We start from the raw sequence: 57,671 nt of genomic DNA on the forward strand, positions 1-57,671 counted from the left end.
CGGCCCCCGCCCTGGCCGCCCAGACACCGCCGCCCGCCGGCCCCGCCGCCCCGGCGGCGTCCGGGTTCGCCGGGGACTCGACGCGCGTACGGCAGATGTGGCCGGACATTCTGGAGGCGGTGAAGAACCGCCGCAGGCTGACGTGGATGCTCCTGCTGAACAACGCGCAGGTGGCGGGCTTCGACGGGCAGACGCTGCAGCTCGGATTCGACAACCCCGGAGCGCGCAACAGCTTCGCCAACAGCGGCAGCGAAGAGGTTCTCAAGCAGGCGATCAGCGACGCCCTCGGGGTGGAGTGGCGGATCGAGGCCATCGTGGACCCGTCGGGCGGCGGGGGAACGGCCGGCGGCGGCTCCGGAGGTCCCGGCGGCTCCGGTGGCTCCGGCGGCCCGGGTGGCGGTTTCGGCGGCGGAGGCAGCGGTGGAAGCGGCGGCGGGTCCCGTCCGGCCGCCCCACCCGCACCGTCCGCCTCATACGCCCCACCGGCATCCTCCGCCCCGTCCGCACAGTCCGCACACTCCGCCTCGTCCGGGCCCTCCGCGCCGCAGGGCGGGCCCGCTCAGGCGGCCCATGCCGCGCCTCAGACGGCCGCCGGACGGCCCGGGGGCGCGCCGCCGCCATTGATGTCGGACGAGACGCCGCCGCCCCTGGAGGACGACATTCCGGAGGACGACGACGTGGATCTGGTCGAGTCCCCGCTGTCCGGATACGAGCTTTTCGTGCGCGAAATGGGTGCCACGGTGATCGAGGAGATCCCGAACGACTGATGACGCCCGATGTTCCGCGTCACGTCGTCCGATCCTCCGTACGGCGTAGGGCGCAGGGCCGTCCGAGCACGTAGGCTCGCCCTACCGCGCAACGTTGTCGTGAGGCAGGAGTGAACCCGTGATCCCCGGTGGTCAGCCCAATATGCAGCAGCTGCTCCAGCAGGCCCAGAAGATGCAGCAGGACCTTGCCGCTGCCCAGCAGGAGCTGGCCGAGGCCGAGGTCGAGGGTTCTGCGGGCGGCGGTCTCGTGACAGCCACGGTGACTGGTGCCGGTGAGCTCCGGGGGCTGGTCATCGACCCCAAGGCGGTCGATCCTGAGGACACGGAGACGCTGGCCGATCTGGTCGTCGCCGCCGTGCACAACGCGAACGCGACCGCGCAGGAGCTTCAGCAGCAGAAGCTCGGTCCGCTCGCCCAGGGGCTGGGCGGCATGCCCGGCCTGCCGTTCTAGCGTAAAGAAGGCGCCCCGTGTACGAAGGCGTGGTTCAGGACCTCATCGACGAACTGGGCAGGCTGCCCGGCGTGGGTCCCAAGAGCGCGCAGCGGATCGCCTTCCACATCCTGCAGGCGGATCCGGCCGATGTGCGGCGCCTCGCGCACGTACTGGCCGAGGTCAAGGCCAAAGTGCGGTTCTGCAACATCTGCGGGAACGTCGCGCAGGACGACCAGTGCAGGGTCTGCCGTGACCCGCGCCGCGATCTCGCGGTGATCTGCGTGGTCGAGGAGCCCAAGGATGTCGTCGCGGTCGAGCGCACCCGTGAGTTCCGCGGCAGGTACCACGTACTGGGCGGCGCGATCAGCCCCATCGAGGGCGTCGGTCCGGACGATCTACGGATCCGGGAGCTGCTGACGCGGCTCGCGGACGGCACCGTCACCGAGCTGATTCTGGCGACGGATCCCAACCTTGAAGGTGAAGCGACCGCTACGTACCTGGCCCGCATGGTGAAACCCATGGGGCTGAAGGTGACGCGACTGGCCAGTGGTCTGCCCGTGGGGGGAGACCTGGAGTATGCCGACGAGGTCACGCTGGGTCGTGCCTTCGAAGGGAGACGACTGCTCGATGTCTGACACCGCGGTAACCACACAGGACTCGAAGGGCGCACCGGGCACTCCGGAACGCGACCTCGGCGATCCGAACGTCCAGGAGCCCGACGACTTCGCCGTCCAGATCTGCGATCAGATCGAGAGTTTCATCCTCTCGGTCCGCGAGGTCGCCAAGGGCGACGATCCGGACAGCGCTGTCCCGTACCTGCTGCTGGAGGTCTCCCAGCTGCTGCTGGCCGGCGGCCGGCTCGGCGCGCACGAGGACATCGTTCCGGACGAGCGCTACGAGCCGGACATCGGCCCCGAGCCGGACGCGGACGAGCTGCGCCAGCACCTCGCGGCGCTGCTGGAGCCGATCGACGTCTACTCGGAGGTATTCGACCCGTACGTACCGCGCAGTACGCCCGTCGCCTGCCGGATTTCGGACGATATGGCCGACGTGGTGACCGATCTCACGCACGGCCTCGCGCACTTCCGCGCCGGCCGCGTGAGCGAGGCGCTGTGGTGGTGGCAGTTCTCGTACCTGTCGAACTGGGGACCGACGGCCAGCGCCTCGCTGCGCGCGCTGCAGTCCCTGGTCGCCCACGTCCGGCTGGACAGCCCGCTGGACGAGCTGGACGGCCTGGACACGGACGATTCGGCGGACGACGAGGAGCGGCTGGCCGAGGAGGCCGGCAAGGTCATGGCGGCCGAGCTCGGCACCCCGCTGGGCGTCCGCGCCCAGCCCGCCGCCGGCTGATCCCGGGTCCGCCGCCGGCTGATCCCGGGTCCGCCGCCGGCTGATCCCGGGCCCGTCACCGGCTGATCCCGGGCCCGTCACCCGTCGAACCCTGGCCCACCACCGGCTGAACCGGTCAACCCGTCACTCGCTGACACGCCGTAGCCGCGCACCCGCTACCCCCGCCGTCGGATATCCGGACGATCTTCCTCCGGTCACGCATCCAGCGCCTGATCTGGGGTTATTCCGTTCCGTCCTGGGCAGGTGGCCCACCGAGTGGGCCACCTGTCTCAATATCCGGTATCGCGGAGGCCGCCCCGGCCCGCTCGTTAGACTGAGCCGACCGCAGTACCAGACCTTCCCGAGGAGCGCACGTGGGCCTTGTCGTGCAGAAGTACGGAGGCTCCTCCGTCGCCGATGCTGAAGGCATCAAGCGCGTCGCCCGGCGAATCGTGGACACCAAGAAGAACGGCCATCAGGTCGTTGTCGTGGTGTCGGCGATGGGCGATACGACGGACGAGCTGATCGATCTCGCCGAGCAGGTGTCGCCGATTCCCGCCGGCCGGGAGTTCGACATGCTGCTGACCGCCGGAGAGCGGATCTCCATGGCGCTGCTGGCGATGGCGATCAAGAACCTCGGTCATGAGGCGCAGTCGTTCACCGGCAGCCAGGCCGGGGTCATCACCGACTCCGTCCACAACAAGGCACGGATCATCGACGTGACGCCCGGCCGTATCCGGACCGCGCTCGACGAGGGCAACATCGCGATCGTGGCCGGCTTCCAGGGCGTGTCCCAGGACAAGAAGGACATCACCACGCTGGGCCGCGGCGGTTCCGACACGACCGCGGTGGCGCTGGCGGCGGCGCTCGCCGCCGAGGTGTGCGAGATCTACACGGACGTCGACGGGGTCTTCACCGCCGACCCGCGGGTCGTCAAGCGCGCCCAGAAGATGGACTGGATCTCCTTCGAGGACATGCTGGAACTGGCCAGCTCCGGTTCGAAGGTGCTGCTGCACCGCTGTGTCGAGTACGCCCGTCGTTACAACATCCCGATCCACGTCCGCTCGTCCTTCTCCGGCCTGCCGGGGACCTGGGTGAGCAACGAAGCACCGCTAGGAGGCAAGCCGATGGAGCAGGCGATCATCTCCGGGGTTTCGCACGACACGTCCGAGGCCAAGATCACGGTCGTCGGGGTGCCGGACAAGCCGGGCGAGGCGGCGACGATCTTCCGTGCCATCGCGGACGCCGAGGTCAACATCGACATGGTCGTCCAGAACGTGTCGGCGGCGGCCACCGGCCTCACCGACATCTCCTTCACCCTCCCCAAGACCGAGGGCCGCAAGGCGATGGACGCGCTCACCAGGTCGCAGGACCGCATCGGGTACGACTCGCTGCGCTACGACGACCAGATCGGCAAGATCTCGCTGGTCGGCGCGGGGATGAAGACCAACCCGGGCGTCACGGCGACCTTCTTCGAGGCGCTGTCGAACGCCGGCGTCAACATCGAGCTGATCTCGACGTCGGAGATCCGCATCTCGGTGGTCACCCGGGCCGACGACGTGAAGCCGGCCGTCCAGGCGGTGCACTCCGCGTTCGGCCTCGACAGTGAAAGTGATGAAGCTGTCGTCTACGGCGGTACGGGCCGATGAACCGTAAGCCGACCCTGGCCGTCGTCGGTGCGACGGGCGCGGTCGGCACGGTGATGCTGGAGCTGCTCTCCACCCGGCAGGACGTGTGGGGCGAGATCCGGCTGGTCGCGTCCGCGCGGTCGGCCGGCCGCCGCCTCGTGGTGCGCGGTGTGGAGACCGAGGTCGTCGTGCTCAGCGAGGAGGCGTTCGAGGGCGTCGACGTCGCGATGTTCGACGTCCCGGACGAGGTGTCCGCGCAGTGGGCGCCGGTCGCCGCCGCCAAGGGCGCGGTCGTCGTGGACAACTCCGGAGCCTTCCGGATGGACCCCGACGTCCCGCTGGTGGTGCCGGAGGTGAACGCGCACGCGGTGCGGATGCGCCCGCGCGGCATCATCGCCAACCCCAACTGCACGACGCTGTCGATGATCGTGGCGATCGGCGCGCTGCACGCCGAGTTCGGGCTCAGCGAGCTGATCATCTCCTCGTACCAGGCGGCTTCCGGCGCGGGCCAGTCCGGCGTGGACACCCTCCGCGACCAGCTGTCCAAGGTCGCCGGCACCCACCTGGGTACCCAGCCGGGCGATGTACGGCGCACGGTCGGCGACTTCGGTCCCTTCCCGGCGCCGCTCGCGCTCAACGTGGTGCCGTGGGCCGGCTCGCTGCGGGAGGACGGCTGGTCCTCGGAGGAGCTCAAGGTCCGGGACGAGTCACGGAAGATCCTCGGCCTGCCGGAGCTGCGTGTCACCGCGACCTGCGTACGGGTGCCGGTCATCACGACGCACTCGCTGTCGGTGCACGCGCGGTTCGAGAACGAGGTGACCGTGGAGAAGGCGCACGAGATCCTGCGGAGCGCTCCCGGGGTCGTCGTGACCGACAATCCCGCCGAGGGCGAGTTCCCCACCCCCGCCGATGTGGTGGGCACGGACCCGACCTGGGTCGGCCGGGTACGCCGCTCCATGGACGATCCGAACGCGCTGGAACTCTTCGTGTGCGGGGACAACCTGCGCAAGGGCGCCGCCCTGAACACTGCACAAATTGCCGAAGTCGTGGCGGCCGAGTTCGTCGCTTCGCACACATGATGTGATCCACTCCTTGGTCTGGACCACTTGAAGTGGGTCGCGCACCAATGGACAATTCGCTCCCTGACCGCTGCAACCGGCAGTAGACGGGGAGCGTCTTTGTGTCAGCGCACTGCCCTAATGTGCTGCGTGCCGGGGGGTATTGGGCAGGCGCAGTTCGTGCCTGGGCAAATGGGCGCATTGGGGAAGAAGTTGGTACGCATGGGGATATTCGGCGCCACATCAAAGGCGACGCCTTGCGCGTACAACCCTGACGGGGGGACGCGTGTCCAACAGTCGTGGCAGAGGCACTGGGTATCGAGACGGCACTTGGGCGGGGCGGCGCTCCGACACGCGTGCCGCGCCCGCGTACGCCCGGCCGTACGTCCGGCAGGGCACGCACTCCCGGCGGGATGCCCGTGATAGCGCCCTGGCCGATCGTGCGCGTGCCGTCCGAGCTGGGTGCTGACGCCACGATGGCCGTCGGCACCACGGTCGACCACCTGACCGAGACCTACAGTGCCCACTACCGGTCGCTGCTCGGCCTCGCCGCGCTGCTGCTGGACGACACGGCCTCCTGCGAGGACGTCGTCCAGGAGGCCTTCATCCGCGTCCACTCCGCGCGCAGCCGCGTCCGTGACCCCGAGAAGACCCTCGCCTACCTGCGGCAGACGGTGGTCAATCTCTCCCGGTCGGCGCTCCGGCGGCGCATCCTGGGCCTCAAGCTCCTCTCCAAGCCCATGCCCGACATGGCGAGTGCGGAAGAGGGCGCCTACGAGATCCTGGAGCGCGACCAGCTCAAGACCGCCATGCGGTCCCTCCAGCGCCGTCAGCGCGAAGTCCTCGTGCTGCGCTACTTTGCCGACATGACCGAGGCACAGGTCGCCGAAACGCTCGGAATTTCCCTGGGCTCGGTGAAGGCATACGGTTCCCGTGGCCTCGCGGCGCTTCGCATCGCGATGGAGGCGACCGTATGACCACCCCCTACGACTCACGTGGCATGGATCCAGAGAACCGCGAATTTCCCGAAGAACTGAACGACGAGCGCAACGCAGCGCCCACCGGAACCGGCCCTCAGGGGGCGGGATCAAGCCCCTTGGGAGCGAGAACCAGCCCTGCTGAAGGCGGGATGACCTTGCCCGGGGCCGGGACAACTGCGCCTGGGGCCGGGACGATTCCGCCTGAGGCCGGGGCGACTCCGCCCGGGTCCGGGACGACTCCGCCTGGTGCAGGGGCGAGCTTCGACGAGCTGGCGCTGCGCCGGCTGATGCAGGACGCGGTGAAGGGCCTCAAGCCCGCACCCGACGCGCTCGACCACCTGCGGCACGCCGTACCGGCCCGCCGGACGCGCCGCCGCCAGGCCGTGGCCGGCGCCGCCGCCGCGTTCCTGCTGGCGTGTACCGCCGTGCCGGCCCTGCTGCATGTCGCGAACACCGCGGACCAGCAGGACACCACCGCGGCCGGCGCCTCCAGCCCCAACGAGCCGCGGCAGGACACCGGTGGCACGGGGGAGAGCAGCCAGGACGACTCGGGCGGTCCGGCCGACACCGGGACCAGCGCCGGCAGCGAGCCCGCCCCGTCGGTGACACCGTCGCCGACCCCCACACCCACGAACGAGCACGGTGCCACGGTCGCCCCGACGCCCACCGGCTCGGCCGGCCGCACCGCCCCGGCCTGCGACCGCTCCCAGCTCGGCAGCGGCGCGAGCAAGACCGGTGCCCCGGACGCCAAGGGCAACGTGTACGGCTGGTTCCGGGTCGCGAACGTCTCCGCGCAGGGCTGCACGGTCAAGGGCGGCGGCGCCGTCACCGTGATCGCCCAGGGCAGCGCCGACGCGTCGAAGATCCAGGTGCTGGACCACACGCCGGGCGATCCGGCCACCGGACTGCCGGATGTGGCGGCCGCCCCGCTGGTCCTCCAGCCGGGCGACACGTACGAGGTCCGGTTCGCCTGGGTGCCGGACGCGGCAGGTCCCAACGGCTGCCCGGCGCCGCCCACTCCGACGCCCACCCCGACCACCGGCGGCAGCACCAGCAGCGGCAACAACGGCACCAGCGCCTCGAACAACACCCCGGCAGCGGCCGATGTACCGCCGACGCCCGGCCCGGCGAGCGTCGAGGTCAGCCACACCCCGGAGGCGGGGGCGCCGGCCGTGGCCGACACGACGATCCCCGACGCGTGCGCCGGGACGATCTACAAGACGACGGCCCTCACACCTCAGTAGGCGAGGCGGGGCGAGGCGTGGCGCGGGAGGGCCGCGGAGTACCGGGCCGCGGGCCCGGTGGCGTCGGCCGGCCCCGCTCCCCGTACCGTTGAGGCGTGTACCGGTTTCTGCTGACCCCGCGCTGGCTGGGAGTCCACCTCTTCGTCGTGCTCGCCGTGCCGTTCTGCGTCTTCATGGGCAGTTGGCAGCTGAGCCGCTTCGAGGACCGGATGAACAGCCACCACGTGGCCGAGCGGGCCCCGAAGGCCGCCGCGTCCGCCGCCCCGGTCCCACTGGCCACCGTCCTCCCGGACACCAAGGCGCAGGTCACCCAGGACACCACCGGCCGCACGGTCACCGCGACCGGCCGCTACGACACCGGCCACCAGCTCCTGGTCCCCGGCCGTGACCTCGGCGACCGCACCGGCTACTACGTGCTCACCCCGCTGCGTACGGCGGGCGGCGCGGCGCTGCCCGTCGTCCGCGGCTGGCTGCCCGGCGAGGCCTCGTCCGCGACGCCCGCCGCCATCCCGGCGGCGCCCGCGGGCGACGTCACCGTCTCCGGCGCCCTGCAGCCCCCCGAGAACACCGGCACCCAGGGCGTCCAGTCCGCCGGCGGGCTGCCGCAGGGCCAGCTCGGGATGATCAGTGCCGCGTCGCTCGTCAACGTGCTGCCGTACGAGGTCTACAGCGGTTGGATCACGGTCACCGACGCCACCGCCCCGCTCGAGCCGGTGCCCCCGGCGGCCCCCAGCAACACCGGGCTCGACCTCAAGGCCTTCCAGAACCTGGGCTACACCGGCGAGTGGTTCGTCTTCGCCGGCTTCGTGGTCTTCATGTGGTTCCGGCTGGTCCGCCGCGAGGCGGAACTCCGCGAGGACACCGCGCTGGGCCTCATCCCGGACCAGGACCCGGCCGCTGAGAACCCTGAGAATGCTGAGAACGCGGCGGCGCCGGGCAAGCTGGAAGAAGCCCTGCCCGGCGACTGAGGACCCACCCGGTCAGAGCGCGTGCTTCATCGCGAAGGCCAGCTCCAGGCGAACCTGCTTGATCCGCTCCTCGACGACGAGCGAACCGTGCCCCGCGTCGTACCGGTACACCTCGTGCACCTTCCCCAGCGACACCAGCCGCTCGACATAGTTGTCGATCTGCCGGATCGGGCACCGCGGGTCGTTCATGCCCGCCGAGAGGTACACCGGCGCGGTCACCCGCTCGACGTACGTGATCGGCGACGAGGCCTCGTACCGCTCAGGAACCTCGGCGGGCGAGCCGCCGAAGAGCGTGCGGTCCAGGGACTTCAGCGCCTCCATCTCGTCGGTGTACGAGGCGACGTAGTCGGCCACCGGGACCGCCGCGAGCCCCGCCGTCCAGGCGGTGGGCTGGGTGCCGAGCCCCAGCAGCGTCAGATAGCCGCCCCACGAGCCGCCGGAGAGCACCAGCTTCGCCGGATCGGCCAGCCCCGAGCCGACGGCCCACTCGCGGACCGCCGCGACGTCCTCCAGCTCGATCAGCCCGACGCGGTGCTTGAGCGCGTCCGTCCACTCGCGCCCGTAGCCGGTGGAGCCGCGGTAGTTGAGCCGTACGACGGCGAAGCCGTGGTCGACCCAGGCCGCGGGCCCGGCCGCGAAGGCGTCGGAGTCGTGCCAGGCGGGGCCGCCGTGCACCTCGAAGACCGTCGGGAAGGGCCCGTCGCCCTCGGGCTTCTGGACGAGGGCGTGCACCGGCCCGCCGGGGCCGTCCACCCACACGTCCTCGACCGGCACGGAGTCCGGGGCCTTGAGACCCGGCGCCTCCAGCACGATCCCGCCCGTCGTGGACCGCACGACCGGCGGCAGCTGCGCCGACGACCACAGGTACTCCACGGACCCGTCGGGGCGCGCGGTGGCGTTGCTCACCGTTCCCTGCGGGGTCTCCAGCCGGAGCAGCGCACCGGCGGCCAGGTCGTAGCGGAACATCTCGCTGCGCGCCTGGTACGAGTGCACGACGAGCAGCGCCGAACCGTCCGGATACCACTCGGCGGAGACATCGCCCGGCAGGTCGATCGCCAGCGCGGTCTCCTCGCCGGTCGTCACGTCCCACACCATCGGCAGCCAGCGCCCGGCGCGCTGGTGCCCGACGAGCAGCCGGGTGTCCCCGGCCACGGGAGCGAAGCCCAGGCAGTCGAGACCGAGTTCCTCGGTGCCGCCGCGGGAGTCGTCCAGCTCGGCGACGGTCGAGCCGTCGAGCCGCACCACGCGCAGCGCGCCGTGCATCGCGTCGCCGTGCTCGGTGTGCTCGATGACGAGCAGCGTGCCGTCCTCCGACAGGTCGCCGACCCCGGCCGACTCCGCGTGCCGGTAGATCTCGACCGGTGCGGCGCCCGGCCGCACGACGTGGACGGACGTGCCCTCGTCGTCCGTCGACCGGCCGATCACGACGGTGCCGTCCGCGCCGAGCGCCAGCCCGGCCGGGTACGAGGCGTCGAGTCCCGGCGTGGCCGGCTCGTCCTCGCCGCCGCCGAACGGCTGGCGCATCCACACCCCGAACTCGTCCCCGTCGGTGTCCGAGAACCACCACACCCACTCGCCGTCGCGGGACAGCGTGCCCTCCGTCGTCCCGTTCGGCCGGTCCGTGGCCTGGCGGCGTTCGCCGGTGGTCCGGTCCCAGGCGTACAGCTCGTACGTGCCGGTGGCGTTCGACACGAAGAGGCAGCGCTGCGGCGCGTCCTCCGCCCACTCGGGCAGCCCCACCCGAGGCGCCCGGAACCGCTTTTCCCATTCCGGCATGGCAGCCGTGACATCACTCATGCCTCCATCAAACCCGATGGCCGGCCGCCTTCACCCCGACTATCGTCACTCCCCATGTACACGAGGACCCCGGCGGACCGGCGGGAGACCGATCGCGCCAGGTGGGACGTTGGGGTCTCCCCAGCCGGAGGTAGGGGAAGCGTTCCGATCCACACGGCGAGCGAGTCCTACGATCCGGACACCTTCCGGGCCGGCCAGGACGTGATCCGCCCCTTCGAGGCGGCGGAGGTGGGATCGGTCACCGGGAAGTCGCTGCTGCACCTGCAGTGCGGCCTCGGCCTCGACACCCTCTCCTGGGCGCTCCGCGGCGCCTCCCGGGTCGTCGGCCTGGACTTCTCCGAGCCCGCCGTCGACGCCGCCCGCGAGCTGGCCGCCGACCTGGGGCTCCCGCCCGACCGGGCGTCCTTCGTCGCCGCCGACGTGTACGACGCGGCCGAGGCCGTCCCCGACTCCTCGTACGACATCGTCTACACCGGCACCGGCGCCCTGTGCCGGCTCCCCGACATCGTCCGCTGGGCCGAGACCGCCGCGTCCCTCGTCGCGCCGGGCGGCTTCCTGTACCTCGCCGAGTTCCACCCGCTGACGGACGCCCTCGACGACGAATCGGGCTCCCGGATCGCCCACGACTACTTCACTCGCGACGCCTGGGTCGACGAAGCCCCGGGCACCTACGCGGACTTCGACGCCCCGACGGTGAACAACCGCACGGTGGAGTGGGCGCACACCCTCGGTGACGTCGTCACCGCGATCGCCGCCACCGGGTTCCGGCTGGAGTTCCTGCACGAGCATGACGCGACGCTCTTCCAGCGCTTCGGGACGCTCGAACGCGACGGGCAGGGATCCTCCGGGAGGGGCGACGGCTTCTACCGGCATCCGCCGGGCACCCCGCGCGTGCCACTGATGTACTCGCTGCGGGCTTCCCGCGCGCCGGACCTGCCCCAGCCCTAGCCCGGCGGGATCCGGAGGACGGCCGTCCCGCCGTCCGGATCGATCCGCGACCGGGGCGGTGCCCCGTCCCCCTCCTCGTCGCGCAGCGCCGGCGACGTCCTGCGCTGCTTGAGCTCCTCCTGCTTGCCCGCCGACAGTGTCGCGTGCAACAGCTCGAACCCCGTCGACGCCACCTGGCCCTGCCGTCCGGCCCCCCGCCACGGCAGCATCCCGGCCCGCCCGGCCCGCCTGGCCCGCAGCATCGCCTGATCGACGAACGCGGCGACCGTCAGCGGACCACCAGACCCGGCAGCGTCATATCGACGAACGCGGCGACCGTCAGCGGACCACCAGACCCGGCAGCGTCATGAGGAAGATGAAGGCCATGCCCCCGAGCACCCCTCACCGGAGCCCGGGGGGCGAGAGCCCGTCAGGCGCGATCCGCGGTGAGGGCGTACGACGGCAGCGGCTCGTTGCCCTTGCTCTTCGCGAGGGAGCCGAGCACATCGAGCTGGCTGATGAGGAACTCCCGCGCCAGCGGCGACAGATCCGCGAACCGCTCGTCGGAGCCGGCCATCCGCCGCGCGGCGTCCACCTCCCAGTCGGCGTCCTGCAGACCCGTCGTGTCCACGTCCTGCTCCGACGCCACCCGCCACCCGGCCTCCGCGAGAATCCGCAGCAGAGCCTCGTGCGAGAACGGCGTCCGCACGTTCCCCTCGCCCCTCGCCCCGACCGCCTCGACATGGCCCTGCACGAGCACGGCGAGCAGATGCGGCAGCTGCTCCACACCCCGCGGACGCAGATCCCACTCCGAGAAACACAGCCGCCGCGCCCACGGTCGGACGCGCGTCAGCGTCCTGAGCAGCTGGTCGAGGGAAGCGAAGTACCAGGAGCAGTGCGACAGCACGACGTGGTCGAACGCGTCGTCCGGGAACGAGACCGCCTCGTCGAGGACATCGACGCCGAACCGGATGTCGATCCGCGACCCGAGCGGCCCGGCCGCCAGGAACGCCGCCGACTCGCCCAGCGTGACCGGACTGCCGTACGAAGGCTCCGCGATGTCCACCCCGACCACCCGCCCGCCGGGCCCGACCGCGTCCGCGAGCACCGCGGTCATGTCCCCCTGCCCGCACCCGACTTCCAGCACCGAGGCCCCGGCGGGAATCCCCCAGCCGTCCACCAGCCCCACCCGGAACCGCGTCTGATCCCGCTGCACCCCAAGATGCCCCACCGCGGCCGCCATGGCTCCCGCGATCGTCTCGACCCTGCCCACAAGAATCTCCCTGCACCGACCCCGCTGCCCCCGCCGCAGCGACTGTAGGTGAGAGATCACCGAAGAGCCCGGCCTTTTCCGCCCCCGGAAACGAGTCAGGGCCCTGATCATCAATGATGATCAGGGCCCTGAACTGCAGTGTCACCAGTCGGGGTGGCGGGATTTGAACCCACGGCCTCTTCGTCCCGAATGAGGTCCGGGCGGGATCGGCACCGGGTAGTTTGCGGTTTTACCTGGTCAGGGCGTTGGGGTGCGGTGGTCTCGGGTGGTCTTGAAGGGGCTCGGGGAGCGGGTTGGCTCCCAGATGGCTCCCAGACCGAAAGCGGCTATTGCTCCGCCTCGCCGAGCTGGAAACATCGCTCGACGCTCGACGCTCGACGCTCGACGCTCGACGCTCGACGCTCGACGCCCGACGCCCGCCACACGACGCCCGCCGCACGGTGGCTCTCCACACTACTGGTGGATGCCCTTATCGGCTCCTACGAGCAAGCGCGAAGCCCGGACGGGGACCGCCTCGGAAGGGTCGGGCCCGGTCGTCAGCTGCAGGAGACCGGGCTTGTGCCGGTTCCCGCAGCAGAGGCTTGTGCGACAACGGAGCGTGTCAGGCCCACCCTGAACGGGCCCTTCGGCTTCCGTTCCGAGTGGCTTCTAGGAGAATGGGGTACGTTCAGGCGCGTATCCATGGGCGGAAGGAGGCACGCGGTGTCGTACGAACCCAAACTCGCTGCGGCTCTTTCCGGCGCCACATTGCGTCAGCTGTCCCACTGGCGCCGAGCCTCCGGGCCCAAGGGCGCCGTGCTCGTGCCCGAGATCTCCATCGAGCGGCCGATCCTCTACTCGTTCCGTGACGTTGTGGCACTCCGCATCTGCGTACAGATGCGCGAAGAGACTTCGTTGCAAAAGATTCGCCGTGCGCTGAACACTCTCCGGGAAGACCTAGGCGAGTGGGAGCACCTCTCCTCGTACAAACTCGTCGCGGGCCCGGACACGATTTACCTGGCCGAGCCCGACTACGCTGTGGACCTGATCAAGGGCGGCAACGTGGTCATCCATCAGATGGTCGATGTTCTCGCCCCCTTCTATAGGGACGGCCGCAGTATTCCCGCTCTGCTCACACCTCGTGAACACGTCGCGGTCGACGAGTCGGTCCGAGGCGGAGAGCCGGTCATCCAAGGCACCAGGGTCCCTGCATCGGATGTCGCTGCTCTTGTGCGGGACGGCGTCCCACCGGACCAGATCGGTGAGTTCTACCCAGGCGTGACGGCTGAGGCCGCCCGTGACGCGGCCGACTTCAGCGAGTACGTCGACAGCTACGGCAGCAGCGAGCCCCGGCAGGTCGGCGCTTGAAACTGCTGCTCGACGAGAATGTGCCTCGGCCTATGGCCGAGATCGTGCGAATCCTACTGAAGGCACATGACGTCGTCCATGTCCACGAGCTCAAGGGCTGGACGGGCACCAAGGACATCGAGTTGTACGCAAAGGCCAAGGCCGAGGGCTTCAACGTCGTCATCACCAATGACACCAAGCAGCTCAGCCGGCCGCTCGAAGTGACAGCCATCGCAACGTCGGGCCTGCATCGCATCGAGTACCGCCAGAACAACAAGCATGGTGGCCTGGTGGGCCTGGGCACAGCAATTGCCACCATCTGCGCGGCTCTTCCCCATGCTCTGTCGGAACTCGAAGCAGCTGACGGCCAGCGTCTCGTCTCTCTGACATCGATCGACCCGACCCGACAGAAGCGCCTCCAGATCACGGACCCGGCCGTAGCCCCGCCGAAGCACTGGCCCGGTCGTGATTCGGCCGCCGAGTCCTGACACCTCGACTCACGAAGGCTCACGGCCAGTAACCCACCGCAGGCGATACCGGGAAATGATGCGTCGACGCCGACTACTTCGTTTCATCAGGAATCATTGCGGAGCATTTCCTGGATCTCGGTGATGCGACGCTGGGTTGCCGCAGTGTTCTTCTGCTGACGGGCCAGCTTCGCCTCGGCAGCCGCCAGCTCCTGGGCGAGCCGCTCCCGATCAGCCGCCGCACGCTCACGAATGGTCCCGTCATCGTTGTACGCCGGCCCTACCCGCTCACTACTCACCACTCCGCGACGCTCCCCGCATTCCGGGCAGTCGACGACGCGGGCGGAAACGTAGCTCTGTTCTCGATGCTGAATGTGTGGCACTACATGGTCGCAACGGAGGTTGAGGTTCCAGGTGTCGAGAGCCTTCTTGCGTTCCTCCCGTGAGGGCCAGGAAGCGAACAGTTTGGAGAGGTCCTCGATCTGCTTCGGCCCCATCGGCGGCGACGGGCAACAGAAACAGCAATGCGTCACCCGAGAACCGCTGATGGTCCACCGCGCATCCCGGCAGTCGGCGTGCCGCTGGCGGAACCTCCGGTCGGCCTCCTCGTACTCGCGCTTCTCCGACTCGGACAACTTCATGAGGGGCGGCCAACTCCCCAGTCCGTCCTGCATGGGCTGTCCGCAACCTCGGCATGGCTCACCGGCCATGTGCTCCGCCCAGCTGAGGTGTGTACCTTCTCGCTTCCACCGCTCATCCCGCTCGCGGCGCCGCTGGTCATCCGCTTCGGAATCGAGCGCCGAGCGTAGAGCACGTTTGGCAGCTCGCTGAAGACGCTGCTCCTCCGTGAGCTTGGCCATGGGCTTCGCCTTCCGCTACACCGGGTTCTCGTGCACGACTGCGGAATCCATGCTGGCGTGGCCGCCTCTGGTGTCGCCTACCCATGCGCCGGATGACGCCCTGTGGCCAGACTCGGCTCGCAACTGGTCCTCACGTGACTGTTGTTGTCTGGTGCTCGGCCGGTTTCTGAGACGAATCAGTGGCGCGGCTCAAAACACACGGCGCCGAGTTCGCGAACGCGCACGTGAGCGTGAGTGGGGTGACGCCCTGAGCAGGCGGGTGCGGTTCCCCTCCCTCCGGGAGAGCCCGACCAAGATCCTCTCCCGGATTTCTCCCAAGCAATCTCCACGAACCACATAGCACACAGTCTTAACCCCTTCAACTAGTGGTAGGCGCTCAGGTCACTCGATGATGTCGAGCGGGGGCAGAGCATCGACGATCTTCATCGTCTCCAGGCTGACCGTGACGATGCGCTTGAGCAAGTCGACGACGTAGCGGGGTTCCTCGGACCAGTCGTTTGGGTCGTTGACGATCCCTGAGTCCTTGTCCGTCTTCACCCAGTAGCGGTCGATGATCCACTCGATCGCGGAGCGGGCGCCAAGCTGGTAGCGGTACGCCTCCTCAGGGATGTTCGTGAGGGTGACCCTGGGGTTGTAGACGATGGCGGTGCGGTCGACCTGGCTTTTCACCCGAAGGAACTTCATCTTCTTGCCGACCCGGAACAGCTCGCTGGGCGGGGTCGCCGATGTTGCGCCGGAGACCTGCTCGACGATCCCCGCATACGGCTCCGCCTGCTCGTAACCGAGGTGGAGTTCGGAGAGGGCGCGGCCAGCTGCGGCGAAACTGTAGAAGTCCTGCACCTTGGGGATGCGCGGGAGGGACTTCTTGAGGTCGGCCGCGAACTGCTCGCGGTACGCCGGTGAGTGGAGCAGGGCATAGGTGTAGAAGAAGATATCGTCTGCAGTGATGTCGGGGTCGGCGTAGGTCTCGCGGTACGTAGCGAGCACGGCATCGGTGATGTTGTCGACGCGCTCGTAACCGTCATCAGCCTCGGCTGCGGCGAACAGATCGTCACCTTGGCCGAGCTCGCGATAGGTGTAACGGGGGAAGAACTGGCCTCCGCTTCCAGCGCCGGTCACATGAAGGTCTGGAACGGCGTTCAGCATGAGCACCGAGAAGGGGACGGCTGACCCCATGCCGACGTTGTAGATACCGAAGTTCTCGTGCTCCGGCGTCGGGAACAGCCGGGCGAGCTGGTAAACCATGTCGTTCAGTCGTGCATCGAATGCGACATGTTGCTTTGTGAAGGGGCGGTAAGCAGAGACAAACAGCCGCTGGTCATCAAAAGCGTAAAGCGTGCCCTTCGCGACGTTGGCCTTGTCCGCGCGATTCCAGCTGATCTGGGTGGCATCGTAGTCGATGAATTTTTCCGCGTCTGCGGCCTTCGGGTCCGTGATCTTCTGAGTGTCGCAATACTTCGCAAATCCCTTGACCTGCTCGTTGTAAAAGTTCACTGACGCCTTGACGTTCTCACTCAGTTGCGGCCGAGAGAAGTTGTAAGCCCAGGCGTCGCGGCCGGTCTTTAGTCCGCTTGAGAAGAGTCCAAAGACGGTCTTGGTGCGGGCGATCTTGTCCTTGTCGCCAACGGCCTGAAACTCCGCGAACTTCTCGTTTCGCTGATTGATCCAGTCGCCGTCGGTGTTAGGCGCCAGCTGCAACCAAGCCACCGTGTCCAGCCCCTGCGACTTGAGGATGTTCAGCTTTTCCTCGCGGGTCAGATAGTCGCCGATGTCGCGATAGTGCAAGGCGCAATCTGCTTCGGCGCTGGCACCAGCGCCCTTGACCAGAATGAGGATAGCGACGGTGTTGCGGCTGCCGGATCCGAAAATCTTGCCGCCTTCCTTGCGTGAGAGTTCCCCCGCGGTGCGCTGATTGCCGCGGAGGTTATAGCAGTAGATCGCGTCGAATTCTTCCACCAAGGACTTGCGTAGACCGTCAGCCGTATTCCCGTCGATGTAGCCGCCATTGGAGACAAAGGCGACGACGCCTTCGTCTTGAATCCGGTCGGACGCCCAGCGGATGGCGCGGATGTAGGAGTCGTACAGCGAGTTCTTGTTCTTGGCTGTAGACAAAGCCGCGTAGGTCTGCTGGATGCGTGAGTCCAGCGTCTCGTATTTGAGGTTCTGGTTGTCGTCGTTCTGGCTGTCCTGCCCCACCGAGTACGGTGGGTTGCCGACGACCACGGTGATTGGCTGGGCCTTCTGTTTCTTCGCCCGTTCGCTGTTGCCTTCCAGGACGTCCATACCGTCGAGCTTGGCGGACCCGCCCTCGGCCAGTTGGAAGGTGTCAGTCAGGACGATGCCCTCGAACGGCTGGTACTCCGATTCGGCCTCAGCCAGTTCGTGGTACGCGGCCTCGATGTTGACAGCGGCGATGTAGTAGGCCAGCAGCACGATCTCGTTGGCGTGGAGTTCGGTGGTGTACTTGCGGAGCAGATCGTCGGGCTTGATCAGGCCGGACTGGAGGAGTCGGACCGGGAAGGTGCCGGTGCCCACGAAGGGGTCGATGACGTGGACGCCTTCGTCGGTCAATGAGCGGCCGAAGTGCTTGTTGAGGGCCTGTTCGGTCGAGTGAACAATGAAGTCGACGACCTCGACCGGGGTGTAGACGATGCCGAGTGCGTCGGCGGTCTTCGGTAGCGCGGTCTTGAAGAACTTGTCGTACAGCTCGACGATGACCTGCTGGCGACCGGCGTGATTGTCGATGCCCTTGGCGCGCACCCGGACCGAGTTGTAGAAGTCCTCCAGGGTCTTGGTCTCCGTCTCCAGGCCCTGGTCGTCGAGGACGTCCAGCATCTTCTGCATGGCCTGGGACACCGGGTTGTGCTCGGTGAACGCGTAGCTGCTGAAGAGGGCGTCGAAGACAGGCTTGGTGACGATGTGCTGGGCGAGCATGTCGATGGCGTCGGTCGCGGTGACGCCGGGGTTTATGGTCGCCCGGAGTTCGTTGAGGAACTCCTCGAACGCGGCCCGCTTGTCGCTCATTTGTAGCGCAGCCTTGATGCGGGTGACATGCGCTTGGGCGATGGCAGCAACGTCCTTCGCCCACAACTCCCAGTATTGGCGCTGCCCGACCTTCTCGACGATGCGGGCGTAGATCGCTTCGCGCCAGTTCTCGAGCTTGAGCAGCTCATCCTGAACGTACTGCGCGCCTTGGGCTTCCTGCTGCTGCGCGTTCTGGGCCTCGGTCGGGGTGGTGGAGCCGTCCTGGTCACCAACGGCTTCGTCGCCTGGACCGACGACCCCGATGCCGATGTTCTGCGGCGGCTGCTGGTTGAGCGAGATCTGGTTGACGGTGGCGTTGAAGCGTTCGTCGTGGGCACGCAATGCCTGCAAGACCTGCCAGACTGTGCGGAAGCGATCGTTGTTGGCGAGCGCCTGCGCCGGTGGCATTCCGGCGGGAACGGCAACCGGCAGGATGATGTACCCGTACGACTTTCCCTCGGCTCGGCGCATGACTCGGCCGACCGACTGGACGACATCGACCACTGAGTTGCGAGGGTGCAGGAAGAGCACCGCGTCCAGGCTGGGGACATCAACGCCCTCGGAGAGGCAGCGGGCGTTGGACAGGATCCGTGCGTTCGCGGGCCCCGGGTCCTCCTTGAGCCAGTCCAGTCGCTGGTTACGGCGCAACGTGTTGAACGTGCCGTCGACGTGCTCGACCTCGCAGTGCAGCACTTCGTCGTCGCCTTCGTCGTAGGCGTCGACGATGGCGTTGAAGTTCTCAGCGATGGCCTGGGAGTCGGCGATAGAGCGGGCGAAGGCGACGGCGCGCTTCATCGGGGCCTCGTCTTTGCCGAAGCTGGCGCCGTCGGCGAAGGTTCCGGTCCGCTTGGCCATGGCATTCCAGCAGCCGATGATTTTCGCGGCGTCGTCCAGATTCAGCTCGGAGGCTCCGCCGGCGAAGCCCTGCTGGAGGGTCTTAGCGACTACACCTTCGTCCACGGCGAGGATCAGGACCTTGTAGTCGGCCAGCAGTCCCTCTTCGACGGCCTTGCCGAAGCCGAGGCGGTGGAACTCCGGTCCGTACAGTTCCTCGCTGTCCATCGAGGCAACCGCGGCGCTGGAGTCCTTGGCCTGCTGCTGGGTGTCCTCGTTGTAGATGCGTGGAGTGGCCGTCATGTACACCCGGCGGTCGCTGCCGAGGTAGCCGTCGTCGTGGATGCGCACGAACGCAGACTCGTCGGCGCCTGCGATGGTGAAGCCGGTCGTACGGTGGGCCTCGTCGCACAGAACCAAGTCGAACCGGTCCAGACCCTTCTTCTGCGCAGCAGCGATAGTGTCGATCGACTGATAAGTGGAGAAGACCACGGTCAAGCCCGGACCCGCCGCCACGCTGGCGATCTGTTTGATCAGCTTGTCCGGGTCTGTCGTGGCTGGCAGGGCTAGGTCGTGCGCTGCCATGTCCTGACTGTCGTTCGCGGCCTGCTGCTTCCCGACCTTGACGTCGGAGCAGACGGCGAACGGGCGCAGCGTGACCTGAGTCTCTGAGGACCACTCCCGCAGCGTCTGCGAGAGCAGAGCGATCGAGGGCACCAGGAACAGCACTGTGGTGTGTTCGCCCTGGCCGGCCTGGGCGCGCTCCTTCTGCAGCCGTTCGGCGATCTTCAGGCTGGTGAAGGTCTTGCCGGTGCCGCAAGCCATGATCAGCTTGCCGCGATCGTTCTCTACGAAGCCGGCGAATACGTCGTCGATCGCCTCGCACTGGTGCGGTAGCGGCTTCTTCTTCTTATGCAGTTTCAGGTCGACTGCGAAAGTTGCCTCGGACTGGGTCGGCAGATGCCATTCGATCGGGCTCGCGGCGATGCCGGACAGGCCGAGGCGGGTAACCGGTGGCTGCTGGCCAGCCATGGTGTCCTCTGCGTTCGGGCCCCACTTCTCCGTCGTGGAGATGATCATGCGCCGGGTGAAGCCGCCCTTGCCCGAGGCTGCCAGGAAGGAGTCTATGTCCGGCTTCTGCACCGTGTGCATGGGCTCGTAGAACTTGCATTGGATGGCGCAGAGGCCACCCGTCTCCCGATCTTGGGCCACCAGGTCGATTCCGGTGTCCTTCTTGTTTGCCGCGGTGCCCGGCCAGTCGGCCCACAGCCAGACCTGACTGAACTGCTCGTTCCACTGCGGATCGGTGCGGAGGAACTTCACCATGAGCCGTTCGAAGCGTGTTCCACGCTCGTGGTTGTCCTTCGACGTCGTGCGGATCACCTTCAGGACGTCGTGCACCGTCGTCATCCCAGCTCCTGCTTCCTTCGCCGCCGCGTGGCGGCGGTCATCCGTGCTCTACGGTCACCTACGCATCAATCCCGGAGAGAGCCTATCTGCGAGGGGTGCCATGATCCGGAGCAACGTACGGATACCAGTAAATGCTGGCACCGGAACAGGGCAGCGACCTTCGACCCCAAGAGCGGCAGCCCCTCCCGTCCCCCTTGGCGGTGGTTCCGGCCGAACGGCCGACGTTCGCGCCGGATCCGTGATCGGTCTGTGTCCGCGGCCAACTGAGACCACGGAACGACGAAAGACCCGGCTGCTGAGCCGTCGGGTCGTTCGTTTGCCCTGACGGGCGAGTGCGGAGGATGCGAGATTCGAACTCGTGATGGGTTGCTCCCAACACGCTTTGCAACTGTTCGTCCGGTTGTCCGGATGAGTTCGCAGTCGTCCTGACCTGCGGCGCAGTGGTAGTAGATCGATCAGACGGACCACCCTGAACGACCACGAATGCAACCCGAACTGGAACCCTCGGCACCCCCGTCCCAAGGTTCGGAGTCTGCGCCGAGATCAGGCCGAATCGGCTGCGTCGTAGGCTGCGGCGTCGGCAGGGGAGAGGATCACCTTGGCTCCCAGTTCCGCGAGGCGTGGCCTCTTGCTCTGCTTCCGGAAGTTCCTGTCGTTGCTCACGAAGACGTCGGCCTTCGCCATGATGTGTGTGTGCAGGACCAGCACGTCGAGTTGTTGGTTGCGCCACTTGCGCTCTGCGAGCCTCCGCGCTTCCTCGTCCAGGTGCCCGGGGACCGCGTCGAGGTAGCCGAAGGGGGCGGTGGGGAACAACACCTCGTGCAGCCTGCGGATCTCCGCCTCGGTGTCGTCATGCGCGAACACACACCAGTCCAGATAGGTGAGATCGCACACCGCCACGGGCGCGAGGATCTCCAACTCTCCAAAGCCGAGCCCGTCGATACGCCGCTGGAAGTGGGAGAAGTTGTCCAAGACGGTGCCGTCCCGCTGGGTCTCGGCGGCCATGGTGGCGACCAGCCGCACCGTTGCCAGGCCGGAGCGCTGCCGTGCAACCAAGTCACGGACAGCGCCGGCCTCGGGTCGTTCTTCCTCGACTGCGATGAGGCAGTTGGTGTCGAGCGTGAAAGAGAGCACCGCGCCTCCTGAATTTACTGACACGCTAGTCGGTCGGAAGCGGCGGTTGCATGGGGATTTCTACACCAACTCCTGCAGCGCCCGGGTGCGGTCGGGAAGCTGGTAGGCCCGTCGTTCAGCGGATTTCGCTGAGAAGAGTCTGCGCTACGGAAGCCATTGCTTCCGTCTGTGGGGCTGGCCTTCCCGTCCGTCGGAAGGCCCTTGCGGTGTTGGCGCAGAGAAGTAGGCGGGACAGGCGGCCGGAGCGCGTGGACAAGGCGTCGTCGAAGAGGGTGAGGACTCGATCTGCGAGCGTGGGGACAGCCAGGGAGGCGGACCATAGGCAAGCGGCGTCCCAGCCGACCGGGGCCCTGCCCCAGCTCTCCCAGTCGATGATCGTCAGTTGCGGGCCGCAGAGGTTGGCATAGCCGAGGTCGCCGTGGGCGCAGGCCCAGTCGGTGATGGTGGTGTCGACCTGATCACCGTAGATCTCCTGGATTCGGGCAGTGAGGTGTGCTTGGCCCATGGCTACTCGGTCTGTTGGGTGGGCGGCCAGGTTGGAGAGCGATGCCTGTAGGTCGGTCCACCATTGATCTGGGAGGTGCGGATCCGTGGTGATGTCCCCGGTTTGGGAGAGAGCCGGATCGCCCGCCAAGGTCATTTCGTCACCGCGCCACACGACGTCCCGTGTTGGATCTGACCAGATGGTCGCCGCGAGCCATTGCGGTCGTGGCACTCCTTGAATGGCTGCAGCCGCCTCGTAGCCGTTCCAGGCGTGGGTATTGAGCTTCTCGGTGCGCCGCCAGGCGAGGCGGATCCAGGTAGCAGCGTCGGTGGGGAAGCCGGCCGTGCCGTTCCACCGGCTGTAGCGGCCGTCCTGGCGCTTGAGCTGGCGTCCCAGCCGCCGCTCAACGGTCTCCAGGACATCGTCGAGCGGCACGGTGGAGAGATCATCCAGGTTGAGCTGCACCGTCGGTCCTTTCCGGCTGTGACTCATCCGTTCACCGTAGCCCTGCGGCGCAGTAGCGTCCGGTACTGATTCACCGTCGTGGAGTTGACCTCAAAGGAAACGGCCTCGGCCAAGTCGGCCAGGTGGTCGAGCCGCGAGGTTCCGACGGCTAGCCGGGTCACTCCAGGTATCGCGAACGCTGTCGCGATTCCGCTCTGGAGGGCCGAGCCCTGCTGGCCAGGGGACAGGAACTGGCGGGTGTCGACCTGTGTCCAGATCGGACCGGCCGCGTCGCCGGCGAACGGTGACATTCCCCAGATTTGCCGCGCGCCCAGCCGTTCGGTCAGTTGTTCACCGGCGTCGAGCACGAGGGAAGGCACGCTCAGGCCGGCTCGAACCATGATCACGTCGGGACTGGGTACTTCCCACGCGGATTCGAGCAGCGGGCTCGGCGACCACGTCGAGATGCCCCATGCCTCGCACAGGCCCTCCTCGCGCACCTTAGCGAGCGCCTCGCAGGCGGCTTCGAAGTTGGCGGCCGAGCACTCGGGGTTGTGCAGCAGGATCGTGTCCGGGGTCCTCCCGAGAGCGATCGCCGACTGTTCGGCCGCTGTCCGGAGGCTCCGGGTGCTGAGGTCATGGCCTTCGGGGAAGTAGCCGATCTTCGTGGAGATCGAGAAGGCTGGGAGCAGGTCCGCTGCGATGGCGGCCAGCGTTTCGTGCGACCCGAAATGCTGGTAGTTGAAGGCGGTGTCCAGGTCCGTCACGCCCAGTTCGAGTGCTCCTTCGAGAAGTTCACGGGTGTGACGAGTCCGGTATAGCCCGAGAGCGATTCGGCGGTCAGTGGTGCGCACAGCCCCTCCTTGATCAGAACCTCGGCCACCGTAGTGAGGTCCGTGGCATCTCCCGTCAGCCCGACGGGATGGCCGGACAGCAAAGCGCGCAGAGCAGGCTCGGCCCGCCTGTGGAAGGTGAGCTGTTTGCCTCCACCGATCACCTGAATGACGTCGTCCGCATGTGTGATCACCGGTTCGAATTCGGTGACGGCCACCACGTGCTCCAGGGGGTCGAAGGCCGCAATGTGGGGCATGTGTCTGGCGGGCGGCGTGTTTGCCCGCAGTTCCTTCAGGTAGCGCTGCGGCTCGTACTCGCGAGCGAGTGTTGCCAGCTTCGCGGTGAGCAGCTCGTGCTGGGCCGCTCCCTCACTGCTCTCCAGGTCGGTCCGGAACAGCTCGTCCGCGCGCGTGGCGTCGGACAGGAAGTTGGACCAGGTGACGCCTGTGCGCTTGGTGAGGCCGAAGGTGACGTGCAGTGAGTGGCCTTGGCTTCCGGTACCGAGCCGAGTCGCGGTGTGCCAGTAGCCCCGGGGTATGTGCATGACATCGCCGGCGGTCATGGTGCCCGCCCACAGAACTTCGTCTGGTTGGGTGAGGTTGCGCTCGGCGTCTCGGTACATGGGCATGGGTCGCGACGGCCCGCGGACTTCCCAGGACTTTTCGCCGGACAGCTGGACGGCGATCACGTCGTGGTCATCCCAGTGCAGGTGGAAGCCGTCGGTCTCACCCACGGCCAGGTAGGCGTTGGCGGATGCCAGTTCGCCCGACCACCAGCCCAGTGCCCTGCAGGCGATTTCCAGCGTGGGATCGAAGAAGTCGACGTGGTCGAGGACTACGGTGCCGCCGCCATTGAGAATGCGGCCGAGGGCCGCCATGTCCGCCTGGTTGACTGCCTGCCTGCGCCGATTGACGGCGGTGGACAGAAAGGTGGAGGGGTGGACTTCGTCACCCTTCGCGTAGCAACGCAGCTGGGGGTTGGTCAGGTGACGGCGCTGGATGGTCTCCAGCAGCCGGTAGGGCGTCATCAGCCGGGTGAGCAGGTCCAGGTCCGTGAGCTGCCCGCGAACGAACGCGGTGCCCACGGGCCCCGGCCCGTCCCAGCCGAGCGCCTTCTCGATTCCTGTGACGAGCCGGTGCTCCATGGGTTTCTCCTACTCCTTGGGAAGGTTCAGGTCGCGGTTGTCCCCGTCATCGCCAGCGCTGTTCTGCGAGCTGGTGACATCGGAGCGCTCTGCCTCGCTGCGGTCGTGAGCCATCGCCAGCTGATCGACCGCGATCAGCAGGCCGACGTCGGTGCCGGCACCTTCTTCGCTCTTCATTCGGTTCTCCTTCCATCGGGCCTCTCGGTGGCGAAAGGCCGTGGCGAAATGTGCGGATCTGCCCGGGGCATCTCCGCGCTATGAGATGGTGCAAATCCGGCGCGTTGCACGCCGGGGACCGCCCCTCGGCCATGGCGAGTCATGCAGCCGTGGGACGGAGATCCGGGTGGCTGTCGCAGCCCTGGAGGGGCGCTCGCGAATGGAGCTGCTCTATGTGGCTCTGGCGGTCATAGCGCCCTGGTCCTTGCGCATGTTGACGAGCAACACGCGCTGGTCCAGCTCATAGAGGCAGGCCCGGCAGGAGAAGAGGGCGGCGTGCATGCCGCTGGACTGGACGGGTCCGATCCACGTCACATCGACGTCTTCACGCCCGCACCACAACCAGCATTCGCCCTGTGTTCGCCATTCGTGGCGGCCCCAGAGGGTGTAAGCCCTTGGATCACCCGATGCCGGATCGATGTCACGGCGAGACGGCCGGTACACGACGTCGGGGTCGGGCAGGGGGGAGGCCCGCAGACCTTGCGGCCACATCAGGCGACCGCCAAGACGAAAGGATGGGGCGTAGGTCTGGCAAGGGCATTTTGCTGGGCACTGAAGAACCGCCGCAGTACTGCCGCGCGGATGGCCGGCGCCGGTTTGGGGAGGGTGATCTCCGCCCAGACGTGCTTTCCGCGTTCGGCAGGCTCCCAGCCGGATCGTGTCGCGAGCGAGGCCACCAGCGCCATGCCGCGACCGCTCTCGTCCTCATCCTCTGCGACTTTCAGCAGCGGGGCCGTCGGGCTCTCGTCGAGAATGTCGATGATCAAGCGTCCGGGCTGGTGGTAGAGGCCAATCGTGATCCGTCCTCCCCCGTGGAGCACGGCGTTGGTGATGAGCTCGGAGGCCACCATGCCGATGGCGTCCGCCGTTTGCTCATCCAGAGGTACGCCCCAGACGCGAACCTGCTGCACGACCGCACGTCGAGCAGGTGAGACCGCTCCTTCGGTGCCCGCGAGGACGATGCGAGTGACGAGGGTAGGCATGGCAGACGCCTCCGGGAAGGTAGAGCGACACCGACCCTGACGGGGGACGCAGGGTCGGAGCCGCCGATCTGGACGGCCATCCGGGGTACACGCTTGGGCGGAGCCAAATCCTGAGCCCCTGGACGGCGTGATCCTCAGTCAAAGGCCAACAGGCGTAAGCACGGAACGTTTCTGGGGGGTTTCTTCTGGTAGGCGCTCTCCCCCCTCTCGCACACAGCGAGTAGCCTCCGGACTACAGCGCGAGGAGACGGGGTGGCGACGTGCTTGGTGATCCATTAGCAGTGCATCCACTGGCCTTCGTCCGACAAATCCGCGGATGGGGGAAGGCTGAGTTCGCCCGGCGCATGCAAGCCCACGGCAAGCTCCTCGGAATCCCCCTGGCGACCAATCGCACGACCGTGTGGAAGTGGGAACAGGGGCAGGAGCCGGACGGTGACGCCCAGCTCGTCCTCGCTGACCTGCTGCGAGTCCCGTACGCGCAAGCCCGTTCGGAAGGATGGCCCCGTTGGCTCCCCGTATGGGAAGTCGTTGGGCTGACAGCTCCCTGGACCGAGGCCGGTACCGTAGAGGCATTGGCTGATCTGGTCGGGAGTGGGCGCATGGATCGTCGAGGATTTCTCACCATCACAGGCGTGGCCCTCGCGGGCTTGGCTGCGAGCTGGGCCGAGGCGCCATCCGCGTTCGCCTCAGCACTCGACGGAGATCGAGTAACCGACCGCATGGTTACCACAATTGAGCAGCGCGTCAGCACGCTGCGCACGCTCGATGACCAACTCGGCGGGGCACGGCTTCTGGAGCAGGCGCGAGGCGATCTCGCCCTCATCTCCGGCCTCCTGAGCACCGGTCGGTACACCGAGCAGGTCGGCAGGCGTCTGTACGGGCTGGCCGCACGAGTGTCGTACCTGACCGGTTGGATGGCGTACGACACGGGCCTGCGCTCTGCCGGACAGCAGTACTACGTCGGAGCTCTCCGCAGCGCCCGAACGGCAGGAGACGACGCCTTCGGAGCCTTCGTCCTGGCGGAGATGGGCATCCACGTCTCCGAAGCCGGACGAACCGCGGAACGTGTGGAACTCATCTCCACCGCCATCGACAACGCCCCTCGAACGCTGAGGCCCTACACGCAGTCCTACCTCTACCTGCACAGGGCAGAGGCACTCTCACGTGACGGCGCTCACCAGGAGGCCGGCACCGCGTTGAACCGGGCGATGAGTTTGTGGGATCGCCGTACGGACGAAGAGACCCCGGACTGGCTCGACTGGTACGGGGAGGCGCAGCTGAAATCCACCGAAGGCAAAGTACTGCTGCGTGCAGGGCAAGTTGAGCGCGCCACTAGCGCCTTGGAGCTCTCGGTCAAGAAGGCGGTTCCCCGAGACAAGGCAGTACGAGCAAGCCGTCTGGCCGAGGCACGACTGGCCGGCAACGACCTCGACGGAGCGCTCGACGCCGCGAACGCAGGCGCCGAACTTCTGGAGAACCAGGTCAGCTCGATGCGCGCTCTGGTCCGCTTGAGGGAGTTCTCCAACGAACTCGGCCCGCACCAAGCCGTTCCAGCGGTCTGCGAGTTCCGTGATCGCCTGGAAGCTCTGGACGTTGCGGCCTGAGGCTGCGCGCCCGTTTGCTCGGGCTCTACGGATCGGGAGAACCCGGCCGCCGTGGCCTCGACCCCGGCGATGACTGTCTCGTCCCCACTGAACCCCTGGCCTACGACGACTCCATCGAAGGACAGGCCGCCGTCGGCGGCCGTGTTCTGGCTCGGCGCCGGCCACGCGACCCCTGCCTTCCCTGGGGCAGCAGCCATGTCGGTTGCCACCCGTTCCAGATCACGGCCATGAGCGGTGTCGCCAAACCGCCGCAACCGCTTCCTCGGGCTTACTGATCCGCCTGGCCCAGCAGATGACCGCGCTCCGTGGGAGTCGCATCTCCTTGGGGACAAGCGTGGCTGAAACAGAGCGCGTGTGCTGGGACGCAGTCGATCAAATAGGTACTCCTGCGAGTGAGCAGACTGTTACGGTCAGCGCTCGGCTTGTCGTCCAGGCATTCGAACGCACGCCTGGAGCCGTCGTCCACGATCCGTAGCACTGCAGGTGGGGGAGACATTTATGAGAGTTGCATCCGTGAGGTCCGTACTTACCAGACCTGGGCGTTTCGCCGCCGTGTTGGCTGTCGTGGTGAGCGCTGCCGTACTGGCGCCTGCGGTTCCCGCGTCCGCCGAGACCGTCGATCCTGGCGCTGACCAGTTCACGGTGGTTCAGGATCTCGGAGGCGGGGCCACGGCCAAGCTGACGATCACCCTTGACCCGCTTCCGACCGGTACACCTGCGCCGGGCAAGGGCGGCGGGGTTATCGATACTCCGGACGGCAGTACGCCTGACATCTCAAGCGAGTTGGCCGGATTGGACCTGGCTGAGGTGAGCGCGGCACCGGGGCCCGTAACGGATTTGAATTCGGACGAACTTGGCCTGTTGTCTGCGGACAACGTGAGCGAGGGTGCGGAGGCATCCTCCTCGCCGAACGACACCACGGGGCCGGTCACGTCGGGGGCCACCACCAACGGCACAGGGATCGTTGCCCCGCAGAGTCAGGACCCGGGCAGCGGCGGTGGTGGCCGAGCGGTGCTCATGTGCTACAACAATCGCAGTTTCGCGACCACGAACGGCGTTTTCTACGCCCGTCACAACTGCACGTTCAGCAATATCAACTGGGGCTACAAGATATCCCCCAAAGTGCAGGCCATCATCACCAGCACCGTGCATGAGACGGGACTGCGCTGGTGGAAGAACGGAAAGTCGCAACCCGCCAACAGCAATCACTTCGTTGGCAAGTCGTACTACTTCCATGGGACTATGGGTCCTGTAAAGTCATGGGATGGCATCGACTTTCAGGACTACATGTCCTTCAGTATCAATATCGGCGGGCGTCCGGGATTCGGCACGCTAGTCTTTGCCGGTGGATTGCTCCCGCTGAGGGGATGAGTTCTGTGGAATCCGTGGTGGGCTGGGCCGAGGAAATCATGGCGAGCCTCGGTCTGGCCGGGCAGTGCGAAATCGACGTCCAGGTGGTAACCGCTGAGCACCCGGATCCCGGTCCCCCGTTTCGGACGGAATCATTTCAGTCCGAACTCATCGTGGGGATGCTCGCCGAGGAAGTATGGGATCTCGGAGTGCACGTGCTGGTCGCAAATGGTGAGGACATTACGCGGGTACACCTTCCATCCGATGGGGATTCGGCGGCTCAACTAGTGCATCTCGCGGACCGGCTGCAGGACTGGGTGATCGACCTGACACACGGTGCGGCCCGCCCACCCTGTCCTGGGCACGCCCATCCGATGCGGGCCGCAGTGGTCGACGGTTCAGCGGCCTGGTGTTGCCCCCTGCGGCCAGATCACCGCGTTCAGAGCGTTCTCGAAGGGTGATGTCACCACGTCTCCCATCATCCGAGCCCCAGCTATCGGGTCAAAGCCTCGGCCTGACCGCCCTGGTCTGCGGTCCCATGGTCTGAGATCAGCAGCGTTCTGGAGGAGAAACTGCCAGCCAACCTGCCCCCGGAGGTAACCTGCGGAACATGATTCGTGCGGTGGTGTTCGACGTGGGCGAGTGTCTTATTGACGAGACCCGGGAGTACGGGACCTGGGCGGACTGGCTGGGGGTGCCGCGACATACCTTCGCGGCAATGTTCGGAGCGGTCATCGCGCAGGGGCGCGACTATCGCGAGACGTTTCAGGAGTTCCGGCCGGAGTTCGACCTTACCGAAGAGCGCGAGAAGCGTGCGGCGGCCGGGAAGCCGGAATGGTTCGGCGAGGATGATCTGTATCCGGACGTGCGACCCACGCTGGCCGCACTGCGGGAGGCTGGGCTGTGGGTGGGCATCGCCGGGAATCAAACCGTGCGGGCCGGCGGCCTGCTACGGGGGCTGGACCTTCCCTCCGACCTGATTGCCACCAGTGACGACTGGGGAGCGTCGAAGCCGGACGTGAAGTTCTTCGAGCACGTAATCGAGGCAACGCCTGCCGAGCCGGGCGAGATCCTGTACGTCGGTGACCGGCTCGACAACGACATCCGCCCGGCCGTTCAGGCGCGGCTTCTGACGGCCCTGATTCGGCGCGGGCCCTGGGGCACGATTCAGCAGCGTGATCCGGATGCGGACTCGATCACTACGATGCGCATCGACTCGCTCGCGGAATTGCCGGAGAAGATCTCCAAGTTCAACGCTGGAGAGCGCTGATCGTCGTGCCCCAGTCGTAGAGACGATCGTCCAGGTCCCGGACGCACTGCTCGTTCTGCCACGGAGCGAGCGTGCGCCGGACCTCGCGGATGCGGTCCATACCCGTGGCGTACCAGGTGATGGCGAGCTGGTCGAGGGCTTGGACGGCGTACCGGCATGCCGCCTCCGGGTGGCTGTCCGCAGCTTCAACCGCTGCGAGATCGCCGAGGACGACGGTGCGCTGCTTGTCCGACTCGGTTGGCAGGTAGTCGAGAACCTCCTGAAGGGTCTGGCGGGCTTGTGGCAGGTGGCCGGCCTTCAGCTGCGTGTTGCCTTTGAAGGCGGACAGGCGCACTGGGCTGAACCAGTCCAGCCAGGCAGGGGTGGGGTGTGCGGAGACTGAGGAGAGGGTGTCCTCGGCGTGTCGGATCAGGCGGAGCGCGGCACGAGGATCACCGCAGCGGGTCTCGCATTCCGCCTCCACGGCATCCAGCCATGCCCAGAGTTCCGCGGAGGCGTCTCCGCGCCGGGCGTAGGTACGGGCGGCCATCATGCGCTCGATCGCCGCTTCCCTGTCATCGGTCCAGCCAGGGATGAAGGCCATGTGCGCAAGGATGGCCGATCCGAGAATCGGGTCATCCGCTTCGCCCGCCGCTTGCAAGGCTCGCAAGAGGGTCTCCGAAGCTTGGTCGGGCTGGCTTAGGTCGAAGAACTCGATGCGGCCGACAAGCAGGTAGGACTCGGCGAGTGCGCCGGCGAGCGTTCGGCGGACAGGGTTCGCCGTCTCCGGCAGGAGAGCGCATCCGAGACGGGCGTGCTCCAGGACCGCAGGGTGCAGGATGGCGGGGGCCACGGACCAATAGAGGTGCCGATGAGAACGAGTGACCGCCTCGAAGTCCGCGCCTACAGTGGCTGGTTGCCTCGCGGCGCCTGCCTGGGCCGGGACAGAAGCTAGCCGCGCTCGAGCCAAAGGCGCACGCGGGGTATCTCGGGCCGTCGTGGCCGCGTGGCGCTTCTCCGTCCCCCATGGCGGGGTGAATCCCAAGTCCTCCATGCTCTGGCCCAGGAGGTGGGTCAGGACTCGGTGGACGTCAGGCTGTGGCCAGGGTGGTGTGGCGGATTCCCAGCGGCGGATCTGACGGACACCGACAGCGAGACCTCTGATGCCCAGCTTGGGTGCCGTCTCGGTGATGGCGTCGGCCAGGGCCTGTTGAGAGGTGTATCCGGCAGCCAGGCGGGCGGCCTTGAGTCTGGTATTGCCTGCGGGACGGGACATGGATCTCCTCCAGGACGAACTCTCGTCAGAGAGTGCCATGCGATGTCCCCGTAGCGGCGCAAAATTATCCACGGTAGGCCAACAAAGCCCTGTAGAAGTCCTTTTGATGACCTGCCAGAGCCCTCGAACAGGACTTGGCGAACCCAGATGATGGCATCTCCCGGGCCCAGCGCCGCCGCGTAGCCAGGAGTTGGGCCTGCTCAGCGCAAGCACGACGCCAGGACTGACGGCCAGATTCGCTGGCCCTGGGAATCGACAGGATGGAGGTGAGAAGGGTGCGCAGCACGAAGACGGCAGAGCCGTGGGTCGAGCATGGTCTTGGCCCATTCGGCCCGACGTTCTGCAAGCCGCACAGCAGAACGCGGTACGCGACTGACGGCAGTGCATTGCTGAAGGTCTACGTGGGCATCGACCCCGAAGGCCGGCGCCATCGCGAGGCCGCGACGGTCGAGCGCGCCGCCCGCCAGGGAATCTCGGTCCCGGCCGTCCTGGCCACGGGAAAGGGCAACGCCGGGTCTTGGACGGCCTTCGGGAAATTGCCTGGGCTGCCTTGTTCGATAGGTACGCGCATGGCGATCCAGGAGTACGTCGGTCACGTCGTGGCCGCGAGCGGCAGGCTGCATCGGCCTGATGCAGGCATCACTCCTGGCCCAGGTTGGGGTGCGGAGCGGGCCGGCCTCGCTTCCCCGCGTCAGTTCTTGCTTGATCAGCTCTCTTCTCGCTGCCAGCGGCTGCCTTGGTGGCCGGTGCTGAATAGAGCTCTCCGGTCGATCGATTCATATTCGGTCGTTCACCTCCACGGTGATCTCAAGCCCGAGCACCTCCTTGTCGACGGCGAAAGCCTGCACATCGTGGACTGGGAAGCCAGCGCCTGCGGTCCAGCCGTCCTCGACTACACCGACGTGGTCTTTCACCTTGTACGCGACCTGTTGTACGAGGGCGTACCGCCCGAACGCATTCCGGTCGATCTCGTGACCCGGCTGCCGTTCAACGGGCCGGTTCTCACCTGGCGCCTGCTTCTCTGGCTCGATCGCCGTCGGGTCCAAGACATCGACCTCGTTACCACCCGCGCCGTCTACCGACTCGCTGCCGAAGAGCAGGCCGCTTCCGCGTACAGGTCGCTTGCCCAGACCGTCGCGCTCCTCCGCGCTGCCGGCGTTCCTCGCTGAACCCTTACTTCACCGCTCGTCCAGGCGTGTTGACGCCTGCGCCCATCCCTTTCTGTCCACCCTTGAACGGGAGTTCGCGATGCCTCGTACCAGCACGATCCTCGGCAATAGTCACCTCGTCATCGACACCGGCATGGCCACACCGGGCGCGACGACCATTGTGGAGCGCAAGGGCCTCGGTCACCCGGACACCCTGGCCGACCACCTCGCGGAGCGGCTGTCGCGCGCTTACAGCCGTTACACGGTCGACCACTTCGGCGCCGTGCTCCACCACAACTTCGACAAGCTCGCCCTCCTCGGCGGAGCCAGCGAAGTCCGATATGGGGGAGGCCGGATGACTTCTCCCGTGCGGGTCCTGGTCAACGGACGAGCCGCACCGATGTGCGGAGGCGAGTCCATCCCGGTCACGGAGATCGTCGAGGCGGAAGTGAGGTCCTTCTTCGCCGAGCGGCTCCCCGAGGTCTCGGACAGCCTCGACATCGTCTTCAACATCACCAGCAATTCCAGCCCGGGTGCCGTGCTCACCGGTGACGAGATACCGGACCGGACCCGGTGGTTCAGCCCGCGCTCCATCGACGACCTGCGCGAGCGGCGCGTGAGGCTCTCGAACGACACGTCTCTTGGCACCGGCTGGGCACCGGAGAATTCCTTCGAGTCGTTCGTGAGGGAGCTGGTCGACCACTTCTCCGGGGAGAGCGACTTCACCCGCGCCCACGCCTGGTGCGGTTCGGACGTGAAGCTCATGGGGTACTGGGATGGTGAATGCGCGGATGTCGTGCTGTGTGTCCCCCAGAAGTCCCGCCAGGTCGGCAGCCGAGGGCAGTACGTCCGCAACGCGGAGTCCGTACTGGCCGAGTGCCATCGCCTGGCTGGCGTTCGCCTACCTGGTGCCGAAGCTCGTTTCCGGCTGAACGCACGTGACGTGCCGGACAAGGACGAGCTGTACCTCACCTTCACGGGCAGCTCCATCGAGTCCGGCGACGAGGGCGTCGTCGGCCGGGGTAACCGTGTCAATGGGCTGATCACGCCGCTGCGCCCGATGAATCTGGAGGGGGCGAACGGCAAGAACCCCGTCTACCACGTCGGTAAGCTGTACAACATCGCCGCTCAACGGCTCGCCTTCCGACTCCACGAGGCGACCGCGGGCTACGCGGAAGTGCACCTGGTCAGCACCACGGGCCAACGCCTCGACGAGCCCTGGCGCATCCTCGTCCGCCTCTCCGCTGCCGACGCCGAGCTCGACAAGGTGCAGGCCCTGGTCGCCGAGATTCTCACCGAGTTCCCGGCCCTCACAGACGAGCTGGTCTCCGGCGGAATCGTGCTGAGTTGATGACGACGCGGTCGCTCGGCGATATCCCCTCGGGCTGTCGGCAGCGCCTGCTCGCTCACTACGGCCTCGGAGTTCGGGGCTGGCTCGACACAGCGCCTGATCTCTTAGCCACGGCTGCGCAACGCTGGAAGCTCTCGCTCAGAGGTTACGTCGACTCCGGACACGCCTCGGTGATCGCGGTGGCGACCGACCTCGACGAGCGTCCACTTCTCCTCAAAGCTTGGGTCGACCCCGACCGGTACCGCCACGAAGTAGACGCTTTGCGTTTGTGGGCCGGCGGACCCACGGCCGATGTCCTCGAAGTTGCGGACGATCTCGCAGTGGCCGCCCTCGAACTCGTCGGAGGCCGGCCTGGGGGTGCGGAGCGACCACACTGTGAGACACAGATGGTCGCCGCCGCCCTTCAGTGCCTGCACATCGTCGGGCGGCGCAGGAACCTACCGAACCGTTTTCCCCGGCTGGCAGGCTACCTCCATGGGGAGGTCCTCCCCCGGATCCGCAGGCGGGAGCACGCCCTCGACGTCGGCCGGTGGCGCCCTCTCATTGACGCCACGCTTCCATCTCTCGCCGACCTTGAGGAAGACCCGGGCCGGACGACGGTCCTGCACGCGGACCTGTATCGGGAGAACGTGCCCTTCGACTGGCTGGCGCGCCCGCGCTTGATCGACCCGTTGCCCATGTTGGGCGACCCGGCCTTCGACTGGGCGTTCTGGACCGTCTACTACGACCTCGGCCAGGGGACCAGCGGTCGGCTCACAGCTGCTTCGCGCGTGTCCCGGATCCCTGTACCTGTACTCGCACCGTGGTGCCGCCTGCTCGCCCTCGACGGTCTCCTCTTCTACGCGGAGACCGGCGATACGAGATTGCCGGGGATGGCGGAAGTGCTCTCCGATCTCTCGGCATCGACTCGACGGAGCGGAACGTGATCTCCTACATCGTTCGCCATGGCCAGACGGACTACAGCAAGCGCTACCTCGTGAATGGCGACCCCGCCAAGCCCATCCAGCTCAACGACGAAGGCCGGCAGTCCTTGAGCCGTGCCTGGGCGACCCTGCCTCTGCATGCCGTGGCGACGTGGCTGGCCAGCGAATTCCCACGAGCCCAGCAAACGGCATTCCTGCTGATGGGCGTTCCGGCGGCCGAACTGGTCGTCGACGCCCGGTTGAATGAACTCGACTACGGGAAATTCGAGAGCAGCCCGTTTCTGGAATACGCGGTATGGCTCGACAGCCAGGGCGCGAGCCGCCGTCCACCCGGCGCCACGGAATCGCAGAGCGAGGGCATCCGCAGGATGCTCTCAGGGGTCCTCGCCGCCTTGAATCACCCTGGCCCCCGTGTACTCGTCAGCCACGGGCTGCTGGTCTCTGTATTGCTATGGCACCAGGGCCGCTCTGCGAACGACCGGATGCCGTTGTTCTTCCCGGAGGCTCCATACGTCGAGCCGGTCGCCATACCCGACGACGAGCTCCCGAACCTGATCACGACGCTGCTGGACGATCTTGACGCAAGCGCTCACCAAGAACCTGCCGCCGACGGTGACGCGACGATATTGCGGATCAGCGAGGGCTCGACGGTTGCTACCGTCGATTCTGCATCCCCATCCCGCTCGCTGGATAAAAAGGATCTTCCTCATGCATGATGCCCGCGCCCTCATTGAGATGGGTGCCGAAGCGGTTCGTCGGCTCGCTCGTCGCGGTTACTCCCTGGACCTGTCCCGGCTGGAAGACCTCCAGTCGCGGCGCAACCAGAGCATCCGCTCAGCCGACGAGCTGCGGGCGGAGGCCAAGCGGGTAGCAAGCGAAGTCCAGCAGACGGCCAAGCAGGGCGGCGACATCGCCAAGCTGAAGGAGCGCGCCCGCGAGCTGAAGGACCAGGTCCGCGAGATTGAGGCCGGCCAGGAGCAGAGCCAGGAAGAGCTCCGCGATCTGCTGCTCAGCATCCCGAACCTGCCCGACGACTCGGCCCCGGACGGCGACTCTGACGAGTTCGCGGTCGAGGTCCGGCGCGTCGGCACCCCGCCGTCCTTCCTCTTCGAGCCGAAGGACCACGTCGACCTCGGTGAGAGCACCGGCATCCTCGACTTCGGCCGGGCGACGAAGCTGTCGGGCCCTCGGTTCGTGGTCTCCCGCGGTGCGGGCGCCGCCCTGGAACGGGCACTGGCGACCCTCTTCCTCGACATCCACACCCGCCGCCACGGATACGTCGAGCACGCGGTCCCCTACCTGGTCACGCGCAAGACGATGACCGGCACCGGGCAGCTGCCTAAGTTCGAGGAGGACCTGTTCAAGACCGGCATGGCCGACCGCGAACTGTTCCTGATCCCGACGGCCGAAGTGCCGCTGACCAATCTCTACGCCGACGAGATCATCCCGCCGGCCGAGCTGCCCATGGCCCTCACCGCGCACACGCCGTGCTTCCGCTCCGAGGCCGGCTCCTATGGCCGTGACACCCGGGGCCTCATCCGGCAGCACCAGTTCGCCAAGGTCGAGATCGTCCGGATGGTCGACCCCGCGGACGCCGACGCCACGCTGGACACGATGGTCGGCCACGCCGAGGCGTGCCTGAAGGAGCTCGGCCTCGCGTACCGCGTCGTAAAGCTGGCCGCAGGCGACATCGGCTTCTCCGCCCAGCTCACGTACGACATCGAGGTCTGGATTCCCAGCCAGAACACCTACCGGGAGATCTCCTCGATCTCGAACTTCGGCACCTTCCAGGCCCGCCGCGCGAACATCCGGACCCGAGGCGAGGACGGCAAGCCCAAGCTCGTCGCCACGCTCAACGGCTCCGGCCTCCCCATCGGCCGCACCGTGGCCGCGCTCCTCGAACAGTGCCAGCAGCAGGACGGCTCCCTCGTCCTTCCCGAATCTCTCTTCCCGTACCTCGGCTTCCGCCGTATCTCGGCGGACGGAACACCGGAGGCATAACGTGCTCGTCGGCGTCTGCGACTTCCCTGGTAGCTACGCCTTTCCACCCGCCGGGTACGGCGGGATCGAACGATGGCTGTGGGCGGTCGCCGTAGGCGCCCGTGCCGCAGGCGCCGACGTACACCTCCTCGGGCCGGGCTGGCTCGCGGACCTGGAGCCCGACTGGGTCCGTAAGCCGGACCGCCTGGAAGACATCACCGCCGGATCACTCGCCGAGCGCGCGCTGCGGAGCGCCGGCTACGACCTCTTGGTCGTGGGGCACGAGTACCCCTCGCTGCCCGCTTGGACCCGCACCTGGAACGCGCTGGAATGCGACGTCGCCACGTTCCAACACTCACCCGTCTTCCAGCACACCAGCACCGCCTTCGACGGCAGGCGGTCACGCCTCTACTGCTACTCGCCCGAGATGATCGAGCGGTACGCGGACCACCAGCCTGTGCCTGAACTCGCTGTCCACCTCGGCCTGGACGAGGACGAACCTCCGGCTGTTGCCGGCAGCGACCTCGTGTGGCTCGGCCGCATAGATGAGGAGAAGGCCCCGCACATCGCCGTTCGCGCCGCCCAGATGCTCGGCCGCCGAATACAGATCGTCGGACCCGTCTTCGATGAGGCGTACGTGCGACACCACGAGCGCCTCTTCAGCGCGAGCCACGTGAAATGGGTGGGCGAGCTCGGCGGCCCCGCCAAGACCGCCGCTATCCGCGATGCCTCCGTCTTCGTCTACACCTACGCCCGTACGTATGTGGAGGCTGGCGCCGCAGTCTTCGGCGAGTCCCTCCGCGCCGGCACTCCCATGGCCGCGCTCACGTGGCGCGGGGGAACATGCGCTGAGGCGGCTCTGTGCGATCAGACCGGCGCGATCACGGTGGGCGACCCCGACCTGGACGACGAGACGGCCGCAGGACTCCTGGCCCGGGCGATACAAGAAGCCGAGGACCTCGACCACACGCAGGTCCAGGAGATTGGGATGCAACGCTTCGATCCAGCCCGCCACTTCACGGCGATGTCGACACGGCCATGCTGACGGACGGGGCTCGGGAGCACGCGCTCGGGGAGGCATCCTCACGGGAGGGCCGCTTACCTGCCGTGCTGCGACAAGTGCTTGGACCGCAATGGGAGTTCACTCCTTCTGCCGGTCGGATCACGATCGAGCACGCACACAGAGGCTCTCCGTATTTCCCGCCTCGTCGCCCCCCGTCGTGGGAGGAGCTGCTGGCGGTGCTGAAGGCGGGCTTCGCGGCGCAGGGCGTTCCGCAGGCCGCCTGTCTGCCCCTTCGGTGGGGCCGGGAGACCGAGCTGACGATCTCGGCTGTCCAAGCCCTCGACCCCCTCCTCAAAGCCGGGCGCCCACTGACATACCGCAGCGGCTTCCTGCCCCAGCCTGTCGTCCGCTTCACCGGGCGGCGTGACGCATCGGGTGACCTCCAGGACGGGTTTCTGACCTCGTTCGTCAACGTCTCCCGAGTCCAACCGATCCAGTGCCTGGACGAGTTCGGGACGATCTTGGACGGCTGGCTCAGCGTGCTCTCCCGCTTGGGTTTCCACGCGCGCCACATCAGCGTTCACGGCAAGCTCTCGACCTGGCGGCGCCGCCAAGTCGTAGGCATCACTCTTCGCTTCGACCACCTCGACCTGCCTCTCGGCGACATCGTTCTCCTTTGGAACGCCGACAACCCCGAGCGAATGGCGGTAGACCTCGGCACCGGGCTGGAACGCCTGGCCTGGGCACGGACGCGGCTTGAGTGGAGGGATCTCGTCTTCGGCAGCTTCGCGTCCCTCGTGCCAGTGGCGACACTCGACGCCGTTCGCACGGCCACCCTTCTCCTCGCGCACGGCGTCAGCCCTGCCGCGCGGGGGGCCGGCGGCATCACTCGCCGGGTCATCGGAGCGATCGACCCTGATGTGGCGAGGCTGGGCGTCAGCTCCCTGGTGCGTGCGTCCTACCGCTATTGGCGCCTTTTCGGCGAGCCGAATGTTCCATGGCCGGCGGTGACCATGGCGATCGAGGACGAGCTGGACAGCTGAAGAGAATTCCTAAATGAAGTGAGCCGCCTGCCAGGGCGGTCCTGTTGTAGCTCTCGTGGCTCATGCCGGGATCTGTGTGCAGTTTCGTATATTCACGGCAGGTGCGTAAACGCAACTCAACTGCCGTTCTCGGACCGGTATCGAACCATCTCTGAATAGCCACCGACTGCCGAGCCGTCCGGAAGTGCGGAGTTCGCTGGAGGCAGACAAGGAAGAGCACAGAAAGACTGGCCACCTGGGGCAAGGCATGTCAATGTAAATGACCCCCTTAGGGATCTTCGGGCCGCCTTCGCTCGCTACGTCGGTGGTCGATGGATCCATTTCAATTCACATGGAGGCGTACCTGAATCCGCATTTCCCGTTCGATCCGTCCCTTGCGACCGGCGCCCTTCCCACGTACTGGGTCGGCCCCCGACACCTAGCCGGCGATGACGGTCGTCTCTACGATGCCGTCGCGGACAACCTCGCCGGCTGCGGCTGGATGAGCCTGACAGTCGTTCGAGGGCGGCGTGAGCTCGATGAGCCGCTGGAGGACCTTCAGGTGCTGCGCAGCACGGTCCTGCACATCAGTCCCGACGCTCTTCGGTGGGCGCAGTGGGTGTTGTCGGACGAGCCGTTCTACCTCGGTGGGCTGCCGATCGCGTGGCAGGTCTCTGCCCGCTCGGACGCGAGCAGTCCGCTCGCGGACTGGTCCGCCTATTTCACCCGTGAAGTCCCGGGTGAAATCATCGCCGACTTTCTCCTCGCACTCGACGCATGCGGCCAGCCCACTGCTGCGTCCGTCGGACCCCGGGTGGTCCTCGATGCGGTCACCGCGCACGGTTGGTTCCGCGACGCAGAACAGCCCCAGACGGCGGCAATGCACCCCGCCTTCACCGCTCGCATCAGTCTCGGCGAGGTGCCGCCCTTCATCCAGGACGCCGACCCTCAGGCCCTGACAGCCGAGGCGAAGGAGCAGGAGGCGATGGGCTGGCAGGCGTGGGCCGAGCCGGCCATGGGAACCCCGTATCTGTGGGCTGCGTCGTTCAGCGCCAGCGTGCCGCACAGCCTGGTCGCCGCGTTTGCCACCTCGCTCAGCTCCACCGCACCGGTGCTGCGCCGAGTATTGCCAGAGAGCGCGCGGGATCAGCTCCTATGGGCCCCTTCCAGCTGAGCGTCCCCGCTCCGTGTGACTCGGGTGGTTGGTCACGGCTGGCCTTCGAGACCGAAGGTCTCGAAGGCCAGCCGTGCAGCCGGGTCTTGACACGAAGGAGCGCTGGAGCCTCGGCTGATGCTGACGTTCTACGACTCAGTGCCGCGGGCCTCCTTCAGAATGTCGATACTCTCGCGGTCCTTCGGCTCGGAACGTCGGTACTGGGGGTGGCCAAGGTCCATTTGAAGTGCGGCGTGGAGCGGGGCGGGGTATCGCGTCCGGTCTGACCAGGAGAGCGCCTGGTGGCTGAGCCGTGCCGCGGCAACCGCGAGAGCTTCTCGGTCGTAGCCGTCCCGCGTGTGCATCGGGGTGATCTCCCGCGTGGTCATGCTGTACCACGGCGAGTTGAGTTCGTTCTCCTTACGTTCGTCGGCGTTCTTCGATGCCTTTCCGGGTTTGGCCCGCCAGCGGGTCTTCCACTGCCCGAGGCGCTTCTTGCCGTAGTTACGGGGTTCGGTGAACAGGAACCACGGGTGGCCTTCGGGTCGGTCCTCCGAGTAGTACAGGTCACTCGAGGTCTTGAGCGTGACGGTCTTGCCGTTCTTCTGCTTCTCGGTGACGGCGACGAGGCGGGGCATCTCTGCCTGCGCGCAGTTCATGCGAATGATGCTGACAGGGTTCCAGGACTGGGGTAGTCCGCTTGCGGGAAGCCAAAGTCGCGGATCATCCGGGTCCTTTCCGAGGCCCTGCTTGTTGTTGTGAAGGCCGGGCCATACGCGGCGACTCGCGTGGCCATCGATCATCAAGGCGTAGGGCAGGCCGTCAAGTTCGTCGTGGAGTTCCTGGAGTGCGGTGCGGACGTCGTCGCCGGCCTGCGCCCAGCGTTGGAAGTCGCTGTCCCCGTTCTCAGTGTGAAGAGGGTAGTTGGCGGCGTGGAAGTTGCTCTGTGCGAGGGCGTAGTGCTCCCACTTCGGGTGGATGTTGCTCCAGCCGATCATGCGCCAGGGGCCGCCGGGTTCGGGGGACGGAATGATTGCGCTGGCGGTGATGATCCTTTTGGGTGCGCCCTTGTACTTGTTGTCCGTGGCCTGTTTGCGAATGTGGATGCCGCAGAACGCCATACGGGGCAGCGGGTAGGGATCGTCGTCGGGGTAGAGGGCCCGCTCGAAGCGGTCGTCGACGACGCCACAGGAACGGTAGAGGTCCAGCACCCCCATGTAGACGCGGTGGTCTTCGAAGGCCTTCGCGGGTTTCTTGATGATGCTGAAGGTCTTGGTGAAGGAGTCGTACTCGCGGCCGACGAGAAACTGGGATGGGACTGCGGCCTTGGCGAGCTCCCGCACGACCTGGTGCTTGGCATCGTTCTCCGCAAGCGCGGCTTTCACCTCGGCGGACTTCATGCCTTCGTGCTCCTCGCCGCGCACGGGGATCTCCGTTTCACACCAGGCGGCGAGGAGTACCCCGGGTTCTGCAAACTTACCGATGATCGCCTGGACGTCGGCGGTGCGCTGAGTGCCGGGGCCGTGCTCCAGCAGGGCTTCGGTGTTGCAGAAGACGGCTTCGATGCCGTCTGCGAGCGGGAAGGTGTCCTCTCCACCGGGTTTCGGATCGATGTCGTGGGGCTCGATACCGTAGGGGTGCGCGAGGCCGTGGATCATCCGGGTGAGGGTCTCGTCCCGGTACCACAGGCACAGGATACGGAGCTTCTTGTACCCGGCTGCCTGGATGGAACGGCGGATGCCTTCGGAGGAGGGCTTGCCGATGAGGTCGACGTACTCACCGTCGTCCTTCTTCTGCTTCTTGTCCTTTGCCTGGGTGGCCGAGGCGGGCTCGTGGGAACGCTTACCGAAAACATTCCCCTTCGATGTGAGGTCGAGCAGGGAGACCGTGTCGCCGCAGGTGCGCTGGACGTGGTCCCGCAACAACGTGAGGTGGTAGATGCCGGCGCCGGTTCCGACGGCGAAGGAGTCGGTCTTGGGCATGGTCGGCCTGATCGCTCCAGGCGGCGGTGTGAGGATGTCGATCCTCTTACCGTTTTCGTCCTTGGCATTCAGTCGGTTGCGCTCGTTGGTGACGCGTTCCTCGATGGCGGTGAGCGATGCCCGGTCGGCGTCCATCTTCGCCAGGATTTCCAACGCGTGCTTGTTGGTCTGCCGCAGGCCGCGCCCATCCAGGGACACGGACATGAGTGGCCTGCCTGTTCCCTGGTCCACGAGAACGGTGCGAGCGTGGATCACCGTGTTGTTGACGCGCCGGATGTGGACGTCGAGATTCAGAACGGGATTCGGCTCGGCCGTATAGGTGGCCATCTTTACCGATAGGCGAGACAGCGCGTACTGGACCTGGCTGCGGGTGGGGTTCTCGGGACGGGTTTTGGCCGCTTCACCGAGGTCGACCGGGTGAGCAAGGTCGGCGAAGACAGGCCCGATGGGCTGGTCCCAGGCGATCAGCTCGCCGGTGCTGGTCGGCCTGTACTGTACTGCCGCGACGTTTTTGGAGGGCCGCCAGTCGGCGGTCCGCTCTTTAATTTCACCGTTCGCCGCCTCGTACGACTCAAGGACTGGCTCCACCTCCTGGTCGAGGAAGGGCTTGGAAGCCAGCATCTTGGCCATGTGCCATTTCACCGCCTCATAGGCCCAGCTGTCCGGGCTGGCGGGTTTGCCGTCTTCCGGCTGGAGAATGTTCTCCGCAAGGCAGTGGCGCCGGGGCGTGGCGTCGGCTACCAGTCGGGCCAGGGTGGGCTGGTCCATGAACGGGATCTCGTCCAGCGGGATCTTTCGGATGATGCCTTCCAGGTAGGTGAAGACCTTCCTGAGGATCTCGGGCTCCACGGGATTGAGTGTCACCATGAAGGCCATGTACTTGTCCAGGTGGACGTAGCCATCGGTGATCTGCTGGAGCACGGTGACAGCGATGGAATAGGGAATCAGGAACGGGTCGGACTCCTGACCGTCCTTGGTCCGTTTTCCGTTTCTTGCTGCAGTGCTTCCCAGCTCTCGCCAGGCCCTGCGGATCGGCGAGTGGTAGTCGCCGAAGTCCCAGACCAGGGCGGTCATGCCGTCCAGGAGTTCTGAGGTGCACCGGATCGATGTCGTGTGTGCGGTGAGATCCCGCTGCGTGTTGCTTCGCCCCATGAGCAGGGGTACCTCGTCTCTCGGTCTCTCCTAAAGGGAGAGGAATACGGGTCGGATTCCACTACGGCAAGGCGGAGGCGGACATGGGCAGTTCAGAGCATCTCCTGGTCCAGCCCCGCATAGGTCAGGAATGCCTGAAGTGCTTGACCGTAGAGCTCATTCATGATAAATCGCTGCTCCGGAGTCCAGTCATAGTAGATCTGCTTGATGATCGAGGCCAGGTCAGAGCTGAACTTCTTGTCGTGGATGGAGTGGTCCACGATGTGGAGGGTCATGTCGGTCTCGCCCCGCCGGGCGCGGCCGGCGAGCTGGATGAGCAGGACGAGCATGCCTGCCACGAGTTCCTTGCGCAGGTCGTGGTCCATGCTGGAGAACCGGGCGGGGGAGCGGAGGATCTTGGTGAGTTGTTTCCAGGAGGCTTCGCTCGCTGTGCGCAGGACGGCCAGGGGCTCGTCACTGCCGCCGACGGGAAGGGTGTTGAAGCCGGAGGCGTTGACGCTTGCGTGGAGCCAGTTGGTGTCCTCGATGCTGAGGACGGGCCGGACACACAGGTAGATGTCGCGGACCGCCGAACGCGTGCCGACGACGATGTTCAGGCCCCTCCCGATCACGGCGAGAGGGGCAATGAGAATCTCTCCCCGATCTGGAAAGTCTTTGAGTTCTTCGCGGACCATCCGGTCCACGTGAGCGGGCAGGTGTTCCTCGTAACGCTGTTTCTCCGCCTTCTTCACAAGGAGGCAGATCCGGTGGTTCAGCCCGTCCGCCTGCGCCACTCCAGAGGCTAGGTGCGCCGCTTGCTCGTACGAGTTGACGGCGAGGATGACGCGGGCCCGTTCCGGTTCCCGCTCCTTCAGGTGAGCCAGGCGCTTGGCGAGCTGCTGCTCGTACAGACCCCTGCCAAGATCGCGGAGTGCCTTGGGTTTCAGCTCCTGCGGGAGCCCTCCGACTCTCATGGCGTCCCCGTTGTTACCCCGTACCGGGGTGGCCAAGGTGACGATGGACTCGGGGCGAGTATCGGGAAGCCACCAGCGGACCGGGGCATGGATGTGTTCTTTTACGGCTTGGGGCAGGTATGCGGTGGCGGACAGACCCATGACCGGGCGCTGTACGCCAGCGGTCAGCAGAGCGGTGAGGCCACCGAGTTCGCTGACGAAGGTATGGGGGTCGCCGCCGAAGGAGCGGGACAGGAGCTCCGCTTCCTTCTCCTTGTTGTCCATTCCTTTCACCTGGTAGCCGTGGATGGAGCGGCCCAGCATGGCCAGGGGATAGAGGGTGGCGACCGTCTTGTTCCGCATGGTTTCGAGGATCTTGCGAACCGATCCCAGGTCGAGGTATCGCAGGGTCTGCGCCTGCATGCGCAGCTCGTCCAGCGCACCGTCGAGCTCTCGGAGCACGGTGCGGGTGACCAACAGGTTTACCACGGCGGCTTGCCGATGCGCGTCGGGCACGAGATCGCGTAGGAGGGTGCGCATCGCGTCGCGGGTATCGGTGAGATGGTCTTGACCGCGCTGTGCGGTGAGGGTGGTCAGGGCTGTTTCGACGGCGTCCCAGTCGGCTCCTTCGGGAAGGTCGATTGCTTCATCGGGTTCAGAGTCGTACCAGGGGGCGGGCATGATCTCGTCGAGGAAGGCGAACAGCTCAGGTGAAACTTGCTCGCCCGCGGTCTGGTCGGGGAACAGGAGCTGCAGGATTTCGCGGTCCCTTGAACGGGCCAGGCGCCAACCGGTGTTGTCGCGGCTCGCGCCGTCGGGGCTGTCCGCCTCGTTTCCCGGGTTCAGCTTCAGCCCGCTTCCGGAGCACAGCCACAGCAGCAGCATCTCGGCCATGAGCCGGGCGTGGCTGACCGGCGCTACGAGCCCCATCTCATGAACGACGGGAAGATTCTTGGCATCGGAGTCGATCTCCCGCAGCGCGGTCACCCGCTTCCGTGAGGCCAGAGTGATTTCCGACGTGCAGCTGCTGATGGCGGTCGTCTGGAAAGCGTCGATCTCATCGATCACGAGCGCATCACAGGCTCGCAGCGTCATCTCCAGGACGCTGATGCCCCTAGTCCCGCGCGCCTTACCACGGAACTCCTGCCCGTCCAGGACGACGCCGATGCGTGTCTGACCTTCCAGCAGGTTGGCGTGGTTGGTGACAATGATGGCCGCGTCGGCGGCCTGGTAGAACTGCTGGAACTTACCGCACACCGGGGCGAAGGAGCAGGTGAGCCGTGTGGACCCCGTGGCTGCGGAAGTCAGCGAGGTGCAGTTCTCCTCACCGTACGGATACAGGGTGGGCGGGTCCATCAATGCCCGCTGCGCGCATCCGGTCGACAGAAGCCCGATGTCGGTCCTGGCACGCCGGTCCCACTCGTCGATCTGCGTGGAGGAGCCAAGGGCTGCGTAGTCCATGGCCCGGCGGTGCATGCTCGACGGAGACAGCAGCGGAGTGCAGTGAGCGGGCTCAGGAAGATGCTTTTGCCGGTGCAGGTAGGCCAGGTCGTTATTGATGTCCCAGGCCATGTCCAAGGTCGCGCGGACATCGGTGACGGCGAGTGCAATTCGCCGGTCGTTCATCGCCGCCCAGGATGCCAGGACCCGCACCAGGACCGTCTTGCCGCTCCCGGTGGGGGCGTTGAGGACCTGTAGGTCTCCGCTCGTCAGGTTGAGTTCTGTCAGGGCGCCGTCGGCGGTCTTCATGCTCTCGAAGAAGCGCTTGAGTACGCGATAGAGGTAGGCGACGCCCTTGTCCTGCCCGCTGAGGATCTTGGCGACGACCAAGAGTTGCTTGACCGTCGGCGTGACCTCGTCGCGCTGCGGACGGGTGTGCACTTGCGGCAGAACCTCATGGCCCGGTGCTTCGAAGAAGCCGGGAGTCTCCTGGATATAGATTTCCCTGCTGGTCGTTCCATGGTCCTTGCCCAGGTAGGCCGTCCGCGTCTTGAGTGTTCCCGGGCCGGCGAACGCCTGCGCCTTTGGACGCTTGCCGAAGGTGAAGAACGGGCCGGTGACACGCTGCGCGTAGGCGAGGAAGTCCCCTCCCATACGGGGAATCACCGCGTCCGCCAGATGCGGATCTCCGACCGGTAGCCGAAGCGAACCGCCTGACCTGTCTGCAAGGTCGGGATCGGGAGCCAGGGTGCCGAGCAGCGTGAGGACCGCGGCCCTGAGTTTCTTCGCGTCCGTCCATTCTTGAGCCATCAAGATCATCACTTGGCGGATCAGGTTCCGCTCGGCCACGGGCAGGCTTGCCCATCCCGACCATGCCTGCGGCTTGCGGTAGGCGAAGAACGTGGCCTCTTCGAAACCGGCCAGGACGTGCCCCTCGTCGTCCTTGCGGGGAAAGTAGTGCGCGGCCAGCGCGAGTGCTCCTGCCAGGCCGGCTTCCTGCCCGGTCATCTCCCCGCTCACGCCCGATCCTCCTTGGTCTGCCTGATGATCATCTCCAGGTAGTCCGTTGCGGTCATCGCTGCCTTCATCTTGTAGGTGCGGCATACTGCGTGGAGTTGGTCCACCTGTTCCTGGCGGTGGTCGGGCACCACCAGGTACTCCGCGCCGCCCTGATCGCCGCCGTCCATGTGCAGCTTGTTGACCAGGTGATTCGGCCAGGTGTAGTCCTTGAAGTCGGCAGGAAACCGTGGCTTTTCGCTACCTTCGCCGGTGATCCACAGGTCACACTGATCCCCGTTGGGCCACAGGTGAGACGACCAGATCGTTCCCTCCAGGGCTGCCGCGGCGGCTCGGTGAAGGGCGAGCTCGGGGAGGCCCGGGATAACCGTGTAGCGCCACACGGGCCGCACCAGTGCGAGGCAGTCCGCAGTGGGCTGCGCTTCCGGCACGTGCGGCACGGCCCCGGTCCATAGGCGCGCGAAGCGTCCTGACGGAACCCGGCATTCAAACGTCGGGCTCAGCACCGGTGCTGTCTTCTTCCGAGCGGTCATGACGAACTCGTACGACGCTCCCGTCTCTTCGTGCCAGGGGTACAGGCACCGCACCCTTCCTCGGGTGCGTCCGCCGGTGCGGGAAGCCGCTACCTTCATGGGCCACTTGCAGGCGGGGCAGGGCCACCACCAGCCGTTGTGTTGCGCGTGCTGGGGGATCGGCTTGTAGAAGTCGTTCGACCGGGACGGCAGGTTGAGTTGCGCGAGGTTGCCGGTCGGTGCCGTCGGGCTCTCCACCAGTGTGGTGCGGTGCCTCTCGTAGAAGGGGCCCTTGATCGAGCTGAAGACGGCTTCTTGGCTGTACTCGTCGTCCAGCTTCGGCTTCGTCACCTGTCCGGCGAACTTGCCTACCTTCTGGGCGGCCCGCATGACGCGCTGGGCTTCGTGCCGGAAGTCGAACCCCTCCTCGGTGGCCACGCCCTCGCTGTCCATGAGGCGTACGCCCGCGAGGGCCTTGCCGTCGATCCAGTCGGGCAGCAGCCCCTCCAGGGAGCCGGCCCGGTCGCCGGTAAGCCTGCCCATCAGTTCCTCGAACCGGATCAGGTGCCCCGGACCGCAGGCAGCCATCAGGATGCCGTGGGCCTCCATGAGACGGTCGAGCCGTCTGGGCCCGTCCAGTTCCTCGTTGGCCATCGCGTGCTCACACACGGCGAACGCCTTGACGATCTCCAGCAACGAGTGAGTCTGCTGAATGTCTGTTGTGTCCTCAGCTTGCTTCACGGGCCGGACCCTACTGCAGGGCACTGACAATGGCCCCGAGAACGCTTAGCCAGAACTCTCGCCGACGCCCGCGGTGCCGATTCCGGGATACAGGCTCCGGTAGGCGTCAAGATGATCGGCGATGTGGCGCTGCCCCGAATCCGTAAGGAACCACCGGTACGGCCCGTGAGTCACTCCGTCGGGATGCCGCAACACAATGAAGCCCCGGCTTGGGCTCCGTCCGTCAGGGCTTTGCCCCACCGCCAGGTAATGCGGCCCACGCCCGGCGAGACTGCCGTCTACCCCCTGCGTACCAGCGCCCGCGACACGGACCACGATCTTCCAGAGCCACAACGACAACAAGGGCGGGGGCGGTCCCATCTCGCGGGGAACACCAAGCGCCGTGCGAACCACCGATCGCCCGAGACGGGTCATCTCCACCCGGGTACGAGGCAAGTCCCCGAGCCCGTCGACATAGACGCGGTCTCGGTACACAAAGATCAGACCGCGCCGCTCCAAAGCTGCCACGGAGGACCCGGCACCGGGATCGTGCACCCCAGCATCGCGTAGCCGCTCCTGGATGCGGGTGTAACCGACTGCATCGGAGGAGGCGGAAAGCGCCAACGTCATGCGCCGCCATTCGGTTGCCGGCCGTCGCTCCGCACCCAGATGGCGGGCGTGGCGCTGTTCTTCCTCCGTTTCCTGGTCCTGTTGAAAAATGCAGGTCAGATAAGTTCGCTGCCGGTCGTTGAGAGAACTCCAGGCGTCCAGCGATTTGCCAGACGGCTGACGGGCGCGTCGGACAGGAAGCAGCGGAAGAGGATCTTCCGTACGGCTGCGGCGCCAGGCGTCCATCACCACCCGGTCGGGAATCCGATAGACCTGGGCGAGCATGCGCGCCACCCGCCCAAGGGTCTCCGGGGACCCCCATGCCCAGCCGCGCACACGCCTGCCACGTTCCAGATCGCGGATCTTCTCTGCGTCGATATGCAGGCCCCGTGCACCCCGCTTGCTTCGTAGAACCGCGGCGACCTCTTCGGTGCTCATGCCCGCGTCACGGCGCAAGTCGGCCAGGCTCTCAGTACCGGGGTCGCGACCTGTCAGGACCTGCGCATCGCACTGCAAGACTTTCAGGAGCCGACCGAAAGCCCGGTCCCCGACGGCCCGTGTTCCTGCCTCCCAGTGACGTACGGCACGCGGAGTGACTCCCACAGCTGCGGCCAACTCTTCAACGCTCATGTCTCTGAACAAGCGCTGATGCTCCAGGGCCTGGGTACGTAGGGACTGCGCCATACCAGAAGCAAAACGCAGTGAACAGTTCACCGCAACTGCTCTGGCCGCCAACCTTGGACGGCGCCTGCTGATGGGCCCTAAAATTGGGCGACGAGCCCATAAACCGCCCGCCTGGGTCCACCGTGCCCCACGCCAGGAAGCCGGGCCTCCCCTATGGGAGGCCCGGCTTCGTACTGATCAGGCTGGATCCAGCATCGAGTACTGGCACGCTCCCGCTCCGGCAATCAAAAGTCCGCTACAGACCGGAGTTGCCAGATGGCACCGCTGGGAGATGGCGCTTATTTGATCTTCCCTGGCTACGATCGCCGGGACCCTCTCTGGCCCCGGTCACCCCCTCGTTGGGTCAATATGTGAAGTGGCCTTTCGCTAAAAGGTGTAGGGGGTGAAGGGACGCACCGGTTCCATCTGGAGGGCGAGCAAGCGATCGAACTCGACCCGTTCGTCCTTGCTCATAAGCTCGACGGCGTTGCCCAAGGTCTTCTTAGCGAGCTGGTTCATGAACGGAGCGAGGAACCGGTTCATGACTTCTGGGGCGTCGTACACTCCCCGCTTGTACTCCATGTAGCGCTCGAACTGCGCATGGAACTCGAAGAATTCTTCGCGGTTTGCGTGGAGGGCGGTGGTCTGTTCCTCGTTGCTGAACGGTCGCCCGTCGCTGTGGGACCAGGTACGGGTGTCATCTCGGTACGTGAAGTCCGAGTCGCAGAGAAGGGCGACGACGGAGGGGTTGACTTCCAGTTCGGCCATTGGGGTGTGCAGCTCCTTGCGGGGTCGGTTGGGATACATCAATCGTCTGGAGAATCGCCGGTTGGGCTAACCGGCGATCGTCGGCTATGTTGCGCCCGCCTCCCCGGGGTCAGTGCCGACGGCTGGAGTGGCTCGCCGCCCGGGCGACCGGTGATGCGGCGGGTGCTGCGGCCGGGGTGCCCCGGCTGCCTCGGGTGGGTTTGACCTGCGGGTTTTCGGGTGCGGCGGGCAGGTGAGCGGTGGCGCGCAGGCGCCAGACGAGGACGTCGCTGATGGAGGTGGCGGTGCCGAGCTCGCGTCGTTGGGTGGCGTCGGCGAGCAGGGAGGCCGGCTCGTGTCCCGCTTGCTGGGCGTCGGCGAGGGTGGCGGCCAGAGCGGGCCAGCCGGGCTCGGCCTGGATGCGTTCGGCGAGCTCTGGCAGCATCTGACGCAGGAGGTCGGCTTGCCGTCTCCGGATACTCGGTGCCTGACGCTGGCCTCGCCGGCGGAGGGTGGCCATGGGGTGGGCCGCGGCAGCCTGGTACGCGGCACGCAGGTGTTCGGCGGTTTGCTGGGCCGCGGCGGCCTGCTGATGGTGGTGCCTCTTGGCGTGCCAGTTCGCCACGGTGATGGCGAGGAAGACGGCCATGTCGATGACCATGGCGGTGGTGGCGCCGTCCTCGCCGTGACTGAGGGCGGGGCCGCTGTGGACCAGATCGTGGGCGGCCTGGCGAAGGGCGCGGTCGTGCCCGCGTATGGCACGGACGTGGGAGCGGGCGGCCCGTTCGAACGCGGAGGCTGCGTGCTGGAGTTCGGTGCGGGTGTGGGCGGCAGAGCTCTGGGCGAGCGCGTCCAGGACCTCCCCTGTGGCGGCGATCTGCGCTGCTGCCATCCCGTCGTCGCCGTGATCAATGATCAGCAGGGCCTGCCAGGTGGCAGCTGTGGCGCGACGTCGGGCGAACGCGGGATGGGTTACGGGCGGCAGGGCGGGCCGTGCCGTCCCGGAGCCGCCTTCGGGGACAGCCTGCGCCCGCTGGGTCCAGCGTTCGCGGATGCGGGGCAGGGACAGGTCGGGGGCGAGGGTGGAGCCGGCGTAGAAGACCGGCTCGTTGTCCTTGTTGCGGTCACCGGGCAGTGCGACCTTGTAGCCGAGGAGGTCACCCGACGGTGCGATCCGCTTACGGATCAGGACACCGCCGGCGGCCAGACGGTCGAAGAACTCATCCGTGGAGGCCGCGCCGGCTGCTGCGCCGCGCACGGTCTCGCGCAGCTCCTCCCGCACAGTGCGCTCCCGCCCAGCACGTTCGGCTTTGTGGCGTTCGGCGCTGGTGGGGCGTTTGGCCGCGGTGCCGTCGCCGGGCGTGACGCGGTGCAGGCCGTAGTCGGCTTCGATGAGGCGGGCTGCGGCCTGTGCGCGTTGGCCGGAGCGGTGGTGGTCGGGGCGGCGGCCGTCCTCGCGTACGAGGGTGGCGATGATGTGGATGTGGTCGTCGGCATGGCGAACACCGGCCCATCGGCACCCGGCGCTGTCTGCGCTGCCGGGGTCGATGCCGGTGGCGGCCACGATGCGGCGGGCGATGTCGGCCCACTCCTCGTCGCTGAGGATGCGGTCGGTGCCCGCGGCTCGCACGGAGCAGTGCCACACGTGCTGCTCGGGCCGCTGGTCTTCCCCGAGCAGATGCAGGGGCTGGTCGAGGACCCGCTGGAGGTCTTCATTCGTGGCGGAGGGATCCCGACCGGGATCGGGTGCCATGCCGTCGTAGGAGGCGACCAGGTGCGGGTCGACGTGCTCCTCCCGGGTGCCCGTGCCGTAGAGGTAGTTGAGCAGCCCCCGGGTGTTGCTGCCTTGCTTGTGGATGCGAGGGATCAAGCGGCCTCGCCTTTCACGCGGGAGATGATCCGCTCGACGGCCGCCTTGGTGGCGGTGGCCGCACGGCGGACGTCAGCGAGGGTCTCCTCGACGTGGGTGGCGTCGCCGCCGGAGTTGAGGGTCTTGGTCATCTGGTTGAGGTTGCTGCCGGCCCAGCCGAGTTTGCGGCCGGTGGCGAACAGTTCGGTGAGGACGTCGTGGTCGGCTGCGATGGCGGCGGCGGTGCGGGTCTGGTCGCGGGCTGCGGCCAGGGCGGAGTGCGCGAGGAAACCGGCGATGCTCATGCCGACGGCGTCGGCGCCGGCCTGGATGACGGAGTGTTCGCGTTCGCTGAGGCGGACGCTCTGGGCGGGACGCTGCTTCTTGTCACGCGGACGCGACTTCCCCCTGGCCCGGCGCTTGCGCCCGGCCGCGCCTGGCTGCGATCCGCCCTCGGTCGCAGCCTTCCCGTCCGGCGCCCCCTGGCGCTGGTCGGGCCCCGCCACCCCTGGGGCGGGGTCGGGTTCGGACGCTCCCCCGGCGGGGGAGTGTCCGAACCTCCAACTTGCTCCGTCTGAGGCTGGGGTGGGTCGTGTCTCGTTCTGGTGGTGGTCCGGGCCGGTGGTGCACGGATCCTGCATGGAAGGCTCCTGATGGGAGGGGGGAATGAGCGGATCGGCCGGCGCTTGGGCAGTAACCCCGCGTCCTGCTGGTGCGAGAGGGGGATCGCGGGGGAGTGCTGCGCCTGGCATGGCGGCGTGAACGTGGGGCTGTGGTCAGGCGGAGTCGATGGTCCGCGGATCCCCGTGCCGTCGTTTGTGGCTGACCGGATATCCGGTCAGGCCGTTGGGAGGCTGGTCTTGGCGCCCTGCTCCGCGGCTAGGAGCGCCTTGAGTTCGGTGAGCCGGTCCTCGGAGATGGTGAGTTCGGCCTCCCGGATGGCGTTGCGCAGCACGGCGCGGGTGGCCGTTCCGTGCACTGCGACGGCCTCGCGGCCGATGGCGAGTAGCTCGTCCATTTCGGCACCGGGAGGGCGGCCGTAGCGTTGCGCCGCGGGGACGTCTTCCTCGTGGGACGGCTCGACGGGTTCGGGGGCGGGTGCCCACTCGTGCAGGGGGAGTTGTTTCCTCACGGATCGGTGAGCCACAGACTCGGGGGGAAGGTCGGGACCGAGGTGTTCCGTGGCTTCCTCGGTCTCGGAGGCGTAGTCGGCTCCCGGTGGGCTGTGTCGGGGCGTCGTCGGTTCGACATGACGCGTGGCGTGCCCGTCCGGTGTGGAAGCGGTCCAAGGCGATGGCAGTTCGATCGTCGCCAGTGCTGTCGCGTGACGGCGAACGGCGAGCTGTTGCAGCAGCACTTCACGTTGGCGCTGGTCGATGCCCACCGAAGCCTGGGCGATAGCCCGTGACAGCCGCCGTGCAGTGCGCCGGCCTCGCCAGCTGGTGCGCTGCTTCTGGGTTCGCTCCGCAAGGCGGGCGGCCAAGGCGACGGCTCTGCTGGTAGCGCGGTCGCGGGTGATCTGCGCGGCATCTCGATCGCGTTGGGCGATACCAAGGCGGGAGAGCAGGCGTTCGCGTACTTCGCGGCCGACCCGGGCGAGGACGCTGTGAGAGGCGGCCTCGGGCGTGCGGATGCGCAGTTCGATGCCCATGGCCTGATGCCAGAGCAGTGCGGCCATGACCGGTCCTACGAAGGCCCGCACCGTGCCGCCGACCGCGCCCGACTCGGCGTACGCGGGGATCACCTGCACAGCGGTGATCACCCAGGTGAGGATGCCGGGCAGGCCGGGGGTCTGTTTGGGGCCTTGGAGGTTCTGCCGCGCGAGCAGCGCCGTGGCGAAGAGGGCGAGTTCGGCGGCGGCGAACATCGCGGTGCGCTCGGTGGTTCCGTTCATGTCCAGGTAGTCGGCGGCGAACCGCCAGCTGGTGTCGGCGCTGTAGGCGGTACAGCCGACCGCGGCCAGTGCGGCGACCCTGACGGCGGGTGTTCCGGGCTGTCGCTTGCTGCGGTTTCGGTTGGTGAGGCGGTAGATCAGCAGGCCGACCAGGAGCATCGTGCATGCGGCCAGGAGAGCGGTAAACGCGAGCGACGTCGGGGTCCAGCGCCCCAGCGCGGGCAGGGGGAGTGGCGTCATACAGGAAGTCTCCAAAGGCCCGCCGCGCCGTGTGGGCAGGCGTGGGCGCAGGCGGGCGGTGTGAGGAAGCGGTGAGGTAGGGCGGCGGCGTGCGGTCAGACGCCGGACTGGCGCCTGCGGTCTGCGCCGGTGAGGACGACGGTCGTGGTCATCTCGGCGAGACGGGAGGCGACGCGGTCGCCGACGGCGTCGCGCAGCGCGGCGGTCGGCAGGTTGGTCGTGATGAGGGTGGGGAGCACCTCGGTGTAGCGGCGGTTGATCAGCCGGTAGGTGATCTCCTCGGTCCACTCCGACTGCTTGGCTGCGCCGAGGTCGTCGAGGATCAGCAGTGGGCAGCTGCTGAGAGAGGCGAGGTCTCGCTCGGCGTCGTGGCCGGCGCGTGGGCGCAGGCGGGCGTACAGGTCAGCCGTGGTGGCTGCCTCCCACCGCAGTCGCACCCCGGCGGTCAGTAGCGACCGCACCGCGCCGTATGCCTGATGCGTCTTGCCGGTGCCGGTGGGTCCGGCGATCAGCAGAGATGGTCCGAGCGCGATGCCGCGGGTGCCGCTCGGTCCGGGCCGCGCGGCGAGGGCCACCTCGTCGACCCAGGCGGCGACCTGCTGGTGGCCGGCGAGGGCATGGCGGTAGCGGGGCGGGATGCGCGCTTCGGCCAGTTCCAGCGCGGTCACCCGCTCCGAGGGGGCCTCATCAGGTGCGGCGGTTGCGTCGATGCCGCGGTCGGCGAGGATCGCGCCGAGGCGGGCGGCCAGGGTGCTGATGCGCTGCGGTTCGCGGCTGGTGGTGGCTGTGGTCACAGCTGGCCTCCGTAGGCCGCCTCGACGTCAGCCGGAGCCGGGTTGGTCCACGCCCGGGGTGGGGCGGCAGTTGCCTGCGGAGCGTTCATGGCCTCGTTGACCAGGCTCGGCAGCAGGTTCGCGGACAGGCCCTTGGCGCGCATCCGGCTCATCCCGGCGCGGATATGGTCGGGTGCGAGGCCCTCGCCGAGCAGTTTGTTGACCACCCGGCCGAGGTGGCCGAGCACGTCGCTGGGCGGCCGGTGTTCGCATGAGGCGACGTATTCGCCGACCAGGCTCTTGGCCGAGACCGAACCCGAGGAAGCCTGGGGCGCGGGGGCGCTTGCGCCCCCCACCGGAGGTGGTGATCCTAGATCCAGGATCCTAGGTCCTAGATCCGGACCCTGAGTCCTCACCGCACCCTCCTGTCGTTGTGGTGAGGGCTCACTGAAATTGCTCTGACCTGCGGCTTCCTCGTTCACGGGTGATTCGCTACGTTCTCGGGAGCCCTCAGGCTCCCCTCCGTGAGGGCTCCCGGCCTGTTCACGGAGGACACCGTGAGCGGACGGGGCAGTCTCGGCCGATCGACCCTCCTGGTGGCGCGGGCAGGCCGGGCAACGGCTGCCACTGGGCCGGTTGATCTTCTGATGGCGAGCCCAGGCGACGATGTGCAGGTATCGCTTGCCGTCGGCGCCCTCGTACCGGCAGATCAGACCGGCACCGTCGAGCTGTGTGAGGTCGTCCTCGACTTCCAGCGGGCCGTGTTCGGGGCGCAGAGACCACAGGGCGCCGGCGATGACGGCGGCCTGGTCACGGAAGCGGCCGTGGTCGTCTGCCTGGGTGAGCAGGCCGAAGAAGGTCCGCTCGGCATGGACGCTCACTGCGGCGAGCGACTCGGAGATGAAGGCTTCCGGCTTAATGGTGCGTATCCGCGCCATGCCTATCGCCCCGCCTTCGTAGGCAGAGCACGGGAGTTCGGCGACGGGTACGCGACTACGGCCGCGAGGGCTGTAGCTTGTTGGGGCATAGACGGTTCCTCACCCGGTGGCGTTGTGGCCGCCACCGTCTTGATCGTCCAAATTCGGTTGATAGGGGATTTTGAACCCCCGGCGTTGGCCCGCCGGGGGTTTTCATGTGTTCGACCCCAGGGGTTCCGGGCGTATGGCCAAGACAGCCACACCCTCTCCGCACAAGTCCAGCATTCTGCCGAGAAAGCAAACAGCTCTCGGCGAACGCATCGTGCAGGGCTTCCCTAAAACGATAGACCCGAATTGGCCGCTGACCTAGAAGCGGCACAAAAGGGGCAATCGGTAAATTGCCCTCTGGAGGGCCTTGATGGGTGTGCGTTTTGGCCGGGCGATGCAGAGTCCCACGTGAGAGGCATCGCAGACGCCGCGCCATCAACGCCGTTCGAGGTATTTGGTCAACGGCGGATTCCAGGCTATGTTGCCTCGCTCGCGGGAGTCAGGGGACCAGATCTGACAAAAATGACGCGCAACATAGCAGCAGATCGCCGGTTACCCAAACCGGCAATGCAGAGCTACAACTGACCCATGCCTGAATGCCCTCTGGGAATTGGTCCGGCCGGCGTGCTGACCGCCCGCGCTATTACCCGTGCCCGCACAGCGCGCGGATTCGCCCAGCGCCAGCTGGTCGAACGGGTGACCACGCTCGGCCGCCCCATGACCATCACGATGTTGTCCCGCATCGAACGCACGCAGCGCCGCTGCGATGTCGACGACCTCGTCGCCATCGCAGCCGCCCTCGACGTCTCACCGCTCGCTCTGCTCGCCGAGACGAGTTGGCGGAACGAGCCCTCATAGCGCTCCCCGGGTGGGTCAACACCCGGCAGGCGCACCGTACTTCACCCCGCCCCATACCCAAGTGATCAACCGGCGCGTCATAAGTCGCACCAGCGCGCCAGAGAAGGAACTTCCTTGCGCCGAGAGGCCATGCCCCCTGCCCTGTTGCCCTTTCGCCTCCGTACCGCGAAGGAGGCGATCCAGCGTGGCTGAACAGCCAGGCACCGAGATTGCGCTGTCCCGCCTCTACCGCCCCGACGAGGTGGCCGCCGTGCTCGGCTGCTCTGCCTGGTGGGTCAAGGACCGGGCCCGCCGTCGCCAGATCCCCTTTGCTCGCGTGGGCCGTGCCTACCGCTTCACCGCCGGCCATCTCGCCGAGATCATCCGCCTCCACGAGGAGCGACCGACCACCGCTGCACGGCCGCCGGCAGCTGGTGCCCCACCTGCGGCAGCCGCTCGACGGTCCGGCGCACCCGAACCGGCTGCACCATCGCCTCGCCTGCGCGCCAGGCCGCCGCGCCGGTCCAACCGATCCGAATTCGACACCGCCGCGTAGGACCCCGAACCGAAGAGGAAGGAAACGCACTTGGGTTTCGCGGAGAAGCGCGGAAGCTACTGGCGTGCCCGATACAAGACCGCTCCCGGCAAGCACCTCACCGTCGTCGACGAGCATGGCAAGGCGATCAAGTTCGCCACCAAGGGTGAGGCTCAACGCTCGGCGGGCGAGGCCGAGAACAAGTACCGACGCGGCGACTGGCGCGACCCCGCACTGGGGCAGGAGACGTTCGGCGACTACGCGAGCCGCTGGTACGGGGCCCAGGATCTGGCGGCCTCGACCATGCAGAACTACAAGCGCCACATCGAGGAGCACCTCCTCCCCGACTTCGAGGACCATGCGCTCGCCGGCATCCTGCGTTCGGACGTCGACCGGTGGGAGAAGAAGGAAAGGGCCCTGTACGCGGCCTCCAGCGTCAAGACCTGGCGCTCCACGTTCCACCTGATCTTCGAGGACGCGATCGACGAAGGGCTGATCACGTCCAACCCGGCGACCAGGCGACGCGGGCGGGGCAAGCGCGCGGGCCGCTCCCGTGGCCGGGGCCCCGAGAAGGTCGTCACCGATCCGCTCGGCATCGTGCTCATCGCCGAACGGGCTGCCCTGCTGTCCGGGCGCGACGACGAGTTCGTTGCCGTGATCCTCAAGGCGTACACCGGGATGCGCTGGGGCGAGATCGTGGGACTGGAGACCGAGTTCGCCCGCCCCGGCGCTGTCCGCGTGGAATGGCAGCTGTACGAGCTGGACACGGGTGAGATGGTGCGCTGCCCGCCCAAGGACGACAGCTACCGCACCATCGACACCCCGCCCTGGTTGTCAGCGCTGGTCGCCAACCACATCGCCCGCGCCAAGCCGACCCCCTGCGCCTGCCACGGCAGGACGTACGTCTTCTGTGGCCACGGTGCGGCGCGCACCGGTGGACACCACGGTGCGAAGCTCGTGGACGTCGCCCGGCGCGCCGATGTCTCCACGGGGACGGTGTCCAACGTTCTCAACCACCCCGATCGCGTGACCCAAGCCACCCGCACCAAGGTGGAGGCGGCTATCGCGGATCTCGGGTTCATACGTGGGGGCGCGGTAGTCGGGCACACCGCGCACTGGCGCCGGAACGGCTTCGCTACCTGGCTCTTCACCCCGGCAGTCTCGGGCTGTTACCCGAAGAA

48 protein-coding genes and 2 pseudogenes (1 of these 50 running past the window's edge) are annotated in these 57,671 nt (G+C 67.0%); 26 read left to right on the forward strand and 24 right to left on the reverse strand.

The window, feature by feature from the left end; genetic code table 11:
• From G3I60_RS15760 to G3I60_RS15800, 9 genes and pseudogenes are all read left to right on the forward strand, one after another.
• Positions 1–767, forward strand: a pseudogene (locus tag G3I60_RS15760) (DNA polymerase III subunit gamma and tau); the annotation flags it as partial.
• Positions 768–885: 118 nt separating this feature from the next.
• Positions 886–1,218, forward strand: coding sequence for a YbaB/EbfC family nucleoid-associated protein (locus G3I60_RS15765; protein WP_138359451.1), 333 nt, complete (start codon positions 886–888; stop codon positions 1,216–1,218).
• A 17-nt stretch (positions 1,219–1,235) separates the two neighbouring features.
• Positions 1,236–1,835 carry a recombination mediator RecR gene (gene recR / locus G3I60_RS15770; protein WP_138359453.1) on the forward strand — a complete coding sequence of 200 codons (600 nt, stop codon included), beginning with the start codon at positions 1,236–1,238 and terminating at the stop codon, positions 1,833–1,835.
• Positions 1,828–2,550: a DUF5063 domain-containing protein gene (locus G3I60_RS15775; protein ID WP_239069879.1), complete on the forward strand. Its 723-nt coding sequence runs from the start codon at positions 1,828–1,830 to the stop codon at positions 2,548–2,550. Before recR ends, G3I60_RS15775 begins: the two co-directional genes overlap by 8 nt.
• A gap of 353 nt (positions 2,551–2,903) precedes the next feature.
• On the forward strand, positions 2,904–4,178 hold the full coding sequence (locus G3I60_RS15780; RefSeq protein WP_138359457.1) for an aspartate kinase: 1,275 nt from the start codon (positions 2,904–2,906) through the stop codon (positions 4,176–4,178).
• On the forward strand, positions 4,175–5,236 hold the full coding sequence (locus G3I60_RS15785) for an aspartate-semialdehyde dehydrogenase (protein ID WP_164295170.1): 1,062 nt from the start codon (positions 4,175–4,177) through the stop codon (positions 5,234–5,236). The genes G3I60_RS15780 and G3I60_RS15785 overlap by 4 nt, the downstream gene beginning before the upstream one ends.
• Before the next feature lie 392 nt (positions 5,237–5,628).
• Positions 5,629–6,192: a SigE family RNA polymerase sigma factor gene (locus tag G3I60_RS15790; RefSeq protein WP_138359461.1), complete on the forward strand. Its 564-nt coding sequence runs from the start codon at positions 5,629–5,631 to the stop codon at positions 6,190–6,192.
• 290 nt (positions 6,193–6,482) lie between these two features.
• Positions 6,483–7,439 carry a hypothetical protein gene (locus tag G3I60_RS15795; RefSeq protein ID WP_164295169.1) on the forward strand — a complete coding sequence of 319 codons (957 nt, stop codon included), beginning with the start codon at positions 6,483–6,485 and terminating at the stop codon, positions 7,437–7,439.
• Between the two features lie 95 nt (positions 7,440–7,534).
• Positions 7,535–8,407 carry an SURF1 family protein gene (locus tag G3I60_RS15800; protein WP_164295168.1) on the forward strand — a complete coding sequence of 291 codons (873 nt, stop codon included), beginning with the start codon at positions 7,535–7,537 and terminating at the stop codon, positions 8,405–8,407.
• Between the two features lie 12 nt (positions 8,408–8,419).
• Here G3I60_RS15800 and G3I60_RS15805 read toward each other — a convergent pair whose 3' ends face one another.
• On the reverse strand, positions 8,420–10,204 hold the full coding sequence (locus G3I60_RS15805) for a prolyl oligopeptidase family serine peptidase (protein WP_164295167.1): 1,785 nt from the start codon (positions 10,202–10,204) through the stop codon (positions 8,420–8,422).
• Positions 10,205–10,258: 54 nt separating this feature from the next.
• Between G3I60_RS15805 and G3I60_RS15810 the strand changes: the two genes are divergently transcribed.
• On the forward strand, positions 10,259–11,152 hold the full coding sequence (locus G3I60_RS15810; protein WP_164295166.1) for a bifunctional 2-polyprenyl-6-hydroxyphenol methylase/3-demethylubiquinol 3-O-methyltransferase UbiG: 894 nt from the start codon (positions 10,259–10,261) through the stop codon (positions 11,150–11,152).
• Here the strand turns inward: G3I60_RS15810 and G3I60_RS15815 are convergent.
• The gene (locus tag G3I60_RS15815; RefSeq protein WP_343241258.1) at positions 11,149–11,394 is read right to left on the reverse strand and encodes a DUF6191 domain-containing protein; all 246 of its coding nucleotides are present in this window, start codon (positions 11,392–11,394) and stop codon (positions 11,149–11,151) included. The two genes, G3I60_RS15810 and G3I60_RS15815, sit on opposite strands and share 4 nt — an antisense overlap.
• A gap of 167 nt (positions 11,395–11,561) precedes the next feature.
• Positions 11,562–12,374: a class I SAM-dependent methyltransferase gene (locus tag G3I60_RS15820; RefSeq protein WP_164295187.1), complete on the reverse strand. Its 813-nt coding sequence runs from the start codon at positions 12,372–12,374 to the stop codon at positions 11,562–11,564.
• Positions 12,375–13,106: 732 nt separating this feature from the next.
• On the opposite strand from G3I60_RS15820, the gene G3I60_RS15825 reads away from it, so the two are divergent.
• Both G3I60_RS15825 and G3I60_RS15830 read left to right on the forward strand, forming a co-directional pair.
• A complete protein-coding gene (locus G3I60_RS15825) occupies positions 13,107–13,751 on the forward strand; it encodes a DUF433 domain-containing protein (protein ID WP_164607230.1) in 645 nt (214 codons plus the stop codon).
• On the forward strand, positions 13,748–14,218 hold the full coding sequence (locus G3I60_RS15830) for a DUF5615 family PIN-like protein (RefSeq protein WP_164607232.1): 471 nt from the start codon (positions 13,748–13,750) through the stop codon (positions 14,216–14,218). The genes G3I60_RS15825 and G3I60_RS15830 overlap by 4 nt, the downstream gene beginning before the upstream one ends.
• An 86-nt stretch (positions 14,219–14,304) precedes the next feature.
• Here the strand turns inward: G3I60_RS15830 and G3I60_RS15835 are convergent, their stop codons facing one another.
• The 9 genes from G3I60_RS15835 to G3I60_RS15870 all read right to left on the reverse strand — a co-directional run bounded on the left by G3I60_RS15835 (position 14,305) and on the right by G3I60_RS15870 (position 25,564).
• Positions 14,305–15,057 (reverse strand): hypothetical protein, encoded by a 753-nt coding sequence (locus G3I60_RS15835; protein WP_164607234.1) that lies wholly within the window; start codon positions 15,055–15,057, stop codon positions 14,305–14,307.
• Positions 15,058–15,438: 381 nt separating this feature from the next.
• Positions 15,439–20,325: a type ISP restriction/modification enzyme gene (locus G3I60_RS15840; RefSeq protein ID WP_164607236.1), complete on the reverse strand. Its 4,887-nt coding sequence runs from the start codon at positions 20,323–20,325 to the stop codon at positions 15,439–15,441.
• Positions 20,326–20,868: 543 nt separating this feature from the next.
• A complete protein-coding gene (locus G3I60_RS15845; RefSeq protein WP_164607238.1) occupies positions 20,869–21,459 on the reverse strand; it encodes a hypothetical protein in 591 nt (196 codons plus the stop codon).
• Between the two features lie 115 nt (positions 21,460–21,574).
• Entirely contained in the window at positions 21,575–22,408 is an 834-nt protein-coding gene (locus G3I60_RS15850; protein ID WP_164607240.1) for an aminoglycoside phosphotransferase, read from the reverse strand.
• Between the two features lie 23 nt (positions 22,409–22,431).
• Entirely contained in the window at positions 22,432–23,154 is a 723-nt protein-coding gene (locus G3I60_RS15855) for an aldo/keto reductase (RefSeq protein WP_343241945.1), read from the reverse strand.
• Positions 23,151–24,365, reverse strand: a complete 1,215-nt coding sequence (locus tag G3I60_RS15860) for a cupin domain-containing protein (protein ID WP_164607243.1) — start codon at positions 24,363–24,365, stop codon at positions 23,151–23,153. The genes G3I60_RS15855 and G3I60_RS15860 overlap by 4 nt, the downstream gene beginning before the upstream one ends.
• 9 nt (positions 24,366–24,374) lie before the next feature.
• A complete protein-coding gene (locus G3I60_RS44605) occupies positions 24,375–24,542 on the reverse strand; it encodes a hypothetical protein (protein WP_203673051.1) in 168 nt (55 codons plus the stop codon).
• Positions 24,543–24,752: 210 nt separating this feature from the next.
• A complete protein-coding gene (locus tag G3I60_RS45435) occupies positions 24,753–24,896 on the reverse strand; it encodes a hypothetical protein (protein WP_239069880.1) in 144 nt (47 codons plus the stop codon).
• 176 nt (positions 24,897–25,072) lie between these two features.
• Positions 25,073–25,564: an ATP-binding protein gene (locus G3I60_RS15870; RefSeq protein ID WP_164607247.1), complete on the reverse strand. Its 492-nt coding sequence runs from the start codon at positions 25,562–25,564 to the stop codon at positions 25,073–25,075.
• Positions 25,565–25,824: 260 nt separating this feature from the next.
• Here G3I60_RS15870 and G3I60_RS15875 point away from each other — a divergent pair, with 260 nt between their 5' ends.
• From G3I60_RS15875 to G3I60_RS15885, 3 genes are all read left to right on the forward strand, one after another.
• On the forward strand, positions 25,825–27,168 hold the full coding sequence (locus tag G3I60_RS15875; RefSeq protein ID WP_164607249.1) for a transcriptional regulator: 1,344 nt from the start codon (positions 25,825–25,827) through the stop codon (positions 27,166–27,168).
• Between the two features lie 567 nt (positions 27,169–27,735).
• Positions 27,736–28,539 (forward strand): hypothetical protein, encoded by an 804-nt coding sequence (locus G3I60_RS15880; protein ID WP_164607251.1) that lies wholly within the window; start codon positions 27,736–27,738, stop codon positions 28,537–28,539.
• Between the two features lie 589 nt (positions 28,540–29,128).
• The gene (locus G3I60_RS15885; protein WP_164607253.1) at positions 29,129–29,788 is read left to right on the forward strand and encodes an HAD family hydrolase; all 660 of its coding nucleotides are present in this window, start codon (positions 29,129–29,131) and stop codon (positions 29,786–29,788) included.
• Here G3I60_RS15885 and G3I60_RS15890 read toward each other — a convergent pair.
• Positions 29,769–31,043: a transcriptional regulator gene (locus G3I60_RS15890; RefSeq protein ID WP_164607255.1), complete on the reverse strand. Its 1,275-nt coding sequence runs from the start codon at positions 31,041–31,043 to the stop codon at positions 29,769–29,771. The two genes, G3I60_RS15885 and G3I60_RS15890, sit on opposite strands and share 20 nt — an antisense overlap.
• A 275-nt stretch (positions 31,044–31,318) precedes the next feature.
• Here G3I60_RS15890 and G3I60_RS15895 point away from each other — a divergent pair, with 275 nt between their 5' ends.
• The 8 genes from G3I60_RS15895 (at position 31,319) to G3I60_RS15930 (ending at position 39,644) form a co-directional block, all read left to right on the forward strand.
• Positions 31,319–32,212: an aminoglycoside phosphotransferase family protein gene (locus tag G3I60_RS15895; RefSeq protein ID WP_164607257.1), complete on the forward strand. Its 894-nt coding sequence runs from the start codon at positions 31,319–31,321 to the stop codon at positions 32,210–32,212.
• Between the two features lie 79 nt (positions 32,213–32,291).
• Positions 32,292–33,542, forward strand: a complete 1,251-nt coding sequence (locus G3I60_RS15900) for a methionine adenosyltransferase (RefSeq protein ID WP_164607259.1) — start codon at positions 32,292–32,294, stop codon at positions 33,540–33,542.
• Entirely contained in the window at positions 33,542–34,468 is a 927-nt protein-coding gene (locus G3I60_RS15905; protein WP_164607261.1) for an aminoglycoside phosphotransferase family protein, read from the forward strand. Before G3I60_RS15900 ends, G3I60_RS15905 begins: the two co-directional genes overlap by 1 nt.
• Positions 34,465–35,181, forward strand: coding sequence for a histidine phosphatase family protein (locus tag G3I60_RS15910; protein ID WP_164607263.1), 717 nt, complete (start codon positions 34,465–34,467; stop codon positions 35,179–35,181). Before G3I60_RS15905 ends, G3I60_RS15910 begins: the two co-directional genes overlap by 4 nt.
• Positions 35,174–36,466 (forward strand): serine--tRNA ligase, encoded by a 1,293-nt coding sequence (gene serS / locus G3I60_RS15915; RefSeq protein ID WP_164607265.1) that lies wholly within the window; start codon positions 35,174–35,176, stop codon positions 36,464–36,466. Before G3I60_RS15910 ends, serS begins: the two co-directional genes overlap by 8 nt.
• Before the next feature lies 1 nt (position 36,467).
• On the forward strand, positions 36,468–37,490 hold the full coding sequence (locus G3I60_RS15920; RefSeq protein ID WP_164607267.1) for a glycosyltransferase family 4 protein: 1,023 nt from the start codon (positions 36,468–36,470) through the stop codon (positions 37,488–37,490).
• 194 nt (positions 37,491–37,684) lie between these two features.
• Positions 37,685–38,491: a hypothetical protein gene (locus G3I60_RS15925; RefSeq protein WP_343241946.1), complete on the forward strand. Its 807-nt coding sequence runs from the start codon at positions 37,685–37,687 to the stop codon at positions 38,489–38,491.
• A 331-nt stretch (positions 38,492–38,822) separates the two neighbouring features.
• On the forward strand, positions 38,823–39,644 hold the full coding sequence (locus G3I60_RS15930) for a DUF317 domain-containing protein (protein ID WP_164607269.1): 822 nt from the start codon (positions 38,823–38,825) through the stop codon (positions 39,642–39,644).
• Positions 39,645–39,772: 128 nt separating this feature from the next.
• On the opposite strand, the gene G3I60_RS15935 is transcribed toward G3I60_RS15930, so the two are convergent.
• From G3I60_RS15935 to G3I60_RS15980, 11 genes and pseudogenes are all read right to left on the reverse strand, one after another.
• On the reverse strand, positions 39,773–42,679 hold the full coding sequence (locus G3I60_RS15935; RefSeq protein WP_239069881.1) for an RNaseH domain-containing protein: 2,907 nt from the start codon (positions 42,677–42,679) through the stop codon (positions 39,773–39,775).
• Between the two features lie 170 nt (positions 42,680–42,849).
• The gene (locus G3I60_RS15940) at positions 42,850–46,149 is read right to left on the reverse strand and encodes a hypothetical protein (protein ID WP_164607273.1); all 3,300 of its coding nucleotides are present in this window, start codon (positions 46,147–46,149) and stop codon (positions 42,850–42,852) included.
• Positions 46,146–47,399: a hypothetical protein gene (locus G3I60_RS15945; RefSeq protein ID WP_343241947.1), complete on the reverse strand. Its 1,254-nt coding sequence runs from the start codon at positions 47,397–47,399 to the stop codon at positions 46,146–46,148. The genes G3I60_RS15940 and G3I60_RS15945 overlap by 4 nt, the downstream gene beginning before the upstream one ends.
• A 45-nt stretch (positions 47,400–47,444) precedes the next feature.
• On the reverse strand, positions 47,445–48,425 hold the full coding sequence (locus tag G3I60_RS15950; RefSeq protein ID WP_239069920.1) for an XRE family transcriptional regulator: 981 nt from the start codon (positions 48,423–48,425) through the stop codon (positions 47,445–47,447).
• A 72-nt stretch (positions 48,426–48,497) separates the two neighbouring features.
• Positions 48,498–48,671 (reverse strand): annotated as a pseudogene (locus G3I60_RS46400) (helix-turn-helix domain-containing protein); the annotation flags it as partial.
• A gap of 366 nt (positions 48,672–49,037) precedes the next feature.
• A complete protein-coding gene (locus G3I60_RS15955; RefSeq protein ID WP_164607277.1) occupies positions 49,038–49,418 on the reverse strand; it encodes a hypothetical protein in 381 nt (126 codons plus the stop codon).
• 109 nt (positions 49,419–49,527) lie between these two features.
• The gene (locus G3I60_RS15960) at positions 49,528–51,267 is read right to left on the reverse strand and encodes a relaxase/mobilization nuclease domain-containing protein (RefSeq protein WP_164607279.1); all 1,740 of its coding nucleotides are present in this window, start codon (positions 51,265–51,267) and stop codon (positions 49,528–49,530) included.
• Entirely contained in the window at positions 51,264–51,752 is a 489-nt protein-coding gene (locus G3I60_RS15965; protein ID WP_164607281.1) for a plasmid mobilization relaxosome protein MobC, read from the reverse strand. The genes G3I60_RS15960 and G3I60_RS15965 overlap by 4 nt, the downstream gene beginning before the upstream one ends.
• A 332-nt stretch (positions 51,753–52,084) precedes the next feature.
• On the reverse strand, positions 52,085–53,380 hold the full coding sequence (locus tag G3I60_RS15970; protein WP_164607283.1) for a hypothetical protein: 1,296 nt from the start codon (positions 53,378–53,380) through the stop codon (positions 52,085–52,087).
• A 95-nt stretch (positions 53,381–53,475) separates the two neighbouring features.
• Positions 53,476–54,174 carry an ATP-binding protein gene (locus tag G3I60_RS15975; protein WP_164607285.1) on the reverse strand — a complete coding sequence of 233 codons (699 nt, stop codon included), beginning with the start codon at positions 54,172–54,174 and terminating at the stop codon, positions 53,476–53,478.
• On the reverse strand, positions 54,171–55,091 hold the full coding sequence (locus tag G3I60_RS15980) for a hypothetical protein (RefSeq protein WP_164607287.1): 921 nt from the start codon (positions 55,089–55,091) through the stop codon (positions 54,171–54,173). Before G3I60_RS15980 ends, G3I60_RS15975 begins: the two co-directional genes overlap by 4 nt.
• A gap of 615 nt (positions 55,092–55,706) precedes the next feature.
• Here G3I60_RS15980 and G3I60_RS15985 point away from each other — a divergent pair.
• The 3 genes from G3I60_RS15985 to G3I60_RS15995 all read left to right on the forward strand — a co-directional run.
• The gene (locus tag G3I60_RS15985) at positions 55,707–55,976 is read left to right on the forward strand and encodes a helix-turn-helix domain-containing protein (protein ID WP_164607290.1); all 270 of its coding nucleotides are present in this window, start codon (positions 55,707–55,709) and stop codon (positions 55,974–55,976) included.
• A gap of 184 nt (positions 55,977–56,160) precedes the next feature.
• Entirely contained in the window at positions 56,161–56,511 is a 351-nt protein-coding gene (locus tag G3I60_RS15990) for a helix-turn-helix domain-containing protein (RefSeq protein WP_164607292.1), read from the forward strand.
• A 30-nt stretch (positions 56,512–56,541) separates the two neighbouring features.
• Positions 56,542–57,671 carry the 5' portion of a LacI family DNA-binding transcriptional regulator gene (locus tag G3I60_RS15995; protein ID WP_164607294.1) on the forward strand. The gene runs 385 nt beyond the window's last position, so only the first 1,130 of its 1,515 coding nucleotides appear in the window; its start codon is at positions 56,542–56,544; its stop codon lies beyond the right edge, outside the window.

Origin of the sequence: Streptomyces sp. SID13666 (assembly GCF_010548325.1) — a bacterium.
Classification (GTDB): Bacteria; Actinomycetota; Actinomycetes; order Streptomycetales; family Streptomycetaceae; genus Actinacidiphila; species Actinacidiphila fildesensis.

Excerpts from the sequence above, each read along its gene's own strand:
- G3I60_RS15930 (WP_164607269.1), top strand. The coding sequence starts at position 38,823 with ATGGAGGCGTACCTGAATCCGCATTTCCCGTTCGATCCGTCCCTTGCG.
- G3I60_RS44605 (WP_203673051.1), bottom strand. The coding sequence starts at position 24,542 with ATGAAGAGCGAAGAAGGTGCCGGCACCGACGTCGGCCTGCTGATCGCG.
- G3I60_RS15775 (WP_239069879.1), top strand. The coding sequence starts at position 1,828 with ATGTCTGACACCGCGGTAACCACACAGGACTCGAAGGGCGCACCGGGC.
- G3I60_RS15955 (WP_164607277.1), bottom strand. The coding sequence starts at position 49,418 with ATGGCCGAACTGGAAGTCAACCCCTCCGTCGTCGCCCTTCTCTGCGAC.
- G3I60_RS15860 (WP_164607243.1), bottom strand. The coding sequence starts at position 24,365 with ATGGAGCACCGGCTCGTCACAGGAATCGAGAAGGCGCTCGGCTGGGAC.
- G3I60_RS15970 (WP_164607283.1), bottom strand. The coding sequence starts at position 53,380 with ATGACGCCACTCCCCCTGCCCGCGCTGGGGCGCTGGACCCCGACGTCG.
- G3I60_RS15900 (WP_164607259.1), top strand. The coding sequence starts at position 32,292 with ATGCCTCGTACCAGCACGATCCTCGGCAATAGTCACCTCGTCATCGAC.
- G3I60_RS15985 (WP_164607290.1), top strand. The coding sequence starts at position 55,707 with ATGCCTGAATGCCCTCTGGGAATTGGTCCGGCCGGCGTGCTGACCGCC.
- G3I60_RS15795 (WP_164295169.1), top strand. The coding sequence starts at position 6,483 with ATGCAGGACGCGGTGAAGGGCCTCAAGCCCGCACCCGACGCGCTCGAC.
- G3I60_RS15950 (WP_239069920.1), bottom strand. The coding sequence starts at position 48,425 with ATGAGCACCGAAGAGGTCGCCGCGGTTCTACGAAGCAAGCGGGGTGCA.
- G3I60_RS15805 (WP_164295167.1), bottom strand. The coding sequence starts at position 10,204 with ATGAGTGATGTCACGGCTGCCATGCCGGAATGGGAAAAGCGGTTCCGG.
- G3I60_RS15815 (WP_343241258.1), bottom strand. The coding sequence starts at position 11,394 with ATGCTGCGGGCCAGGCGGGCCGGGCGGGCCGGGATGCTGCCGTGGCGG.
- G3I60_RS15790 (WP_138359461.1), top strand. The coding sequence starts at position 5,629 with ATGCCCGTGATAGCGCCCTGGCCGATCGTGCGCGTGCCGTCCGAGCTG.
- serS (WP_164607265.1), top strand. The coding sequence starts at position 35,174 with ATGCATGATGCCCGCGCCCTCATTGAGATGGGTGCCGAAGCGGTTCGT.
- G3I60_RS15905 (WP_164607261.1), top strand. The coding sequence starts at position 33,542 with ATGACGACGCGGTCGCTCGGCGATATCCCCTCGGGCTGTCGGCAGCGC.
- G3I60_RS15820 (WP_164295187.1), bottom strand. The coding sequence starts at position 12,374 with ATGGCGGCCGCGGTGGGGCATCTTGGGGTGCAGCGGGATCAGACGCGG.
- G3I60_RS15785 (WP_164295170.1), top strand. The coding sequence starts at position 4,175 with ATGAACCGTAAGCCGACCCTGGCCGTCGTCGGTGCGACGGGCGCGGTC.
- G3I60_RS15935 (WP_239069881.1), bottom strand. The coding sequence starts at position 42,679 with ATGACCGCCCTGGTCTGGGACTTCGGCGACTACCACTCGCCGATCCGC.
- G3I60_RS15840 (WP_164607236.1), bottom strand. The coding sequence starts at position 20,325 with ATGACGACGGTGCACGACGTCCTGAAGGTGATCCGCACGACGTCGAAG.
- G3I60_RS15980 (WP_164607287.1), bottom strand. The coding sequence starts at position 55,091 with ATGGCGCGGATACGCACCATTAAGCCGGAAGCCTTCATCTCCGAGTCG.
- G3I60_RS15885 (WP_164607253.1), top strand. The coding sequence starts at position 29,129 with ATGATTCGTGCGGTGGTGTTCGACGTGGGCGAGTGTCTTATTGACGAG.
- G3I60_RS15835 (WP_164607234.1), bottom strand. The coding sequence starts at position 15,057 with ATGGCCAAGCTCACGGAGGAGCAGCGTCTTCAGCGAGCTGCCAAACGT.
- G3I60_RS15870 (WP_164607247.1), bottom strand. The coding sequence starts at position 25,564 with ATGCCTACCCTCGTCACTCGCATCGTCCTCGCGGGCACCGAAGGAGCG.
- G3I60_RS15890 (WP_164607255.1), bottom strand. The coding sequence starts at position 31,043 with ATGTCCCGTCCCGCAGGCAATACCAGACTCAAGGCCGCCCGCCTGGCT.
- G3I60_RS15810 (WP_164295166.1), top strand. The coding sequence starts at position 10,259 with ATGTACACGAGGACCCCGGCGGACCGGCGGGAGACCGATCGCGCCAGG.